The organism is Streptomyces sp. NPDC057271, from assembly GCF_042668715.1.
In the GTDB taxonomy this organism is placed as follows: Bacteria; Actinomycetota; Actinomycetes; order Streptomycetales; family Streptomycetaceae; genus Streptomyces.
In genome coordinates this window covers 55527-111936 of record NZ_JBHUYJ010000003.1, presented here as the reverse complement: position 1 = coordinate 111936, position 56410 = coordinate 55527, and the positions used below count along the sequence as shown (strand labels likewise).

Here is a 56410-nt window from a genome sequence, read left to right as displayed (position 1 = left end):
GTCGCCGACAAGCCCCACCGTTTACTCCCGCGATCACGCGCTACTGGAGGGCCGAGCTGAAGCGGTAGCCGGGCTGCGAAAGCGGCAACCGGCCGGATCACCGGGATGACCGGAGCCGGGCTCCTGGCGGAGCAAGCTATCGCCTACGACCGTCCTACGGCCGGATCGCAGGCAAGGGCCGACCAGGGGGCCGACCCTTCACGTGCGTCGCGCAGGCTCACCGAGGGCGGTGGCGGCCGGCACCGCCTCCAGCGGGGGAGCGATGCCCCGGCGGCCCACCCTCGCGGCGGCCTCTCCCGCCCCGGCCCCGCGCCGCCAAACTGGGCGACGCATCAGCCCAGCCCATATATCATCGGCGATATGGACGGCGGGCGGTACTCGATCGAGATCGAGCCGGAGGTGCGGCTGTGGCTGGAGAACATTCCGGCCCATCACTACAAGCAGGCCGAACACGTCGCCGACCTGCTCGCCGAGCAGCCCACCACGCTCGACGAACCGCACTCCCGCCATCTGGGCGGCAAGCTCCGCGAGCTGCGCTTCCGCCTCGGCGATGCCCATCAGCGGATCACCTACTGGCTGGCGCCCGGCCGACGTGTCGTGCTGCTCACCGTGTTCCGCAAGACCAAGATGCGCGAGCAGGCCGAAGTGGACCGCGCCCACGCCGCACAGCGATTGTGCGAGGCAGAGCATGAAGCCGCCGCCGAGCACGACCTCTACAGCCGCAACCTCAAGGAGAACCGGTGAACCACAGCGAATGGAGGACCCGTCGCCACCGCCAGCTGCTGGGCGAACACCTGGACGCTGACCCCGAGTACGACCGGGTATACGAAGAGGCCGGTCTGGCCATGACGTTGGGCAAGGCCGTCTACGACCGGCGTAAGCAGCTGGGTCTGAGCGAGGCCGACCTCGCCGAGCGCATGCACGTCGACGTCGATGACATCGAAGGCATCGAGACGGCCACCGAGCTGCCGCCCATCGCGGTCATCATGCGCCTGGCCCGCGCACTGGACCTCACGGTGGACGTGCACCTCGCCGGCGGAGACGAGCCCACCGTCACCATCGTCGCCCCAGCGGCCTGAGGCGGGGAGGAACCATGCAGGACCCGCCTTCGGTGCTCGCCCGTGAGCTCGGGCAACTCGTCCACGACCGGCGCGTCGAGCTCGGGCTGTCCCAGGCCGAGCTGGCCGAGCGGTGCGGGATGAAGCAGCCGCAGATCTCCCGCTTCGAAGGCGGCGGGACCGTGCCCACGCTTCCCCTCCTGCGCCGCCTGGCTCAGGCTCTCGGCGCCGACCTGACCATCAGCCTCACCCCGCACGACAGAGCCGCTTGACACGCATTCGGAATTCCTGGAATTCCCCAGGCGGTGTAGACCGCTGACGGCAGTAGTGACGGCAACAAGCGCGGACACCAGGGCACAGCCACGGACGCCAGCGGAGCACGAAACCGCCGATGACCTGCGAAAACGCAGGCGGGGAGGGGTCGCGTAGCACACGTACTATGTGCTGGCGGGGGCCACTCCGGTCCTGGTCCATAACTGCTCAGCGCCCACTATTAGAATTTCTCCGGCTGCATCTGACTGGGCCACGAAGGGCGCGCACATGCATGTTGGAAGTTCCGAGGTTCGGGTTTTTCCAACTGGTGACGGCGGGGTCGGATTTGAAGGGCTTCGCATGAGTAACGGAATGGCAAGTGCGCGTGATGTAGCAACCGCACGAAATGCCATCATGGGTAATCCTGAGTTGAGGGCCGACCTTATCGGCAAGGCGCGATCTGCCATGGCGGACATGAACAGCCACAACTGGGGAAACTCGGTCAATCGAGCAGCAGAAATGAGTTTCCTGATAAAAGCACTGGGGAAGATCGAATGACGGCCATCAGTTTCCTCGCGGGCGCAGTAGTCACAGGAAATGTCGCAGGTCTGGGTATTGGTTCCTCGCCAGGGCAGATCCGCGATGCGCTGGGGGACCAGTGCGTCGCGGATCGGAGGAAGAAGTCCCTGCGTTTGGACTACGGGCTTCTAGAATTCAGTCTGTTTGCAGGGTCCTGTGAGACTATTGGGATACAGGTTCATCGGCTAGCGCGCGGGACTGATGGTCTAATTCCCTCTGCTTTGAACGCCTACTTTCAGGGGCTCTCGGGAGGGATTCCATTTGACTCTCTTCGCGAGGAAATCGAGATGGGCGGCACCCGTTTGTTGGAAGAACTTCAAAGGCAGCGTGGGTTTCGGTGCTATCGCGTGGTCGAATCTCATGTGAATCTCTACGTCGTCGATGAAGTCGCGCCGGGGGAGCCCCTTGCACCCGGTGATCTGTGGTCGATCATGATCTCTGGGTGTGGTTGACGCTGAGGCTGAAGGGTGGGGCGGCAGGGCTACGGAGGCTCCAGGTCGAGTCCGGTCTCGGCTATGAAGCCATCGAGGACCTCGGGTCGGCGTTGGATGTCACGCAGGCGGTTCTTCACGAGTGGGGTCAGGTCGTCGATCGTGCGAGGTGCGAGGTGCGAGGTGCGAGGTGCGAGGTTGGCAAGGGACGTCTTCAGATGGGCCCACAGGCCTTCGACGGGGTTCAGGTCGGGTGCGTAAGGCGGGAGCTTGACGATGGTCAGCCAGTCGCTGTTGTGCTCGAGAACTGCCGCAATGCCTTGGCGTGGTGGGAGCTGACGTTGTCCCACACCACGATCAGCGGGGCCCCGCCGAGCTGCTGGCGGGCGGAGGTCAGCAGGTCCGCGAACTCGCGGGCCCGGAAACCCTTGTTCTCGCCGGTACGGCCCGGTACGTCTGGGTCCGGTAGATCAGCCTGGTTGCGCGGCCCGGTCTGACGCAGACCATCCCGGCCATCAGGACCCGGCCCCAGCCCTTGCCCTTCAAACTGACCAGCGGCGTCCAGCCCCGCCCTCGAAGCCGATCCACGCGCCGAGGAGCTGGGCCGTCCCCTCACCCGTGACCACCCCTCCGTCCGCGACCGGGTGACGGCCTGCTCGTCCCGCTCGACAGCCCGGTGCACGGGGACCTGCGGTGACCAGCCCAGCCGGTGCAGCAGATGCGACACCCTACGGGGGTGTACCGGTGGCCGAACATCCGGTGGATCAGCTCCGCGACCCTCGCGAGGGGTCCACCGCTGGTCCTCGCTCCAGCCGTGTGCTGCCGGGCCCGCTTCCAGCTAAGGGCTTGCAGATCATCAAGGTGTTGCTTCCCGTCCCGTGGCTCGTTGATGTGGCATGCGCATCCCGGACGAGATCTGTGCCCCGACTCGCCATGAAGTTCGCGGTGCTGTTCCCGCATCTGGATGAGCGGCAACGACGGCTGCTCATGGCGGCAGAGGCCCGTGTTCTGGGACACGGTGGTGTTCGGGCTGTCGCCCGGGCGGCCTCGGTGAGTGAGACCACGGTCCGCAAGGGCGTGTCCGAGTTGGAGGCCGGCGAGGAGCCTCTGGGGCGGGTGCGGCGGCCGGGCGGAGACCGCAAGAGGGTCGCAGATCTCGATCCGGGGCTGCGGCCGGCCCTCCTTGCGCTGGTCGAGCCGGACGAGCGCGGCGATCCGATGTCGCCGCTGCGGTGGACGGTGAAGTCGACCCGCACGCTGGCGCGGGAGCTGGCCCGGACCGGGCACAAAGCCAGTGCGGACACCGTCGCGGACCTGCTGCGCGAGGAAGGCTTCAGTCTGCAGGCCAACGCCAAGACCATCGAAGGAAGCCAGCATCCCGACCGAGATGCCCAGTTCCGCTATCTCAACGAGCAGGCTCGTGATCACCGGGACGCCGGCCAGCCGGTGATCAGCGTGGACACCAAGAAGAAGGAGCTCGTCGGCGACTTCAAGAACAACGGCCGCCAGTGGCGGCCTGCGGCTGATCCGGTGCCGGTGAACGTCCATGACTTCGCCGACCCCCAGCTGGGCAAGGCCGTCCCGTACGGGATCTACGACCTCGCGGCGAACACCGGCTGGGTCAACGTGGGCACCGATCACGACACCGCCGCGTTCGCAGTGGAATCGATCCGCCGCTGGTGGCACGGCCAGGGCCGGATCGCCTACCCGCAGGCGACGCGACTGCTCATCACCGCCGACGCGGGCGGCTCGAACGGCTACCGCACCAGAGCCTGGAAGCTCGAACTCGCCCGGCTCGCAGCCGAAACAGGACTGACCATCACCGTGTGCCATCTACCGCCCGGCACATCGAAATGGAACAAGATCGAGCACCGGCTCTTCTCCCACATCACCATGAACTGGCGCGGCCGCCCGCTGACCAGCCACGAAGCCATCGTGCAGTCCATCGCCGCGACCACGACCCGCACAGGACTGCGCGTCACGGCCGAACTGGACACCAACATCTACCCGACCGGAGTCCAGATCGGCGACGCGGAGATGGCGGCCCTGCCACTGACCAGACACGCCTTCCACGGCGACTGGAACTATGCCCTGCACCCCCAGCCAAGCCCTGCCATCCCGGCGCCCCGGGCTCCGCAGACGCCGGCCCCGGAGTGGGACCACGTTCTCCTGTCCGACCCCGACCTGACCGGCATGTCCCGGCAGCAACTGAGCGATCTCACCGACACTTTGGCCCTCGATGGCGACGTCAAGCGCGGCCGCCCGCCCCGGCTCGCCTTCCCCGACCAGGTCCTGGCAGCCATCCTTCACCTGCGGGTCGCCCTGGCCGCGGAACCCCTTGCCGTGGTGTTCGACAGCAGTCGGACCGCCATGCACCGCACCCTGCTGAAGATCAGGACGCTGCTCAAGGCGCACAGCATCATCATCCCGCCGGCGGCCACTCCGCCCTCAGCCCTCACAGCCCTCCAGGCTCGGGTTCGAGTCCTGAGCAGCGACTCCAGCAGCATGATCAAGACGACGTGTTAATGATCTGCAAGCCCTTAGGTCTGGGTCGGGAGGAGTTGGTGCGTTTCGGCCCTGGGCTCGCCGGTTAGCTCCAGCGCCGCCTCACCGCCGTTGCTGATCAGCCGCCGCCCTGTCCCCAGGTGACCATTCCTGACACCCCTTTCTCACCTCGACGGAAGATTCCGCGTTCAACCATGGTCTCGCGGGCGCTCACGACCAGATCGTCATACGCCCGGCCAAGGGATCCATGCGGCTTCATCGCCCGAGTTCTCAAACACCCCTGCCGGGATAAAACGCTCTTCAAAAGCGACATCCGTGGTACCGGGGGCGAAATTCAGGCCGCCCAGGCGAAGGGCGGCGGTGGCGCCAGTTCGAACCAGAGGAGTTTGCCGCCGCGGCCGAGAAGGTCGTCCCCCAAGGGGTAGCCGCCCCAGTTGTCGGCGCACAGTTGGACGATGTGGAGGCCTCGTCCGCTCTCGCTGTCAGGTGGTGCCGGAGTCGGGACGGGGCGGAGGCGCCGGGGTGGGTGATCGAAGGGTTCCGGGATCAGGGGATTGGTGTCCCAGACGCTGACGCGCAGCCAGTTGCCCTCCATCTGGCGCACACGGAGGGCGGCGGGGCCCTGGGAGTGACGGTAGGCGTTGGTCGCCAGTTCGCTGGCGAGGAGTTCGGCTGTGTCGAGGCGGTCGATCATGCCGTGGCTGGTGAGGGTGGCGCGGAGGGTCAAGCGGGCGACACGTGGGGCCCGGGGGTTGTGGGGGAGATGGATGGCGTACGACCAGGGCGCGTGCGGGGATACCGTGGACACGAAAGTCTCCTGTGGGGAGGTGGAGTTGTGGCCATGTGGTGGCATTGCCGCTCGGTGCGGTGCACTTCCAGTGGCGTGAGTCACACCGTAGCGGTCGAGTTGTAAGGTCTTACAGCGAATCCGAGAAGGTATTTCATCTCCACTCGTGTGGGTGACCCATGGAGCGAGTTCGATGTCGGCCCGTCCCCCTCTGACTCTGTGTCAGCAGCGCCTCGGTGCAGAGTTGCGCAAACTCCGCGAGCGAGCCGGACTTACGTCCACTGAAGCCGCTGCGCTGCTCGGCGGCCCGCAGTCCCGGATCAGCAACATCGAGGCCGGCCGGTACGCGGTGAGTGCTGACCGTGTGCGCGCGATGGCACACAACTACGCTTGCGCCGACGAGGCGTACGTCGAGGCCCTCGCGTCCATGACGGGGGCTCGGGTTCGTGGTTGGTGGGACGAGTACCAAGACGTGCTCGCCCCTGGGCTGTTGGACCTCGCCGAGATGGAGCACCGTGCGACCGGACTGCGCGTCGCCACCGTGATTCACATGCCCGGACTTCTTCAGATCGCTTCCCACGCTCGTGCGGTGATGGCGGAGAGTGTTCCGCCGCTACGGCCGTACGAGATCGAGCACCGTGTCTCGTACCGGATCAAGCGACAGGCGGTCCTGTACGAGGGTGTCCCCACCCCGTACACAGCGATCGTGCACGAAGCCGCCCTCCGGATGGGCTACGGCGGCCGCAAGGTGGCCCGAGAGCAGCTCGATGCGCTGGTGTGTGAGGGAGAGCGCGACAACGTCATCGTCCGGGTGGTTCCGTTCGGTGTGACGTCGTTCCCGTCGTCCGGTCAGTCGATCACGTACGCGTCCGGACCTGTGCGGCAGCTCGACACGGTGGTGCTGGACACGGATCACGGGTGTGAATTCCTCGATGCCGAGGCTCAGTTGGACCGCTACCGGTCGGTCCTTGATCGAATGGAGGCGCAGGCGCTGTCACCCGAGAGGTCCCGTGACCTCATCCGTTGCATTGCTCAGGATCTGTGAGGATGGATGCCCATGCCCAAGCTCGAATGGCGGAAGTCCTCGTACAGTGCTGAGGCAGCCAACTGTGTCTGTGTCGCCTTCGCGTCGGACGGAACCGTGCGACTGCGTGACAGCAAGGTTCCCGAGAGGTTCATCGCTGTCGGAGGTGGAGCCCTGCGCGTGTTCGTCGAGGCGGTGCGGGGCGGAGGAGTGTGAGCCCGCTGTCGTGGCAGTCCTGGCGACGGGGCGCGTGAGCGTTTTTGCGTTCTGAGCGGCAGTGCCGGACGCCCGGGTGTTCCCTCAGGCCTCCAGTTCCGTCAGTTCCCGTGCCAGGTTCCTGCGTGCTCGTTCCTCCCAGGCCGCCGCGCCGTAGGGGGTGCGGAAGAGGCGGGGGAGGGAGAGGAGCTGGCGGAGGATCGCCGCGCGGCCCTGTCGGAAGTCGTCGTCCGGGACGAAGGCGTACTCCTCGCGGACCGCCCGCGTGTACCGCCCGTACGTATCCTCGTTCGTCGCCAGGATCGCCAGGTCCGCGTCGCAGAGGGTCTCGCCGTTGAGGTCGCCGGGCGCCGGGTCGTGGGTGGTCGTCAGGCGCACCAGGCGGGCCACCTCCGCCACCTCGTGGGGGGTGAGGCCCGCCTCCGTGAGGGCCTTCTCGGCCAGGAGCGCCGAGCGTTCCTCGTTCTCCGAGCGGTCCGGCCGGTAGACCGCGTCGTGGAACCAGGCGGCCAGCCGTACCAGCTCCAACTCTCCGCCCTCGCCGCCCTGGTCGGCGAGTTCGTCGATGCGGTCGAGGACCGCCCGCAGGTGGTCGACCGTGTGGTACCTGCGCTGCGGCTCCGCCCAGCGTGCCAGCAGGTTCCGGCCGTACGGCGCCGGGTCCTGGCCCTCGCGGCCGGCGCGGGCGGCGCGCAGGGTGGCGTTCCAGCGTTGGAGCAGGGCGGGGTCCACGGGTTCCGTCATGGCTGCATTGTGCCGCCCCAAGGGTCCGGCTCGCTCGTGTTGCGGGAGTGCCTGAGGGTTCTCAACTCCGCCCTTGTGCCGCCTACGCGGGTGCCTCCGCAGGAGCGTCGTTCCCTACCCGCGCCGCGCAGGGCGTCGGCGGTGCGCTCGTCGTGCCGTCCGTCATCACCCGGCGCAAGGCGATGGCCCATCTCCCCGGCCGGTGCAGGCGGCGCAGCGCGTCTCGTCCCCGAGGGGCCGGAACAGCATCGGCTGGACGTGGGCGCCCTCGCACTCCCGAGTACCGGCCAGCCGCGCCGAGAGCCTCGGCCCGGGTGCTGAGGGTGTGAGCGCTGGGGTTGCGGGGGCCGGGGGTGTGGGGGCGGGCGTCCTGGGGACGACCTCGCGCAGCAGGTAGCGGAGTAGCCCGCCGGGCCGGTGCACGGGAGTACCGGCACCCGGCAGGCCGCGCAGGATGTGCTCGTGGACCTCGGCGGCGGTGTGTCCGGCGGCCAGCCAGCGGGCGGTCAGGTGGGTCAACTCGGTCCGCATGCCGGGCGGGACGTGCCGCAGGGCCGGCGAGAGGAGCGGCAGCGCACCGACAAGGGCACCTGCCTCGTCGAGATGGGTGCCGGTGCCGGTGCTGGACTCGGCGGCCTCCGTGGCCTCCACCGGGTGCAACGGCTGCAACGGCTCCACCGCCGCCGTGGGCGTCTTGGGCGTCCCGGGGCCGACGGACTCGGGCGGACGGTTGGAGGTGTCCTCCTCTGGGTGTTTCTTTGGATGACCGTCGGTGGGCGAGGTCCCCGGTTCACCGACGGCCGGATTGCCGTGACTCGGTGCCACCTGCGGCGACATGCGTAACGTGCTGGTCCGTGGGGGCGTCCCCGCGAGGATCTTGGCGGCCTCGCCCTCGTTCAACGGCACGCTGGAGATGAGCTGTTGGGTGACCCAGAGTCCACCGGCCCCCTGCACGCGCCGCTCGTGGACGAAGCCCTCGTCCTTGAGCTGTCGCTTGGCGCGGGTGAAGGCGGTTGCCCCGATCCGGGCACGTTCGGCGGTGCGGGAGAGCGACTCCCGCGCACCCTGGGGGAGGGAGAGCTGCCAGGTCAGGAGGCGAACGGCGTCGGAGCTGAGACGCGGATGCCGGATGAGCTCGTGGGAGAGCTGGGTGAAGGCGCGCGTGGGCGCGCTAAAGTTCCGGTAGATCACGGTGGACGGTTCTTCCACTAGTGGTTCAGGCCCTCGCCGATGGGTGCGAACCATCGCGGGGGCCGTTTTGCGCGACCGTACCGCAGGGCATATGCCCGTGCCGACACGCAGAGTGAAGAACCGCCCGTACGGGTGACTCTCCCGGCTATGGAGTGCGGAGCCACAGGGGGCGAGGAACGCGCCCACGGACACCGCGATCAGGAAGAGGGACGCTCGGGCGAGGGTGACGTGCTGATGATCCGTACGGCTCCACGCGGAGTCATGCTCGCGCGCTCCTCGGGGCTCGCCGTCCAGCACTGTTCGACCGTCGCCTCCCATACGTGACCGCTGGGACGGGCCAGGGTCAGTACGCCTTCGCGCACCTCGCGGACTTCGCCCGTGAGGGCTCTGGTCGCGTCCGTCACGACATCGCCCTTCTGGTACCTCACCGACGTCATCCTTCCCGCCGGGCCGCATGCAGTACGGCGGTGAGCCGCTTGGCGTTGCTCAGGGTGACGACGCCGAGGCCGTAGAGGTGGACGTCGGTACTGCCCGCGCCGCCGCGCCTGACGTCGCGGTAGAGGCCGTCGGAGGGGAGGCCGGCCGCCTCCATGGCGGCCTTGAGGTCGTGGAACACCTGGGCGGCCTCGGGCTCGGAGACGGGGCGGATCGGGGGAGCGTTCGTGGCGGTGCGCATGGAGGGCTCTCTTTCTGGTCTATCTCCTCCGGGATGACTCCACGATGGCGCGGACAGCCCTACGCTCACCAGGAGTTGGGTTCCCAGGCGCAGGTGAGGAACGTGGCATATGCCAGGAGCGAAGGAGCTGGACCCCGGCGACGGGATCGAGCAGTACCTCGGCAACGTGGTGCGCGAGGCGCGCTTGGCCCTCGGCCGTGAGTGGACGCAGGCGTACGTGGCGACGAAGGCCTTCAGCAGCGGGAGCCGGATCTCCGGGATCGAGCGGGGCGAGGACCCGCCGGACCGTGACCTCGCGAAGAAGCTGGAGGTCGTCCTGCGGCTTCCGCCCGGTTCGCTGGTGAACCTGGTGAAGATCCTCGGTCAGCAGAGTGCTCGGCACTATGCGAAGGCCTTGAGCCGACAGAGCGTACAAAGCTACGCCAAGACGTACATGCGCCGGCAGCTTGAGGCCATCGCTGTCCACGAGTTCTCTGTCGTTGTCCCAGGCTTGCTCCAGACCGCCGGTTACGCTCGCGCCCTGATGGAAACGGGTTTTGCGGGTGACTCGGCTCAGATCGGCGACTACGTACGCACGCGCGTGGAACGCCAGGTCGTGCTTGAACAAGCCGAACCGCCGTGGATGGTCATCGTGCTGCATGAAGCCTGCCTACGCGCTGAGATGGGCGGCAAGCAGGTGATGAGAGAGCAGTTCGAGCATGTTCTCGCCATGTCAGAACGCCCCAACGTGAACATCCAGGTACTTCCCCTCAGAGCGGCATCGGTGGCGGGATCGTTCGCCCTCCTGACCCTCCCTAAGGGGGAGCGCGGCGCGTACACGGAGGGGTTCAGGACGGGCCACTACACAGAGGAACTCGCCGTCGTGATGCGATTTCAGCGCGTTTTCGATCACCTTCGGCAGAATGCGCTGGATGCCCGGACATCCCTCGGACTGCTGCAATCCATGGCGGAGCAATGCGGGAAGTGAGAGCGCCCAGCTGGCACGAAGGCAGATATGGGCGGCCCTCGACAACGACGCCTGCGTCGAAGTCGCCGACAGCCTCCCCCGCGTCCACGTCAGGGACACCAAGGACCACACCAGGGGCGAGCTGACGGCCACCCCGGCCGCCTGGGCCGCGTTCACCGCGTTCGCGGGCGCCCACGCCGTCTGACCCACGCCGCTTGACCCACACCGTCTGACCCGCGCCGTCGCCTCCGGAGGAGCCCTCGGCGCGGCGCCGTGGGCCCGCCGTGGACGTGGGTCCTCGTCGCGTGCGGGGACGCTCGTTCGGCCTTCTCGCCGTGCGGGGGCGGGGGACGGCTGGTGTGCTGGTCGTGACCTGTCCCTCCACGCACGGGAGCACAGCCATGGCCGTGATCGTCACCGTCTCCTTGCCGGGTGTCACGAAGGAGCAGTACGAGTCCGTCAACGAGAAGCTTCTGTCCTCCTCGTTCTGGCCTCCTCAGGGGTTCATCTCCCACGCCGGGGCGCCCGCCGACGGCGGGTGGTTCGTGGTGGATCTGTGGGAGTCGGCCGAGGACTTCGAGGCGTTCACGCAGCAGGCGGGGCCCATGTTCGCGGCGTTCGGCGATGTGGAGTTCCGGCCGACGGTCTACGGTCCGGCGACCAGGATCACGCGCTAGGCAGGACGGGTCCGGGCTCGCGAAATTGCGTTGCCCGGGTCGGGCTTCGCGCGGCACGCTTCCGCGCATGACCTCCCACCCCGTGGCGGACCTCTTCTCCGCCGAAGGACGACTGAAGGCGATCCCGCGCAGGGCCCCGCGCCGCGCGCAGCTGCTCGCCCACCTCGCCGAGACGCTCTTCGACCCCGCCCGCTCCTACAGCGAGCGCGAGGTCAACGAGGCGCTCCTGACCGTCCACGAGGACTTCCCGGCCCTGCGCCGCTACCTCGTGACCGGCGGCCTGCTCTCCCGTACGAGGGACGGCTCCAGCTACCGCCGACAGCAGCAGCCCGGCTCCCTCGGAGGCGCGATCCCGTCCGTCGCGTGACCACCGCGGTGGTGGCCGGCCTGATCGCCGGCTACGGCATCGCGATCCCGGTCGGCGCCGTCGGCGCCTACCTGGTGGCGGTCACGGCGCGCACGAGCTGGCGTACGGGCGCGGGCGCGGCCCTCGGCATCGCCGCGGCGGACGGGGTGTACGCCCTGATCGCGGTCCTCGGCGGCTCGGCGCTCGTACCGCTCCTCACGCCGGTCACGGCCCCGCTGCGCCGGGTCTCGGCGGTGGTCCTCGTGGGCCTCGCCGCCCGCTCCGCGTGGACGGCCGTACGGGCCTACCGCGCGCGGGACCTCGCGAACCGGGACGAGCGCACCGGCCCGCTCACCCCGTGGCGCGCCTTCCTCACGTTCCTGGGCATCACGATTCTGAACCCCATGACCGTGATCTACTTCGTGGCCCTGATCCTGGCGACGGGCCCTTCGGGTCCGGCGACACCCCTGGACCGTACGGTCTTCGTCCTGGCGGCCCTGGCCGCCTCCGCCAGCTGGCAGCTCTTCCTGGCCTCCGGAGGAGCCCTCCTCGGCCGAGGCCTCACCGGCCCCCGTGGCCGGCTCACGACCGCGCTCGTGTCGAGCGCCCTCATCGCGGGGCTGGCGGTCCACCTCGTGAGCTGAGCGAAGGGGCGGCGGGTGGCGCCGACCGCTACCGTCGGCCCTGACGACCGCGGCCCGCGGACCGGGAGGCGAGCAGCGCGCCGGCGACCGTGAGCGCGCCGGCCGCCATGATGCCGCCTCGGGAACGCCAGGACATGACCGACCAGCACGACTGGGCGGACAGCAGCGATCCCGTGCTCAGCCAGGAGCCGACCGAGGCGACGGACGCGGCCGAGCCGACGGAACCGACGGAGAGCACCGAACCGACGGAACCGATGGAGAGCACGGAGCCCGTGGAGCCGATGGAGAGGACGGAGTCCCGGGACCAGAGGGAGAGCAAGGCAGCCATGCCGCGATCGTAGGCACGACGGGCCCGTCCGCGTGTGATCTCCGGCGAACCGGCCCACCGGTCGTGCGTCATCCCCCGTCGGCGCGGGGCGGAGCCGGAGCGTGGACATCTCCGGCCGCCCCTCGGCGATCGCGGTGGAGTCGTCGGGGGCGCGACCCGGTGGAGTACGCCCGGCGGCTGTGGTGGCTGTCGGTGCGTCCGGCCGTGCGGGAGACGAGGGCGACGCGGCGGTCCGTCATGCGCGGGGACCGGTGAACCCGGGCTCCGTGCGTCCCGAACCGATCGTGATTCTTCATTCCTGCGCCTCATGTCATTGCCGCGATCGTCCCCTCGTGCTCTGCCAAGCTGCGAAAGCACCGTTGATTCACGAGGCAGCCAGGGAGCATGAGCGCCGATGCGGGATCGAATCGAGAAGGCCGCTGGTGTCGGGCGGCCGGCGTCCGGAGGAGACGGACCGCAGGCCTGTCGAGCGTGGGGGGTGCCGTACGTGCTCGCCACCGTTCTGCTGACCACGGCCGGCTGCCAGTCGCTGCCGGAGCCCTACGTCCCGCCCCGGCAGAACGCCGCCAAGGGGTACACGTTCTACGTGAGCCCGCACGGCGACGACGACAACGACGGCCTGGCCCCGGAGCGCGCCTGGCGGACCCTGCTCAAGGCCGACGCCGTGACCTACCGGCCGGGCGACCGGCTGCGGCTCCTCGGCGGGGCCCGGCACCGGGGCACCCTCTCGATCGGGTCGCGCGAGGCGGGCAGCGCCGCCAGGCCCGTGGTGATCGAGTCGTACGGCACGGGGCGCGCGACCATCCAGGCGGCGGGCTCGGACGGCATCTCCGTCCACAACACCGGGGGTGTCGAGATCCGCGACATCGCCCTCGTCGGCGACGCCCGCGCGTACACGACGGGTTCCGGCATCAAGTTCGTCAGCGACCGGCCGGACGAGGGGAGGCACGAGCACGTCGTGGTGGCCGACACCGACGTCTCCCGCTTCCGCACCGGCATCACGCTGGCCGGGGCCGAAGCGGGCAGCGGCTTCCGGGACGTCCGGATCACCGACAGCAGGCTCCACGGCAACAGGGACGCCGGGCTTTCCTCCACGGGCCCAGAGTTCGACGCGAAACGACCGGAGTACGCGCACGAGCGGTTGTCCGTCGTCCGCGTCGAGGCGTACGGCAACGACGGCGACCCCAAGGCCGCATCCCGCAACACCGGCAGCGGCATCATGCTCGGCAGCGTCCGTGATGCCAAGGTCCAACGGTCGGTCGCGCATCACAACGGGCGGAAGTCCTCTGCCAGGGCCAAGGAGGGACCGGAGGGGATCTGGGTCTACGACTCCACCCGTGTGGTCGTCGAGCGCAGCGTCGCCTACGCCAACCGCACCGGCTCCCAAGTGGACGGCGGCGGCTTCGGCCTGGACAACAACACGTCCGCGTCGGTCCTCCAGTACAACCTCGCCTACGGCAACGACGGCCCTGGCTACCTCGTCTACACCCGCGAGGCGACCGACGCGCACCGGCAGAACGTCATCCGCTTCAACCTGAGCCACGACGACTCCCGCAAGCTCCCGCTGTACGGGGGGATCGTGGCCTACGGCGGCCGCGTCAGCGATCTCGACATCTACCACAACACGGTGGTCATGAGGGCCACGGGCCGCGACGGGGAGGACGCACCCGCGCTCCGTCTGGACAGGGGGCTGAAGAACGTCAGGGTCAGGAACAACATCTTCGTCACGGACGGCGCGCCCGTGGTGGCCTCGAAGGTGGCGTTCAAGCCCGCCGTGGTGACACTGCAGGGCAACGACTACTTCAGCACGGGCGACTGGCTCGTGCGGTGGGGCGCCGGCAGCTTCCGGGCGCTCGGGGACTGGCGTACGACGGGCGGTCAGGAGCGGTCGGGCTCGACGCCGACCGGGACGGACGCCGATCCCTGCCTGGAAGGCACGACGGCCCCCCTCACGGGTGTGAAGGGGGCCGTGATGCTGGTGCCGGGCTGCCCGAGCGAGCTGACCGAGGCGGCGCTGAACCTCAGATCGCTCGGCGTCGATCCGGGGTCCGTCGACTTCTTCGGCGCGTACCTGCCGCCGACCGCCGCCGCGGGGGCCGCTCAGCCCACGTCGGACGAGTAGACCGAGGCGAGGTCGCCGGCCGCCGCCTGCTGGTTCGGCAGGGCCGGCGGCATCGGCCGCCCCAGCGCCCGCACGGTCCAGCCGGCGGACCGCCAGCGTGTGACGTCGAGCGCGTTGCGCGCGTCGAGGAGCGTGCGGGACGGGGTCACAGCCGCGAGGACGGAGGGGTCGATCGCACGGTAGTCGGCCCATTCGGTCAGGTGCAGGACGAGGTCGGCGTCCTCGCAGGCCTTGGACACGTCGTGGGCGTAGTCCAGGAGCGGCAGTACGGCCCGCGCGTTCTCGATGCCCTCCGGGTCGTGCAGCCTCACCTCGGCGCCTTCCTGGTGCACGGCGGCGGCCACGGCCAGCGCGGGCGAGTCGCGCACGTCGTCGCTGTCCGGCTTGAACGTGGCCCCGAGGACGGCGATGCGCCGGCCGGTGAAACCGCCGCCGACCATGCTCCGGGCGATGTCGACCGTACGCCGCCGCTGACGGGCGTTGATCCTGTCGACCTCCCGCAGGAACGCCACGGAGGAGCCGACGCCGAGGTCGTCGGCGCGTGCCATGAACGCACGGATGTCCTTGGGCAGGCAGCCGCCGCCGAAACCGAGCCCGGCGGAGAGGAACCGGCGCCCGATGCGGGTGTCGTGACCGAGTGCTTCGGCCAGCGTGGTCACATCGGCCCCGGCCGCGTCGCACACCTCGGCCATCGCGTTGATGAACGAGATCTTCGTGGCGAGGAAGGCGTTCGCCGCCGCCTTCACCAGCTCCGCGGTCGCCGGGTCCGTGCCGATGTACGGGACACCGGCGCGCAGCATCGGCTCGTACACGCTCCGCAGGATCCTGTCGGCCCGCTCCGACGAGACCCCCGCGACCAGGCGGTCCGGCCGCAGGGTGTCCTCGACGGCGAACCCCTCCCGCAGGAACTCCGGGTTCCAGGCGACCTCGACGTCCGCGCCGTCCGGGGCGAGCGCGTCGACGCGCGCGGCGATCTGCGCCGCGGTCCCCACGGGCACCGTCGACTTGCCCACAAGGAGGCAGGGGCGGCGCAGATGGGGCGCGAGCCCGTCGACGACGGCGTCGACGTACCGCAGGTCGGCGGCGGGGGAGTCGGGTCGCTGCGGCGTGCCCACGCAGAGGAAGTGGACCTCGCCGAAGTCGGCGGCCTCGCGCAGCGAGGTGGTGAAGCGCAGGCGCCCGGAGGCGAGGGCCCGGGTGAGGATCTCCTGCAGTCCTGGTTCGTGGAAGGGGGTCCTGCCCCCGGCGAGTGTGGCGATCTTCTCGGCGTCGACGTCGACGCCGAGGACCTCGTGTCCGATGTCGGCCATGCACACGGCGTGCACGGCGCCCAGGTATCCCGTTCCGATGACGGTCAGCCGCATGTCGTCAGTCCCTGTCTGGATCTCAGTCCGGGTAGCCGGACGGGTTCAGTTCCTGGAAGCGCCAGGCGTCCTCGGCCATGGCGGTCAGATCCCTCGTGGCGGTCCAGTTCCACGCCCGGGTCACGGCCGTGGGATCGGCGACCAGCGCGGCCACGTCGCCGGGGCGACGGCCGGTGATCTCGTACGGGATCGGTTTCCCGCACGCGCGCCGGAACGCCGCCACCAGTTCGAGCACCGAGGTCCCCCGGCCCGTGCCGAGGTTGAAGACGGTCATGCCCCGGGTGTCGTCGAGGTGCTCCAGCGCGACGCGGTGTCCCTCGGCGACGTCCATCACATGGAGGTAGTCGCGGACGCCGGTGCCGTCAGGGGTGGCGTAGTCGTCGCCGAAGACCCTGAGCCGGTCGAGCCGTCCCGCGGCCACCTGGGCCAGATACGGCATCACGTTGTTCGGAACGCCTCGCGGCACCTCGCCGAGCAGCCCGGACGGGTGCGCCCCGACCGGGTTGAAGTAGCGCAGGGCGAGGGCCGAGAACCCGGGGAGCCGCCGGCAGACGTCGGCGACGATCTGTTCGCAGAGCCACTTCGACGTCGCGTACGGATTGGTGGGGTCCGCCGGGTCGCCCTCGGTCAGCGGCACCTTGTCGGCGTTGCCGTAGACCGAGCAGGAGGAGGAGAACACCAGCCGGTGCACCCCGTGGTCGTGCATGGCGCGCAGCAGCGCCGTCGTACCGCCGACGTTGGTGTCGTAGTACTCGACGGGCTGTTCCACGGACTCGCCGACGGCCTTCCTGGCGGCGAAGTGGATGACGGCGTCGAAGGAGTGGTCAGCGAACACCGTGGCGAGCGCGCGCCGGTCGAGCAGGTCCGCCTCGTAGACGGCGACCGGGGCACGGCCGGCGACCTTCGCGATGCGCTCCACCGCGCCCGGGGAGCTGTTGGAGTAGTTGTCGACGATCACGACGTCGTGACCGTGGTCGAGCAGTTCGACACAGGTGTGACTGCCGATGAAACCGGCGCCGCCGGTCACGAGCACGGTGGAGGAACCGGGCATGGAGCACCTTTCGCGGGGTGGGGGGATGGACGCGGGCGGGGTCACACGACGCCGAGGACTCCGGCGAGGTAGACCGGGTACAGGACGGCCGCCAGGGTGAGCGGGAGCAGGCAGGACGCGCCGGCGAGCAGCGGCAGCCATGCGGTGCCCAGTGCCCGGTGGGCGCGTACACCGGCCGCTCTGGCGGTCTCGACGATGTGCAGCGTCGCCACGGCGAGGGTGACCACGGCGTACGAGAGGGAGCCGAGGATGCTGAGGAAGACATAGCCCGCCGCCGGTCCGGTGAGCTCCCCGACGATCGCCGCGGACGAGAGCCCGAGGCTGATCAGGACGTACGGGAGGACCAGGCGCAGCGGGAGCGGTTCGAGTCCGTCGCGGGACTTGGGCGTCACCTTGAAGGTGATGGGCCGGGGCCGCAGCCGCTGCAGCAGGGCCGCGGCGATCCCCCAGATGACGAACGGCCAGCGGGCCAGGACGAAGAGCCACTGTTCCCAGCTGAACACGGGAGCGTCGTGCGGGCGCAGCAGCCCGCGGCGGCGTGCCAGCAGGGTGAGGAGGACCAGCCACACCGACATCGCCCAGAAGTGTGCGAGGAAGCCGAAGTAGTTGACGTTGATCCAGGAGCCGCCGGTGGCCGCCGCGATCGGGGGCAGCGCCAGGCCGCCGAGCGTCGCCATCGCGAGCAGGGGATAGTACGTGGCGATGAGGCCGAACCTCAGCCGGAGCCTGCGGCTCATCCGGTCCAGGTGCTTCGGCAGTGTGCCGAAGAGCAGGACGGCCAGACTGCGCGACCACTGGAACTCCTGGGTGGCCATCGCGGCGAACGTGAGCGGCCCCTCGCCGTGTGCCTCGGCGTCGATCGCGAACGCCCCGTGCCATCCGGCGGAGTTGAGCAGGAACGTGGTGGAGAAGTCCTCGGCGAGTTCGGGGCCGATCCCGCCGACCTCCCGCAGCGCCTGGGTACGGACCGCGTAGTGGGAGCCGATGCACAGGGGCGCGTACCCCTCGGAGTGTCCGAGCTGGAAGGCCCCGTGGAACACCGCCTCCCGGTACGGCCTGCCGCGCGCCGACCACGAGGCGGCGGCGTTGGAGTCGCAGACGCTGGGGGCGGCGACGTAACCGATCGCCGGGTCCGCGAAGGGCCGCACCACTTCGCTCAGATAGCGCGGGTGGGGCACGTGGTCGCAGTCGAGCTGGGCGACGACGTCGTAGTTCTCGTATCCCCAGTGGTCGTAGAAGTGGGCGAGGTTGCCCTCCTTGCACCGGGTACGCCGGGGCCAGGTGGAGCGGTGGTAGTCGGCCCTGCCGCGTCGGCACGACAGTCCCACCCCGTTCTCCCGGCACCAGGCCTCGATCTCCTCGGTGGGGTCCTCGTCGCAGAGCCAGACGTCGTAGGGGTACGGGAACCTCTGGTCGAGCATCGCCTGGAGCGTGGTCCGGGCGACGTCCCAGTGCTCCGAGGGCGCGCGCGTCACCACGAACGCGGTCCGCAGGCGCGGGACGGCGATCGCCGGGTTGAAGCGTCGCATCCGGAGACAGACGAAGACGAAGTGGAAGGGGAGGACGGTCAGGTAGACGAGGAGCGCGCTGTTCAGGATCAGCCCGGCCCAGCCGACCCGGTGCTCCGGCTGCAGCCACCAGGCCCAGAACCAGACGAGGCCGGCCAGCCAGCCGATGCTCAGCAGGGTCACCTTGAGCCGGTCGGCTCGCGGGAACTGGCAGACGAAGCTGTCGGCTCAGGTCGACGCGGCGCGTGGGGGGTGTGCGAACTCCGGCCCGTCGGGGGAGACGCGGACGACGTTCCCGGCGGAGAGCTCCTGGATCTCGTCCCGGAGCGCGTCGGGCGGTGTCGCGGCGATCGTGGTGGTGATCGGCGCGGTGTGCGTGCCGGTCTCGGGGACAGGGCCTGGCGGGGCCTGCGTCATGAGTGTGCTCCGGGAGGATCTCGCGTGGAGTCGGTCGTCGGTGGGTGCGGGCGCGCCGGGTCCGGAGTCCGGTCAGCCGACGGGAACGGTGTCCTGCTGGCCGACGGGAACGGTGTCCTGCCGGCCGCCCCGGATCGCCGCGGCGCCCACGGTGATGTCCTCCGGACGGGCTCGGAACCAGGCGACGGTCCTGCGCAGCCCTTCCTCGACCGTCACTTCGGGGTCCCAGCCGAGGTGTTCCTGGGCGCGGGTGATGACCGGGCGCCGGCGGGTCGGGTCGTCCGTGGGAAGCGGGTGGTACTCGACCTGCGACATCGAGCCGGTGAGTTCAAGGACGAGGTCCGCGAGTTCGGCCACGGTGCGCTCCTCGGGATTCCCGAGATTGACCGGGCCGGTGGCCGAGGAGTCCAGCATGGCGACGATTCCGCGGATCAGATCGTCGACGTAGCAGAAGCTGCCTGTCTGCTTGCCGTCCCCGTAGACGGTGAGCGGTTCACCGGCGAGTGCCTGCGTGATGAAGCTGGAGACGACCCGGCCGTCGTGCGGGCGCATGCGGGGGCCGTAGGTGTTGAAGATGCGGACGATCCCGACGTCGACGCCGTGGCTGCGGTGGTAGGCGAGCGAGACGGCCTCGGCGAACCGCTTGGCCTCGTCGTACACGCTGCGGGGACCGACCGGGTTGACGTTGCCCCAGTACTCCTCGGTCTGGGGGTGGATCAACGGGTCGCCGTAGACCTCGCTGGTGGACGCGAGCAGGAAGCGGGCTCCGTGGCGCTGGGCCAGGCGCAGCATGTTCTCCGTGCCGCGGCTGCCGACGGCGAGGGTCTGCAGCGGTCGGCGGAGGTAGTCGGGCGGGGACGCGGGGCTGGCGAGATGGGCGACGGCGTCGAGCCGGTCCGGGACCTCCACGTCCTCGCACACGTCGGCGAGGAGGAATTCGAACTCGGGAAATTCATACAGATGTGCGATGTTCTCCGGTTTACCCGTGCTGAAGTCGTCGATGCACACCACGGCGTCTCCACGCCTCAGTAGTGCCTCGCACAGGTGCGACCCCAGGGATCCGCCGCCACCGGACACGGCAACGCGCATGGCTTCTCTCCAAGGATGACAGGAACGAGCGGACGGCGGTTTCTGAACTGACCGCGAGAAAATCCTGTGGGCACATAGAACGCTTTCCTGATTGACCGTCAGGTCGGGTTTCCGCTGTTCGGGTGCCACGCGAATGGGGGCACGACCCGGCCGAGCCCGGTGCGACGTCGCTGTCGTGCGGCGCAGGCCGCTCGGGCGCACGGCCGGGCGTGCGGATCGTTCACTCGGCCGTGTGGCGGTCGTGCCGCGCGCGTCGGGGTGCCGCTCTCGCCCTCGGTCGAGCGGGCCCCGCCGGACCCTGCCGGACCCTGCCGCACGGCACGTCGTCCGGTACGTCGCCCGGCACGTCCCCCCGCCCGGGTGAACGCCCGCGCCCGTGAGTCGGATCACGTGTGCGGCGTTTGCCCCCAGATCTTCGGCCAATCCTTGACGCTGTGTGAGATACCGGGGTTCAATCCGGCGACTCATTGCGATCTTCAGACGCAAACGATGGGGGTGGAGACGTGGGGTCTGGCAGACAGCTTGGCAGATCGCGTTACAGACAGGGGAGTTCACGGACCGGTGGGGCCGCTGTGGCGCTGGCGACAGCGGCGTCCGTCCTCTTCGGGGTGATCCCGGCCGGTACCGCCCTGGCGGCGGAGAAGACCGAACCCGCCGGGGCGACCGCGACGACCGGGACGTCGGACGCGGGTCGCGCGCTGAAGGAGGCCAAGGCCTCCGGGCACCGGGTGGAGGTGACGAGCGAACGCTCCGAGCGGACCACCGTGTTCGCGAATCCGGACGGCTCCACCTTCACCCTGGAGGAGTCGGTCGTCCCCGTGCGCGTCGCCGCGCCGGGCGGTGGCTGGCGGACGCCTGACGCGACGCTGGTCCGGCGGTCCGACGGATCGATCGGACCGAAGGCCGCCGCGGCGGAGATGTCGTTCTCACGCGGCGGGAGCAAGGACGCGCTGGTCTCGATCGCGGAGTCCGGGCGCTCGCTGGCCTTCGAGTGGCCCGGCAAGCTGCCCACCCCCCGTCTTGAGGGCACGAGCGCGGTCTACCCGGACGTGCTGCCCGACGTGGACCTGAAGGTCACGGCGACGGTGGAGAGCTTCCAGCACGTGCTCGTCGTCAAGACGCCGAAGGCGGCGGCCGATCCCAAGCTCAGGTCCCTGACGTTCGGCCTGCGCACCCAGGGGCTCTCGGTCCGCAAGAACGCGTCCGGCGCGCTGACCGCCGTCGACGGCGACGGCCGCACGGTGTTCAAGGCACCGCCGGCCCAGATGTGGGACTCGGCGGGCAGGGGCGCGGCCGGGCGGTCCACGCCGGCACTTCTGAAGGGGACGGCCCGCAACCTGGTGGCCGCCCCGTCGGCGCCGGGAGAGCCCGGTGCCTCCGTCGACGCCTCCGAGACCGCCCCCTCCGGCACCGGGCGCGCGCCCGGCCAGGGGGACAAGGTCAAGCGGATGGGCGTGAAGCTCACCAGGAACTCCCTCGCCGTCGTGCCGGACGCGGCGATGCTGTCGAGCACTCCCGCCGCCGCGTTCCCGCTGTTCATCGACCCCACGGTGACCTGGGGCGAGGCGGAGCGGACGCTGCTGCGCAGTGACGGCTACGAGTCGTACGGCTGGGGCAACGGCAGCGACAACCGGGGTATGGGCGCGGGCAAGTGCGGTACCTGGAACGGGTACTACTGCGGGCCCGGCTACGTGCAGCGGCTGTACTTCGAGTTCTCCCCGGCCAGCCTCAAGGGCAAGAACGTGCTGGACGCCACGTTCCGGGTGACCGAGCCGTGGGCGTTCCAGTGCGATCCGCGTACGGTCGACCTGGTCCGCACCGACAACATCTCCTCGTCCACCACCTGGTCCTCGCGGCCCAAGGAACTGGACTGGATGGTCGACCGGAGCGTCTCGGCGGGCCGTGGTTCGCTCTGCGACCCGGACTCGCCGGACGCGCCGATCGAGTTCAACGACAACCCGGCCGAGACGAACGAGAACCTCACCCCGACGGTGAAGTCGTTCGCGGCGGGCAAGTTCTCCCGCCTCACGCTGGAGATCCGCGCGCACGACGAGTCGGACACCTCCGCCTGGAAGCGGTTCAGGAACGACGCCGTCCTCGCCGTGAAGTACGTGGCACTGCCCGCGCTGCCCACCGGTGTGGGTGTGGTCAGCGGCAACGGCACGGTCTGCCCGACGAACTCCAACGACCCGGCCGTCATCAGCGACCCGACGCCTGCCGTCAACGGCCGGCCGCAGACCGCGGCGGGCGGTGAGTCCGGCGCCAACCTGCGGATCCGGTGGCGTACACAGAAGTGGGACGGCTCCGCGTGGGTGACCGCGCACACCGATGTCGACGGCCCGAGCAGCGGGTACACCGGTGACAACGTCAACCAGACGAAGAGCCTGCCGACCCTGGCCGAGGGCGTGAAGTACCGGCTCCTCGCGCTGACCATGTCGTACTACGAGGACGGCTCCAACCGGCTGAACACCGGCTACACGACGCCCTGCTACTTCACCATCGACACCACGGCACCCAAGGCGCCCAAGATCACGATGGGGACGCCGTACACCGAGTGCCTGCCGAACTCGTGCGTCGCCGCAGGCGGCCCGGGTGTCTCCTCGCTGGTCACCTTCACGCCCGCCGTCGGCGACACCAACATCACCAACTTCCAGTACCGCACCACGGAGCAGGCCGCCTGGACCAACAAGTGCAGCCCCGGCGTCCCCTGCATCTTCAAGGCCACCGTCACACCGGACCGCTCCGGCACGCACCGGCTGTACGTGCGCGCCGTGGACTCGCTCGGCCGCGCCGGAGCCCAGCAGGTCATCGACTACCTCGTCGCCGCCGGTGAGGGCCCCGTGGGCCGGTGGAGCTTCGGCGAGGCCTCCGGTGCCGCCGTCGACAGCGGTGCCGACGCCACCCGCCAGGACGCCACCCTCTCCGGGTCGGCCGTCCGGGACGACCGGGGCCGCCGCGGGGTGCTGACCACCGACGAGGCCGGCGTCCCGCTGCCTGGCGGCCCGGTCACCGACCGCGGTCTGCTCCTGAACGGCACCGGCCACGCGGCCACCTCCGCCCCCGTCCTGGAGACCCGCTCCGGGTACTCGTTCTCCACCTGGGTCCGGCTGGACAGCAAGGACGCCACGGGTGTCGTCCTCTCCCAGGACGGCACCAACTACAGCCCCTTCGTGGTCACCTACGAGAAGCCTTACGACACCTGGTACTTCGGGGTGAAGGAGAAGGACGAGGTCACGGCCGACGCGTACTGGGGCCGCAAGGCCGTCACCCCGGCCCGGATCGGCGTGTGGACGCACCTCGCCGGCACGTACGACCCGGCGGCCAAGAGGCTCCAGCTGTTCGTGAACGGGAAGCTGGAGGCGGTCAACACCAACGTGGTCGGCTCCTGGTCGGCGACCGGCCCGATGCAGTTCGGCCGCTACAAGTACAACGGCCAGTACGGTCTGCCGTTCAAGGGCAGCATCGACGAGGTCGCGGTCTGGCAGCGGGTCCTGTCGGCGCAGGAGATCGCCGACGAGGCGAAGCTGCTGACCTCGCAGACGTACGCGGGCGCCGAACTCGTCGCCGACTGGAACGCGGCCGACGCCACCGGCGCCACCGTGCCCAACTCGGCCGCCGGGTACGGCCCGGCACTGACCCTGTCCGGCGGCGCCACCGTCGCGGGCGGCGAGATCGTCCTCGACGGCGTCGACGACGCGGCCACCGCCGCCGGGCCGCTCCTGGACGACATGGGATCCTTCACGGCGACGTCGACCGTACGGCTGGACAGCGCGCAGCTGCTGACCAAGCCCGTCGGCCACACCGGCCAGGTCTTCGGCCAGCGGTCGGCGAACGGGTCGGCCTGGGGCTTCTGGTTCCAGCTGACCGGCAAGGACACCGCTCTCGACCCGGAGACCATGGAGGAGACGACCACTCCCGTCGGCAAGTGGCACTTCGGGCGGCTCAACTCCGACGGAACCTTCTCCTCGGTCGTCTCCGACGAGGTCGCGGCCATGGACAGCCTGGTCCGGCTGACCGGCGTGTACGACGCGCAGGACGGCACCATCAGCCTCTACCTGGGCCACAACCAGAACGGCGAGGCCAAGGCGTTCACCGCCCAGGTCGGTTCCGGTGACTTCGCCCTCGGCAAGGGCTTCACCTCCGGCGCGTGGGGCCACCACCTGCCCGCGCGGATCGCCGAAGTACGGCTCTGGGCCGGGGCGATGGCGAGCCCGGACCAGATCGAGACCACCGTCGGCGACTGACCGACGGCTCTGAGGGGCGGGTGGTTTCCGGACCGGAGGCCACCCGCCCCTGGTGTACCCACGCGTCCGGCGCACCGGTGCGTGGTCTGTTCCCCAGTTCCCTTCGGAAGCCGGTTCCGGTTCGTGGTTCCGGTGTTTCTCTCACGTTCACAGGGGTGGATCCACAGATGTCGACAGGCATGGGCAGATTCGACAGAGGGGGCGGTGGCGGCGGTCGCCGCGCACGGACCCTCGCGGCCGCGCTGGCGTTGGCGCTGGCCGTACCGGTCGGCTGGACGCCGGTCGCCCAGGCGGCGGGCCCCGGCGGCCTCGGCCGTCCCGACGTACCCGAGCAGCGGGTCAGCAAGGTCAGGGAGATCACGGGCGGCGGTGCGAAGAAGGCCCGCGACCTGGTCGCGAGGGAGCGGAGGGCCAACGACGGCCAGGCCGCGAAGGCCGCCCAGGAGCAGCGGGCCGCCTGGCCGTCGCGCGGTTCGGCGGAGCTGCCGCTCACGGCGGGCAGGGCGCGCAGCGCGGAGCCCGGCGGGCTGCCGGTGACGCTGACCCCGAAGCCGGGCAAGGCCGGCTGGGCGCCCGGCGCCGACGCGCGGGTGACCGTCCTCGACCAGCAGGCGACCCGCAGGGCGGGAGTCACCGGTGTCCTGCTGACCGCCGAGGCCGACACCGCCGGCACGGCGAAGGTCACCGTCGACTACGGCTCCTTCGCCTCCGCCGTCGGCGGCGGCTGGTCCGGGCGGTTGCGCCTGGTGACCCTGCCCGCGTGTGCGCTGACCACCCCGGCGAAGGCCGAGTGCCGGACGCAGACCCCGGTGACGTCGCACAACGACCGGGCCGCGCAGACCGTGTCGGCCGACCTCGCGCTCGCCGAAGCCGCCGGCGGCCCGTCCACCCAGCTGCTGACCGCCCCGGCCGCCGCCTCCGGCGCGACCGTGTTCGCGCTCACCGCGGACGGTGTCGGCGGCGGCGAAGCCGCCAACGGCTCGGGCGACTTCGCGGCGACCCCGCTCGCCGCGTCGTCCTCCTGGGAGGCCGGCTCCGGCTCGGGCTCCTTCACCTGGAACTACGGCTTCACCCTGCCGCCCGCCGCGGCCGGCCCGGCGCCCTCCCTCGCGCTCTCCTACGACTCCGGTTCGGTCGACGGCCGCACCGCGACGTCGAACAACCAGGGCAGCGCCGTCGGTGAGGGCTTCTCGCTCGGTGAGTCCTACATCGAGCGCAGCTACGGCAGTTGTGACGACGACGGGCACAAGGACGTCCACGACCGCTGCTGGAAGTACGACAACGCCCGGCTCGTCCTCAACGGCAGGTCCGACCGGCTGGTCAAGGACAAGACCAGCGGCGCGTGGCACCTGGAGGGCGACGACGCCTCCACCGTGACCCGTCACACCGGCGCCGACAACGGCGACGACAACGGCGAGTACTGGACCGTCGTCACCGCCGAGGGCACCACCTACACCTTCGGCAGGAACAAGCTCGACGGTGCCGGCACCGAGCGCACCCACAGCACCTGGACCGTCCCCGTCTTCGGCGACGACACGGGCGAGCCGGGCTACGACAAGGGCACCGCGTTCGCGGACCGGGCGCTGACCCAGGCCTGGCGCTGGAACGTGGACCTCGTCGAGGACCCCTCCGGGAACGCCTCCACGTACTGGTACACCGCCGAGTCGAACTACTACGAGAAGAACAAGGCCACCAAGGCCAGCACCTCGTACGTCCGGGGCGGCTACCTCACCGAGGTCAAGTACGGCCTGCGCAAGGGCGCCCTGTTCACCGACACCGCCGACGCAAAGGTGACCTTCGGCCACGCCGAGCGGTGCACGGTCTCCGACTGCGGCTCGCTGACCGACGCCACCTCCGACAACTGGCCGGACGTCCCCTTCGACGCGATCTGCTCCAAGGACGACACCGACTGCAAGTCCGGCGGCCCGTCGTTCTTCTCCCGCAAGCGCACCACGAGCATCGACACCTTCTCCTGGAACGCCGGCAAGAACGCCTACGACCCGGTCGACTCCTGGGCGCTGAACCAGAAGTACCTGGACGGCGGCGACATCGGCGACAGCTCCGACCACGTGCTCGCGCTCCAGTCGATCGTGCGCACCGCCAAGGCGGGCACCGCGATCGAGCTGAAGCCGGTCTCGTTCACGTACCACATGCGGCCCAACCGGGTGGACGGCACGGACGACATCCTGCCGCTGACCCGGCCCCGGATCTCCACCGTCACCTCCGAGACCGGTGCCATCACCACCGTGTCCCTGTCCGCGCCCGAGTGTGTCCGCGGCGAGGTCCTCGCAGCCGCCCCCGACACCAACACCCGTAGTTGCTACCCGCAGTTCTGGAACATCAACGGGGCCGAGGACGCCTCGATCGACTGGTTCCACAAGTACCGGGTACTGGCCGTCACCGTCTCCGACCCGGCCGGCCAGAACGACACCGTCGAGAACTCCTACGAGTACAGCGGTGCCGCCTGGCACCACAGCGACGAGCCCTTCACCCCGAAGGACGAGCGGACCTGGTCCGACTGGCGCGGCTACCGTCAGGTCACCGCGTACGGCGGCGCCCTGAACACCACCCGCTCCAAGACCGTCTCCCTGTTCTTCCAGGGCATGGACGGCGACAAGAAGAAGGACGGCACCACCAAGTCCGTCAGCCTCGCGCCGCTCTCCACGCCCGCGCTCGGCGTGGCCTCCGTCGCCGACACCGACGCCTTCCAGGGCAAGCTGCGGCAGAAGGTCACGTACGACGGAGCCACCGCCATCGGCGCGGAGGTCCACAAGCCGTGGCTGAAGGAGACCGCCCGCCAGGACGTCCCCGACGCCGCCGACCACGTCGCCCGCTTCGTGCGCGTCGGCGAGTCCACCAGCTACACCCTGCTCACCGCGTCGAACACCTGGCGCGCCCACACCACCGTCACCGACCACGACGCGTTCGGCATGCCGTACAAGGTCGAGGACCGGGGCGACGACGCCAAGAGCGGCGACGAGACCTGCGAGTACACCTGGTACGCCAGGAACACCTCCATCGGCCTCGTCTCGCTGGCCTCCCGTACCCGGACCGTCGGGCGGTCCTGCACGGTCGCCGACGCCGACCTCGACCTGCCCGCCGACGGCACGCGCCGCGGTGACGTGCTCTCCGACACCGCCACCGCCTACGACGGTGCCGCGTGGTCGGCAACGATGAAGCCCACCAAGGGCCTGGCGACCTGGACCGGGCGGGCCAAGAGCTACGGGACGGACAACCAGCCCGTCTGGCAGAAGCTCTCCACCACCGGCTACGACACCCTCGGCCGCCCGGTCAGCCTCGCGGACGCCCACGACAAGGCGACCACGACCGCCTACACCCCGGCCGACCAGGGCCCGCTGACGAAGACGGTCACCACCGACCCCAAGGGCTTCAGGACGACGACCTTCCTGGACGCGCGCCGTGGCCAGCCGCAGCGCAGCTACGACGCCAACCTGAGGAAGACCGAGACCGCGTACGACGCCCTCGGCCGTCTCACCGACGTCTGGCTGCCCGACCGCAACCGGGCCGGCGGCTACGCGCCCAGCCAGAAGTACACGTACAGCATGTCCAACACCAAGCAGTCGTGGGTCTCCACGGCGAGGCTGAAGAAGGACGGCACCACCTACAACACCTCGTACACGATCTTCGACGCGCTGCTGCGCCCGCTGCAGATCCAGGCGCCCACTCCGGACGGCGGCCGGCTCCTGACCGACACCCGCTACGACTCGCGCGGCCTCGCCTACGAGTCGTACGAGGAGATCTTCGACACCACCTCGACCCCGAACGGCACCTACACGCGGGCCGAGTACGGCGAGGCGCCCAAGCAGACCGAGACCGTCCTCGACGGCGCCGGCCGGGCCACGACCAGCACCCTGCTCGTGTACGGCGTGAAGAAGTGGTCGACGTCCACCACGTACACCGGTGACTCGACCGCCACCACCGCCGCCGAGGGCGGCACCGCGACCCGGACGATCACCGACGCGCGCGGCCGCGCCGTGGAGACCCGCGAGTACGCGGGGCCGCTGCCGACCGACACGCAGTACGGCGGCGCCCTCGGTGTCACCTACGCGTCCACCCGCTTCGGCTACACCCTGGACGGCAAGCAGACCGGGGTGACCGGCCCCGACGGCGCCCAGTGGACCTACACGCACGACCTGTTCGGGCGCGAGCGCGTGGTCGGCGACCCCGACAAGGGCTCCTCGACCACGTACTACGACGCGCTCGACCGGCCGACCAAGGTCACCGACCCGCGTGGCACGGTCGTCACCGGCTACGACGAGCTCGGCCGCGTCACCGGCACCTGGACCGGTTCGGTCACCGACGCCAACCAGCTCACCGGATACACCTACGACACCGTCCTCAAGGGCCAGCGGGCCAGTGCCACCCGCTACGTCGGCGGCAAGACCGGCCAGGCGTACACGCGGTCGGTGACGGCCTACGACACCATGTCCCGGCCCACCGCCTCGACCCTCACGCTGCCCGCGACCGATCCGCTGGTGACCGCCGGGGTACCCGCGACCCTCTCGTACAGCAGCTACTACAACATCGACGGCTCGCTGCAGAACACCACCGAGCCCGCGCTCGGCGGACTGGCCTCGGAGACCGTCGCCTACGGGTACGACGACCTCGGTCTCGTCACCTCGATCAGCGGCTCCACCGGCTACCTCCTCGGCGTCGACTACTCGGCCCTCGGCCGGGCCCAGCAGCTGACCCTGGGCACGGCGAACACCGAGGCCGTGAAGAAGACCTACGTCACGAACACCTACGAGGAGGGCACCGGCCGGCTGACGCGCTCGCACGTCACCGACCAGACCCACCCGTACATGCTCCAGGACCTCAACTACACCTTCGACCTGTCCGGCAACATCACCTCGATCACCGACCCGACGCTGCTCGGCGGCGCCGGCAAGGCCGAGACCCAGTGCTTCGCATACGACGGCCACCGCCGGCTCACCGAGGCCTGGACCCCGTCCTCGCAGAAGTGCTCCGACCCGCGCAGCGCGGCGTCCCTGTCCGGCCCGGCGCCGTACTGGGACTCGTACACGTACAACACCGCGGGCCAGCGCACCTCCGTCACCTCGCACAAGAGTGCCGGCGACACGAAGACGACGTACTGCTGGACCGCCCGTAAGCACACCCTGAACGGCACCAGCACCAGCGGAGACTGCGCCGCGCCCGACCGCTCCTACGTCTACGACGACACCGGCAACACCACCAGGCGTCCCGGCGCCACCGGCGCCCAGGACCTGAAGTGGTCGGAGTCCGGCCAGCTCACCAAGGTGACCGAGGGCGCCAAGGCCACGGACTACCTCTACGACGCCGACGGCACCCTGCTCGTCCGGGCCACCAGCGGCGGCGAGCGGATCCTGTGCGCGGGCGCCACCGAGGTGCACCTGCGGGCCAACGGCACCACCTGGGCCCAGCGTTCGTACGCCTCCGGCAGCATGAACGTCGCCGTCCGCACCAACCAGTCGGGCGCCCAGAAGGTGTCCTACCTGGCCGGTGACCACCACGGCACGCAGAGCCTGGCCGTCGGCTCGGACAGCAACCAGACGTTCACCAAGCGGTACACCGGCGTCTTCGGCGAGAACCGCGGCACCGTCACCGGGGTCGCCTGGCCGGACGACAAGGGCTTCCTCGGGAAGACCACCGACGTCACCACCGGTCTGACGCACGTCGGCGCCCGCCAGTACGACCCGTCCATCGGGCAGTTCATCAGCGCCGACCCCAAGCTGACCCTGGACCAGGCCCAGTCGCTCAACGGGTACGCCTACGCCAACAACAACCCGGTCTCCCAGTCCGACCCGACCGGCGAGAGGGTGCCCGAGTGCGACAACCCGAGCAAGTACGGGATCACCTGTAAGGGCGGCATCCCGGTCTCCAGCGGCGGCGGCGCTCCCTGCCCCAGCCTGACCAACCCGCAGTGCCCTGAGTACCAGGGCGGCGGCGGTGGCGGCGGTGGCGGTGGCGGCGGTGGCGGCGGCGGCGGTGGCGGTGGCGGCGGTGGCGGTGGCGGCGGTGGCTGCGACGCCGCCTGCCAGCGCGCGCTGAACCACATCGCCAAGAAGTGGAAGGGCGGCCTCTACCAGGCGCTCGGTGTCGACCTCAAGAAGTACGTCCAGGTCCTCACCCACGAGACCACCCCGTGCGTCGAGGGCGCCATGGTCTCCTCCGGGGTCGCGGCGGGCTGTGCCGACGTCGCCGGCATCGGCTCCACCGACACCTGGAACGACCTGCTCAACGAGTGGCTGAACGGAAAGGGCGGCAACCGGGCCTTCGGCGTCGGCAGCTTCATGACCCAGCAGCTCGCCGCCAACAAGCACAGCCTCAACGTCATCAACCAGCTCAAGAGCCAGATCGAGTCCGCCGACTACGACATCGACCCGGCCAAGCTCGGAGGCAGATCCTCCTACAAGGACCCCAAGACCAACTTCTTCAACGACATCACCGGCATGCTGACCGACGGGGCGAAGGGGTCGGGGGTTCCCGAGGCGTTCATGGGCTCCTACGATCAGATCCACCAGGTCATCAACGTCAACAAGCGCGAACGCTCCTTCACGGTCGCCTTCGCCGCCTACAACGAGACCGGTACGGAATCCCTGACGCACCTCATCCCGGACATCGGGCAGGGCAAGCAGATGGGCACCCTGCACCAGACCTACTACTGGACGATCACGGTCGGTCCGTGACCGGCCGCTGACCGACGATGAGAGAGGGGACGGAAGTGGCAGTGCCTGTGCTGGACCGTCTGCCCGTACGGGCCCGAGGCTCGGTGCACCGGGCGTTCCGCGTGCTCGCGCTGCTGCTCCTGCTCGCCGCGGCCGTCGACCTGCTGTCGAACCTGGTCCCGCGCCAGGCCTCGATGCGGGAGCTGCTCGACGACGTGCGCGCCGGCCGGACCTCGGTGGTCCACGTGTTCTACACCGCACCCGACGCGGTCGGCGTGCGGTGGACCACCGGGTTCGCCGGCGACAGGGAACTCACCCACCGCTTCGCGACCCTTCCGGGGGGCGAGGGCGGTGAGGCCGAGTTCGAGGAGCTCGTGCGGGACGAGCTCGGCACCACACCGGTCGCGTTCGACCGTAAGGATCCGCTGGAGAGGCTGGGCGGGCTCGCCTCTCTGGTCCCGGTGCTGTACTGGCGGTTCATATCCACCACCTGGCTCGCCTGGGCCGTCCTCGCGGCCGGGGTGGCCGTGCTCGCCGACATCGTCGCGCGAGCACGGCTCCGGGCGCCGAGCGCCGGATACTGGCTGACCGCGTGCCTGGTGTTCGGAGCGGGATTCCCCGCCTACCTGTGGTCGGAGCCGGCGGCGCTGTGGCGCCCGGCGGCGGACGGCCGCATCACCGGCGGCGGAGTCGTGGGCCGTACGGCCCTGTGGGCCGCGGGCTTCGCGGCGCTCGCTGTGACGATGGTCGCGATGCGCTGACCACGGCGCACCGCTGCGCGACGGCGCCGTGGTCGGGGGAGGCTCAGCCGCCCCCGGCCACGGCGCTCACGCATGTGGGTCACCTGTCGGCGGCCTGGAAGCCACGCAGGCGCAGGCTGTTGCCGACCACGAAGACCGAGGAGAAGGCCATCGCGGCGCCGGCGATCATCGGGTTGAGCAGTCCGGCCGCGGCGAGCGGCAGGGCGGCCACGTTGTAGGCGAAGGCCCAGAAGAGGTTCGAGCGGATCGTGCCGAGGGTGCGGCGCGAGAGCCGGATCGCGTCGGCGGCGGCCCGCAGGTCTCCCCGTACGAGGGTGAGGTCGGCGGCCTCGATGGCGGCGTCCGTGCCGGTGCCCATCGCCAGACCGAGGTCGGCCTGGGCGAGCGCCGCGGCGTCGTTCACGCCGTCGCCGACCATGGCGACCGAACGGCCCTCCGCCTGAAGCCGCTTGACGACGTCGACCTTGTCCTGGGGCATGACCTCGGCGATGACCTCGTCGATGCCGACCTCGGCGGCGACGGCCTCGGCGACGGCCTTGTTGTCACCGGTCAGCAGGATCGGGGTCAGTCCGAGGGCGCGCAGCCGCCGGATCGCCTCGGGGCTGGTCTCCTTGACGGCGTCGGCGACCTCCAGGACCGCGCGGGCCGCGCCGTCCCAGGCCACGGCGATGGCGGTCCTGCCGGTCTTCTCGGCCGCGTCCATCGCGGACTTGAGCCCGTCGGGCAGCCCTATGGCCCAGTCTTCGAGCAGCTTCTCGCGGCCGACGAGGACGGCGTGCCCGTCGACCACGCCCTGGACGCCGAGCCCGGGGATGGCGGCGAAGTCCTCGGGGGTGGGCAGCGTGCCGACCCTGGCGGCGGCACCGGTGGCGACGGCCTGGGCGATGGGGTGCTCGGAGGAGTGCTCCAGGGCGCCCGCGAGGCGCAGGACGTCGTTCTCGCTGACAACGCCGTCGCCGTCGGCGGTGTGGACCTTGACGAGGGTCATCCGGCCGGTGGTGACGGTGCCGGTCTTGTCCAGGACGATCGTGTCGACCTTGCGGGTCGTCTCCAGTACCTCCGGGCCCTTGATCAGGATGCCGAGCTGCGCGCCGCGGCCGGTGCCGACCATGAGCGCGGTCGGGGTCGCGAGGCCGAGGGCGCAGGGGCAGGCGATGATCAGTACGGCGACGGCGGCGGTGAACGCGGCCGTGAGCCCGGATCCCGTACCGAGCCAGAAGCCGAGCGTGCCGAGCGCGAGCGCGATGACGACCGGTACGAAGACGGCCGAGATCCGGTCGGCGAGCCGCTGGGCGGCGGCCTTGCCGTTCTGCGCGTCCTCGACCAGCCTGGCCATGCGGGCGAGCTGGGTGTCGGCGCCGACACGGGTGGCCTCGACGACGAGCCGGCCGCCGGCGTTCAGGGTGGCGCCGGTGACGGAGTCGCCGACGGAGACCTCGACCGGCACGGACTCGCCGGTGAGCATCGAGGCGTCGACGGCGGAGGAGCCCTCGACGACGGTGCCGTCGGTGGCGATCTTCTCGCCGGGGCGGACCAGGAACCGCGTCCCGACCTGGAGTTCGGCGGTCGGCACGGTGACCTCACGGTCTCCGCGCAGGACGGTGACCTCCTTGGCGCCCAGCTGCATCAGCGCCTTGAGCGCGGCGCCCGCCTTGCGCTTGGACCGGGCCTCGAAGTACCGCCCGGCCAGGATGAAGGCGGTGACACCGGCGGCGGCCTCCAGGTAGATGTTCCCGGCGCCGTCGGTGCGGGCGATGGTGAACTCGAAGGGGTGCGTCATGCCCGGCGTACCGGCGGTCCCGAAGAACAGCGCCCACAGGGACCAGAGGAACGCGGCGATCGTGCCGACCGAGATCAGGGTGTCCATGGTGGCCGCGCCGTGCCGGGCGTTGGTCCAGGCGGCCTTGTGGAAGGGCCAGGCCGCGTAGACGACGACCGGCGCGGCGAGGGTGAGGCTGAGCCACTGCCAGTACTCGATCTGGAGCGCCGGGATCATGGCCATCGCGATGACGGGGACGGCGAGGGCGACGGCGGTGGTCAGCCGCTGCCTGAGGGGCCGCAGCTCCTCGTCGGCCCGCTCGTCGTCGGTGGGCCCTTCCTCGCCGCCGGACTCGGCGCGCGGGGGAGCGGGCTCCTCGGCGGTGTAGCCGGTGGCCTCCACGGTGGCGATCAGGTCCTGGACGGAGACGCCCGCGTCGAGGGTGACCTTCGCCTTCTCGGTGGCGTAGTTGACGGTGGCCTCGACCCCGTCCATGCGGTTGAGCTTCTTCTCGATACGGGCCGCGCACGAGGCGCAGGTCATGCCGCCGATGGCGAGCTCGACCTGGGCGGCGCCCGGAGTGGTCGTGGTCATTCCTGCACACCTCTTTCTTGGGGCTCGGTTCGCCTCCGCACGCCTCGCTCGCCTCGGCCGCCGCATCCCCGAAGGTTTCCGGGCGGGGGCCGGGGCCCAGGGGGACGGGCCCCGGCGTCCGGGTCGGGCTCGGGCCGGACGGTCAGGCGCGGCCGGTGAGTTCGTAGCCGGCGTCGTCGACGGCGGCGGAGATCGCGGTGTCGTCGGGGTCGCCGCCGGTGGTCACGGTCACCAGGCCGCGGGCGATGTCGACGTCCACGGAGACGACGCCGGCGAGCGCGGAGACGGAGGTGGTGATCGCGGTCCTGCAGTGTCCGCAGCTCATGCCCGACACGGCGTAGACGGTGGCGGTGCTCTCGGCGACGGCGACGGCGGTGCTGTCGGCGGTGGCGACGGCGGTGCTGTCGGCGGTGGCGACGGCGGTGCTGTCGGCGGTGGCGGTCGCCGCCTCGCCGGAGTCGGTCGAGCAGCTGCCGTCAGGAGTGCAGCAGGAACCCATGTCTTCCTCCTTGCTGGTGGACGGATACCCTTGGGGGGTATCTGTTCGGCGATTCCATGTATACCCCCCTAAGGTATTCGGCGCAAGCACCTTCCTCGCTTGACTTGATACCCCCTAGGGGTATTGTGAAGCGCATCGAACGGTTCACTCACGTACGGGAGAGCTGCCATGAACACCGGAGTGAAGATCGCCGCCTTCGCCGCCGTCCTCGCCGCGACCTTCGGCACCGCGTACGGGGTCGGCCGGCAGGTCGGCCCCGTGGGCGAACCGGCGAAGGCCGCCCACGGGGGTCATACGGTCGGGACGACCGGGCGCGCGGGTGAGGAGGCCGGGCATCCGGGCCACGAGGAGGGCGCCGCGAAGGCGCCCGTCGCCGGAGGCCTCCAGGTCTCCGAGGGTGGCTACACGCTGGCCATGGAGACGCCGAAGCCGGCCGCGGGCAAGAGCGTGCTGACGTTCTCGATCAGGGATGCGACGGGCAGGAAGGTCACCGCGTACGCCACCGAGCACGGCAAGGAGCTGCACCTCATCGTGGCCTCGCGGGACCTCACGGTCTATCGCCACCTCCACCCGGTGCGCGCTGCCGACGGCACCTGGTCGACCCCGGTCGACCTCCCGGCCGCGGGCGGCTACAAGGCCTTCGCCGACTTCAAGCCCGCGGCGAAGAACGCCACGGGAGTGACGCTGGGTGTGGATCTGTCCGTACCCGGCGCCTACGCGCCCCGACCGCTCCCGGCCGCCGCGCGGACCGCGACCGTCGACGGCTACGAGGTCGCGCTCGGCGGCACGCTCGTTCCGGGCAGGGCGGGCGAACTGAAGCTCACGGTCAGCAAGGACGGCAGGCCGGTCACCGATCTGGAGCCCTACCTCGGGGCGTACGGGCATCTCGTCGCGCTGCGCGACGGCGACCTGGCCTATCTGCACGTCCATCCCAACGAGGGCGGCCCCGGCCCGGACGTCTCCTTCACGGCGACGGCGCCGAGCGCCGGCTCGTACCGGCTGTTCCTCGACTTCCAGCACGACGGCACGGTGCGGACGGCGGCGTTCACGGTCCATGTGGGACAGGCGACGGCGACGGACGGGGCGGATGAGGCACCGCACGATGCGGGAGACCACCCGCACGGCTAGGGTGGGTCATTGGACTAGACCTGTAGTCGTCATTCATGGAGGAATGGGCTCGATGAGCAACCGTGCAGTCCTTGAGGTGATCGCCCTCGACGAGCAGGACGCCGTCGCCGCCCAGGCCGGCGGGGCGGACCGCCTCGAGCTGGTCACCGACATGGCGGCCGACGGGCTGACCCCGTCACGGACCGGCTTCGCCGCGATCCGGTCCGCCGTGGACATCCCGCTGCGCGTGATGCTCAGACGGGCGGACGGCTTCGCGGCGGGCGACATCGACGCCCTGGTGGCCCGTGCCCGCGACCTCCGGGAGGCGGGCGCGGAGGAGTTCGTACTCGGCTTCCTGACGCCCGACGGCGACGCGGACCTGGTGGCGGTGGAGCGGCTGATCGCCGTCCTGGACGGCTGCCGATGGACGTTCCACCGGGCGATCGACCGCGCGGCCGACCGCGACGCGCTGCGCAAGCAGCTCGCGGACCTGCCGGGCCTGGACACCTATCTGACGGCGGGCGCGGCGACGGGCGTCGACGACGGCCTGCCGGTCCTCAGGGCGGAGGCCGCGCGGTCGGGCGAGCCGGGCTACGAGCCGCAGATCCTGGTGGGCGGAGGCCTGCGCCTCGACCACCTCCCGGAACTCCGCGCGGCGGGCCTCGACGCCTTCCACATCGGCGGGGCGGCCCGCCCGAACGGCTGGAAGGCCCCGGTCTCCCCGGAGGCGGTCAGGGTCTGGCGCGAGGCGCTGGACGCGTAACCGCGCCGCGGGGCCCGGAGGCACCCGGCGTTCCGCCCCCCTGTGTGGCGCTGTGGGCCGGGTCGGTGCGCCGTGGAGTTCCGGCGGTTCTTCCACCGGACCGCGCCCGCAGGCACCCGGACGTTCCGCCCAAGGGGGCGCCCCCTCCGGCCGCGAGGAGCGCCGCCGCCGGACCGGCCACCGTGCCCATCCGCGAACCGGTGCCGGCGAGCCCGCCGCCCGCCCGCGGCGGCTGCGTGTGACCGCCGCCGACGGATTCCGTGGCGCCCGGCGCACGGGGCCCGGCAGGTCTTTCCGGTGCCGCTTGGGGCCTGGCGGGTCTGCCCGGCGCCGTCTGGGCCTGGCGGTCTATCCGGTGCCGCCCGGGCCCGGCGGTCATTCCGGTGTCGCCCCGGGCCCCGTAGGTCTTTCCGGTGTCGCCCGGGACCTGGCGGGTCTGCCCGGCGCCGTCTGGGCCTGGCGGTCTATCCGGTGCCGCCCGGGCCTGGCGGGTCATTCCGGTGTCGCCCCGGGCCCCGCGGTCATTCCGGTGTCGCCCCGGGCCCGGCGGGTCATTCCGGTGTCGCCCCGGGCCCGGCGGGTCAGCGGCCGCCCGAGACTCTCAGGATCGTGCCCGTCGTGTACGACGCGTCCGGGGACAGCAGCCAGGCCACCGCCGCCGCGATCTCCTCGGGGCGGCCCGGGCGGCGCAGCGGGATCGTCGGGGCCGCCTTCGCCGGGCGGTCCGGGTCGCCCATCGCCGCGTGCATGTCCGTCTCGACGATGCCCGGCGCCACGGCGTTGACCCGGATGCCGTCCGGCCCCAGCTCCTTGGCGAGGCCCACGGTCAGCGCGTCCGTCGCCGCCTTGGTCGCCGCGTAGTGGACGTACTCGTCCGGGCTGCCGAGCGTCGCCGCGGCGGACGAGAGGTTCACGATCGCCCCACCGCCCCGGGCGGCCATGTCGCGGGCGGCGCGGCGGCAGCAGAGCAGGTACCCGAGGAGGTTGACCTCCACCACCCGGCGCAGGTTCTCCGTCGACGCGTCCGCGAGCCGCCCCAGCGGGCCCGTCACGCCCGCGTTGTTCACCAGGCCGTCCACCGGCCCCAGTTCGGCCTCGGCCGTGTCGAACAGCCGCTCCACGTCGGCCTCGACCGAGGTGTCCGCCCGGACCACGACGCACCGCCCGCCCGCCGCCCGGACCACGGCCGCCGTCTCCTCGGCGGCGTCCGCGTCACGCACGTACCCGAGCACCAGATCGTGGCCCTCGGCCGCCAGACGTACACAGGTCGCCGCGCCGATCCCGCGGCTCCCTCCGGTGACGACGGTCGTACGGGACATGTCGGCCCACCCTTCTCGTGGTCGCGCTTCTCGTGGTCGCGCCCCCCACACCGTAATTCGATGGCCCCCGCCGAGACCCCCTGACTACCCTCCCCGCCATGGTCGACCTCGTACGCGCACTCGTCGCCGCCCAGTTCCCGCAGTGGGCCGGGCTGCCCGTCACGCCCGTGGCGTCGGCCGGCACGGACAACGACATGTACCGCCTCGGCGACGCGATGGCGGTCCGGCTGCCGAAGACCGCCGAGACCGCAGGGAGCGTGGTCAAGGAGCAGCGCTGGCTGCCGCACCTCGCCCCGCACCTCCCGCTGCCCGTGCCCGCTCTCGTGGGCCAGGGGCGGCCCGGAGAGGGCTTCGGCCTGCCCTGGTCGGTCTACGACTGGATCGACGGCGCGAACGCCTTCGACGCGCCGGTCGACGATCTCGGCCACGCCGCCGTGGAGTTGGGCCGCTTCGGCGTGGCGCTGCGGAGCGTGGACGCGACCGGCGGCCCGGCGTCCATCCGGGGCGGCCACGTCACCGAGTGGACCGGCGACCATCTCGACCGCGCCCTCCGCGACCTCGGCGCCGACGGTACGGTCGACGGCGCCGCCGCTGCCGAGGCCTGGGAATCGGTGCTCCGCCTGCCGCAGTGGGACCGTGACCCCGTCTGGATCCACGGCGACCTGCTGCCCGGCAACCTGCTGACCCGCGACGGGCGGCTCAGCGCCGTCATCGACTTCGGCGCCGTCGGTACCGGCGACCCGGCGTGCGACATGATCACCGCCTGGACGCTCCTCACCGCCGAGACCCGCCCGCTGTTCCGCGAGGCCGCCCGGGTCGACGACGCCACGTGGTCCCGTGGCCGGGGCTGGGCGCTGGGCTGGGGCCTGGTCACGGAGCACTACTACCGCGGCAGGAACCAGGTCCTCGCCGCCGTCGCCCACCGTGCGTGGACCGAGGCACTCCCCGAGTTCGCATCCGGCGCGTGAGGTTCGCGCACGGGGCTGTTCATCCCGACCCGCAGGCCCCACCATGCGCCTGACTACTGGTGCGTAACGCCGCGGAGGGGGGAAGCGTGCGGCACCGGACGCCGCGGGCCCTACCGGCGCCACTTCGACGACCGGGCCTAGCAGCCTGCGCTGCCCAACTGCGCGGGCAGTGGCGAGGAGTGAACGACCGTCAGCCCCGACACCGCTCGCGTCAGCGCCACGTACAACCGCCGGAGTCCGGTCCGCTCGTCCGGTTCGCCGTCCACGACGGCGGCCGGATCGTCCAGGACCACGTAGTCGTACTCCAGACCCTTCGCCAGCGAGGCCGGGACGAGCGTCAGCCGGGACTCGGCCGTCGTCTCCTCGCCGGGGGAGAGGAAGGCGAGCCCGGCCGCCGCCAGCGCCTGGCCGAGCGGCTCGACCCGGGCGTCGGCGGCGATCAGGCCGATGGAGCCCTCGTGCTCCAGGGACTCCACACAGGCCGCCACGACACCCGCGTCCAGCTCCGCCGGCTCGCGGTGGCGGACCGACAGCGAGCCCGGGTTCTCCCGGACCGACTCGACGGCCGCAAGCCCCGGCGACATGTGCGGCAGCAGCAGCGAGGCGTACGCGATGACCTCGCGCGGCACGCGGAAGCCGGCGGTCAGCTCCTCGACCACTGCCTCCGGCTTGCCCAGGTGCGTCAGCGCCTGCGCCCAGCTCTCGGTCGCCCACGGCGTGGTGCCCTGCGCCAGGTCGCCGAGGATCGTCGCCGAACCGGTCGTGCAGCGGCGGCCGACGGCCCGGTACTGCATCGGGGAGAGGTCCTGCGCCTCGTCGAGGACGACGTGGCCGAGCGAGTGCGTGCGCTCCACCAGGTCCCTCGCCTCGTCGATCAGGACCGCGTCCGCCGCCGACCACTTCGCCGACTTCACCGAACGGGCCGGCTTCGCCCACAGCAGCAGCTTCTGCTCGTCCTCGGTCAGGATCCCGGCCGCGTGCTCGGCGAGGAACCCGGCGTCGCTCAGCAGCCGCAGCACCAGCTTGGCCGGGTCGACCGGCGGCCAGAGCGTCTTCACGGCCGCCTTCACCGCCGTGTTCCGCGCCACCGCGTCCTGCACCCGGTCGTCGGGGGCCTCGCCCGCCTGCTCCATGCGCACCAGGACCGCGTGCGCGATGCGCTGCGGCAGCGCGTCCCGGGCGGCGCCGTAACGGATGTCGCGGTCCAGCAGCTCGCGGACCATCTCCTCCAGCTCGTACGCGGGGACCCGCCAGCGGCGCGAGCCGCGCACCACCATCAGCGGCTCGGTCGGCAGCGTGACGTGCGAGCGGACCGCCCGGCGCAGCACCTCCGCCATCCTCGCGTCACCCTTGACGGTCGCCGTCGCCGCCTCGTCCGCACCACGGACCTCGACGTGCGCGACGAGGTCGTCGACGGTGGCCTGCCGGACCTCCAGCTCGCCCAGCGCGGGCAGGACCTGCTCGATGTAGTGGAGGAAGGAGCGGTTCGGCCCGATGACCAGCGTGCCGGTGCGGGCGAGCCGCTCCCGGTGCGCGTAGAGGAGGTACGCGACCCGGTGCAGTCCCACGGCCGTCTTTCCGGTGCCGGGGCCGCCCTGGACGCAGACGGTGCCGCCGAGACCCGACCGGACGATCTCGTCCTGCTCGGGCTGGATGGTGGCGACGATGTCCCGCATCGGGCCCACACGGGGGCGCTCGATCTCGGCCTGGAGCAGCCTGCTCGTCCGCTCCTGCTCGGCGGGGTCGGAGAGATGCTCGTCCTCGTACGCGGTGAGTTCGCCGCCCGTGTAGCCGAACCGCCGCCGCAGCCCCACGCCCTGCGGGTCCTTCTTCGACGCGCGGTAGAACGGCTGGGAGACCGGCGCGCGCCAGTCGATCACCATGGGGTCCCCGTCGGCGTCATGGACGTGCCGACGGCCGATGTAGAAGCGCTGGCCCTCCTGCGTCGTGTGCAGGTAGTCGAGCCGGCCGAAGAAGAGCGGGGTGTGGGAGAGGTCGGCGAGGGCCTTGATGCGCTCCTCGATCTGGCGGCCGAGGACGAGCGAGTTGACCCAGTTCGCGGTGACGTCCGTGATGTCGAGAGCTTCGACGTCCTCGCGCATCGCCCGCAGCGCGGCGCGCGAGTCGGCGAGATGGGCGCGTTCGCGCGCGAGCGGATCGACGGACGTGGACATGCGGGAGCCTCCGGGCCGGTGTGCGTACAGGTCAGGGCGGCCGCCGGTCTCCGACCGGGCGGCAACGAGAGGTACTTGCCCGAAGGGCATCGGTCGAGGGTGGCGGTGCGAGACGGGAGGGCACTCCACGGAGGGAGGCGGGGAAGTCGGAGATTGTAGCTTCGGGCGCCAGAGGGAGGCGAATGGTTTTCCGTGGGGGACGGCCCGTAGGGGGTGAGGTCCCCCCTGAGGTGGACGAGAGTTCCACCCCCAGCCTGATGTGTTCGGAATGTCCGGATTCCATCATGGAGGCATGACCTCAGCGACCTTCACCCCGGACCGTTCGATCCCCCGCCCGCACCGCCTCGGCCTCGCGCTCCGCGCGATAGGCGCCTACGGCGCCGCCGCCGTGAGCGTGGTCCTCCTCGGTGAGTACGCCGAGGAGGCGGGCGTGCGGCACCCGCGCCCCAGGTACGTGGGCGGCCCGGACTGAGTACGACCGCCCATGCCCGAGGCCGTCCCCGGCTGATCTGATCGGGGCATGGACACGACCACGGCCCCCGCGACGACCGAATCCGCCCGGACGACCGATTCCGCGCCCGCGACGACCGATTCCGCGCCCGCGCTGCCCGAATCCGCCACCGCCTTGCGTCTCGTCGCCCTCGGCGGCCTCCTGGTGCTCTTCCTCTCGCTGATCGCCACCGCGGTCGTCGTGCTGGAGGACACCATCGGCGACGACGGCATCATGGGCGCCGCGGCCGACGCCGCCTTCTGGGCGGTGGGCCTCGGCACCCTGGCCGGCCTCGCCGCCGCCGTGACACCCCGCGCGGTCCTCGCCCACGGCGCCCGCAAGCGGGTGGTCGCCCTCCAGTACACGCTGGCGGTGATCGCCCCGGTGATCGCGCTGATGGACTGACGGCCCGTCCAGGGGGTGTCCGGCCAGCCGTCGGCTAGCCGGTCTGTCCGCCCTCGCCCGCCATCAGTTCGTCCGCGTCGACGATCCGGTAGGCGTAGCCCTGCTCCGCCAGGAACCGCTGGCGGTGCGCCGCGAAGTCCTGGTCGATCGTGTCCCGCGCGACGACCGAGTAGAAGTGGGCCTGGTGCCCGTCGGCCTTCGGCCGCAGCACCCGTCCGAGCCGCTGGGCCTCCTCCTGCCGGGAGCCGAACGTGCCGGACACCTGGATGGCGACCGTCGCCTCGGGCAGGTCGATGGAGAAGTTGGCCACCTTCGAGACGACGAGGACACTGATCTCCGCGTTCCGGAAGGCGTCGAAGAGCTTCTCGCGCTGCGCGTTCGACGTCTCGCCCTTGATGACCGGCGCGTCCAGGTGCTCGCCGAGCTCGTCCAGCTGGTCGATGTACTGGCCGATGACGAGGATCTGCTGCCCGGCGAACTTCCTGACCAGCGCCTCGGTCACCCTCCGCTTCGTCGCCGTCGTGGCGCAGAAGCGGTACTTCTCCTCCGTCTCGGCGGTCGCGTACGCGAGCCGCTCCGACTCCGTGAGGTTGACCCGGACCTCGACGCAGTCGGCGGGCGCGATGTACCCCTGCGCCTCGATCTCCTTCCACGGCGCGTCGAAACGCTTCGGGCCGATGAGCGAGAAGACGTCCGACTCGCGGCCGTCCTCCCGGACGAGGGTCGCCGTGAGGCCCAGCCGTCGGCGGGCCTGGAGGTCTGCGGTGAACTTGAAGACGGGCGCGGGAAGCAGGTGCACCTCGTCGTAGACGATCAGGCCCCAGTCGCGGGAGTCGAAGAGCTCCAGGTGGGGGTAGATCCCCTTCCGCCTGGTCGTCAGAACCTGGTAGGTGGCGATGGTGACCGGCCGGATCTCCTTCTTCGTACCGGAGTACTCGCCGATCTCGTCCTCGGTGAGTGAGGTCCGCTTCACCAGCTCGTGCTTCCACTGACGGGCCGAGACCGTGTTGGTGACCAGGATCAGCGTCGTGGCCTTCGCCTGGGCCATCGCCCCGGCGCCGACCAGGGTCTTTCCGGCGCCGCAGGGGAGCACGACGACACCGGAGCCGCCGTGCCAGAAGCCCTCGACGGCCTGCTTCTGGTACGGGCGCAGGGCCCAGCCGTCCTCGGCGAGCTCGATCGGGTGCGCCTCGCCGTCGACGTAACCGGCGAGGTCCTCGGCCGGCCAGCCCAGCTTCAGGAGAGTCTGCTTGATCTGCCCGCGCTCGGAGGGGTGCACGGCGACCGTGTCCGCGTCGATGCGGGCGCCGACCAGCGGCTGCACCTTCTTGGAGCGGAGGATCTCCTCCAGGACCGGCCGGTCGGTGGTGGTGAGGACGAGCCCGTGGGTGGGGTGCTTGGAGAGCGAGAGCCGGCCGTAGCGGGCCATCGTCTCGGCGACGTCCACGAGAAGCGCGTGCGGCACGGGGTAGCGGGAGAACTCGACGAGCGCGTCGACGACCTGCTCGGCGTCGTGCCCGGCGGCGCGCGCGTTCCACAGGCCGAGGGGCGTCACCCGGTACGTGTGGATGTGCTCGGGTGCCCGTTCCAGCTCGGCGAACGGCGCGATGGCCCGCCGACAGGCATCGGCGAGCTCGTGGTCGACCTCCAGGAGCAGCGTCTTGTCGCTCTGGACGATGAGTGGTCCGTTCACGTACGTACATCCCTTCCGCACGGCCAAACATCCAGTGTGCCTGAGGTCCGGCGGTTGTCGGTGGGGGCTGCCACACTGAAGGCGACCGGTTCCACGAGAGGGAGGTGGCGAGATGAGCGTCGCGCACGATCCGCACTACGGGCCCTGGACCATAGAAGAGGTCCTGGCACTGGGGGAGGACCGTGGTCAGCGTCGTGAACTGATGGGGGAAGCGCTCATGATGTCTCCGGCTCCGGGAACCAAGCACCAGCGGGCGTCGTCGCGTCTCTGGAGTCTGCTGGACCGTGCCGTCCAGGCGGAGGGCGTGGCCGCCGAAGTCCTGGAAGCGGTCAACCTCGTCCTGCCCGACGGGCTCTTCATCCCGGACATCGTGGTGGTCGAGGCGGCCGCCGCGGCCGAGAACCCGATCACGTACGACGCCGATGACGTGCTGCTCGTCGTCGAGATCGTCTCGCCCTCGTCGTCCGGCCGCCGTACCGACCGGCTGCTCAAGCCGCCGTACTACGCGGAGGCGGGCGTCGAGCACCTCTGGCGGCTCGAACTGGAGCCGGTGCCGACGCTGGTCGTCTGCGAGCTGCAGGACGGCCGCTACGGGGAGCGCGTCGTCGCCGAGGCGGGACGGACGACCCTGATCGAGAAGCCGTTCCCGGTGGAGCTCGATCCGGCCGCGCTCGTCAGTCCGCGGGGCAAGGCCGGTGCCTAGACCTGGTCGTCGGCCAGCTCCGCGACGCCCGTGATGCGGTGGAGGGGGTACGTGCGGACCTCGTCCGCCGTGTGGTCGTAGCCCGTCACGAAGCCCCCCTCCACCCGTACCGGGGCGATGACGCGCTGGCTCGCCGCGCCCTCCGCGTTGACGTAGCCGATCCAGACGGCGGAGCCGGTCATCGCGGCGGCCTGGACCGTGGCCAGCGTCTCGGCGGGGGAGGTGCGAGGCAGCTCCCCGGCGGCCCGGGCCGGGGACTCCGGCGTCTCCGGGCGCTCCTTGCGGACGGCCGTCGCCGCCGCGTCCCCGGCCCGGATCGCGCGGACCGCCGCGCCGAGCAGGGTCGCGTCCGGGGCGGGCGGGCCGTCGGGGACGGGGTCGGGCGCAGAGCGGGCGCCGGTGCGGTAGGCGTCGGCGCGGGTGATCAGGACGTCGCCCGCCGCGGACTCGGCGGCCGGGGCGTAGCCCATCGACCGCAGCCCGTCGAGCAGCGCCGCCGGGTCGGTCTGGGCGGCGAGCACGGTCGGCGCGAGACGGCGGAGCCGCAGCGAAGCGGAGCGCTTGTCGGCCAGGATCTCGCCGAGCAGCGCGTCGTCGTCGCAGCGTACGTAGGCGGAGGCGGCGCCGATCCGGAGGTGGCCGTGCTTCCGGGCCACGTCGTCGATGAGGTACGAGAGCGGCTGCGGGACCGGCGTACGGGAGTGGGCCGTCAGGAAGTCCTGGAGGTCGGACGCGCTGCGTCCGGCGTCGAGCGCGCGGCGGACCGATCCGGGCGTGAACCGGTAGACGGTCGCACCGCCCTTCGACTCGACGTCCGCGAGGACGGAGAGCATGTCGGCGAGCGGGCGCCGGAGCGGTCCCGGCGCGACGGCGGTGAGGTCGGCCTGGAGAAGCACGTGGTCGACGGCCTCGGGGAGCAGCGGGCCGAGCAGGGTCGCGGCGCGGGAGGCGGCGACGGACAGCTCGACGCCGTGTTCGGCGACAGGTTCGGCGACCGCCTCGGCGAGCGGCAGGTTGAGCAGCGCCCGGGCGTGCGAGGCGAGGGCGCCGCGTCCGGTGATCCCGAGCAGCTCGGCCTCGGCGAGCGTCCACAGGGCGAGCCGGGAACGGAGGTCGGCGGGTCCGTGGGCCATGCCGACGCCCGGGCCGACGGCGGAGCCGTGACCGATGCCGGACCCGGACCCGGACCCGGACCCGGACCCGGACCCGGACCCGGAGCCGGAGCCGTACCCGGAGCCGATGCCTGCGCCTGTGCCGTACGCCGTCCCCGTGGCGCCGTACGCCGTCCCGGTGGTGCCGTACGGCACACCGGCGGCCGTACCCGACGCGCCCGCGCCGCCCCGGCCGCCCGGGGCCGTGCCCGTCCCGGCCCCGGCTCCGGCTCCGGAACCCGGGTCCGGCGCGCCCGCGGCGCCCGCCGTCGTGCCCCGCAGCGGGCGCTCCCAGCGCAGCCGGGTCAGCAGCGTCTCCGGGTCCGCCGCGACGCCGGGCGGCAGTGTCGCCTGCAGGGTGAGGACCCGGCGCCGTACCTCCGGCGCGGCGCCCCGGTCGAGGTCCGGGCCCAGGGCGGAGAGCGCGCGGCCCTTCGCGTCCTGGCCGCCGACGAGCCCCGAGGTCCGCGTCCCCACCAGCCAGGACGTCGCGAGCCGCGCCCAGCGCTCGGCGGGCGGCAGATCGAGCCAGTCGTCGTACGCGGGCGTCGGCGCGTACCGCTCGTCCGCCTCCCCGTCCGAGGCGAGCAGCCCCGCCCCGTACGCGAGCTCCAGCCAGAACGCCGCGACCTGTTCCGTGACGTCGAGCGCCGTGGCGGTCCGTCTGAGGTCCCGGACGGACATCCCGCCCGCGCGCAGCACGGCGGGGCCGCCCTGGTCCCAGCCCTTGAGCAGCTCCTCGACCGTCGCGAGCGCGGTGTACGCCTGGCCCGCCGCCGTGTTGTCCACAACCTGGGGACGGTACTCGCGCAGGACGTCGAGCGCGGGCGCGTGCGGCTCGGGCGAGCGGTGCGCCCGGCCGCCGCGCAGGTGCAGCGCCGCCTCCCGGGGCAGGACGACCGTGCGGGGCGAGGCGGGCAGCAGCAGGCCCCGGTCGCGCAGCCAGCGGACCGGCGGCGTCGGGTTCGCCGTGACCTCTCCGTACGGAGGGCCCCACACCAGCCGGTCGAGCACCGCCAGCGCGTCCGACGGCGCCGTGTCGAGCAGCGCGCCCATCCGGTCCCGGTCGGTGAACAGCTCCGTCAGCGCCGCCACAGCCGAGACCGGATCGTGCGTCGCGGGGAGCCCGGCGGCCGCGAGGATCTCCTGGATCCGGCCCGGCGACATTCCCGCCGTCGCCTCGGAGACGGTCGGCCCGAGACCGGTCGGGGACGGGTGCTGCGGGGACGGAGCGAGCAGCTCACGCGCGGTCCGTACGAGCCGCAGCCGCTCGTCCTCGCCCCAGACCAGGGCCTGCTCGCGCAGCACCTCGACGGCGCGGGGCAGCGCCGCCTCGATGTCCGGGTCGCCGTCGTCGCCGGTGAGGAGGGCGAGGAGGACGGGGTACGGGGCGGGGTCCGGGGCCACGGCCAGCGCCTCGGCGGTCTGGAGCGTGAACCGGTCGAGCCGTTCGAGCGCGCGGACCACGGAACCGCGGGTGCCGGCCCGGGTGGCGAGCTGGGTCAGGTCGTTCGGTACGGGCGAGAGCAGATCGGGGCGCGCGCGCAGCAGCGCGGCGAGCCCTTCGTCACCCCGCGCGCGCAGCGCCTCCGCGAGCGTGCGCGGCGCGGCTGCGCCGCCGGTTCCTGCGGGCACGTGCGCCTCCCGATCGAGCTCACCGATCCCCATCCGCCCCACGTTAGCCCCTGCGCGGGCGCTAACGTCGGGGCGTACCGGCCGTGGAGGGGACTGTGGGCATCGAGAGCGACCAGTTGGTCTTCGACTATCTGAGCCGGGTGGGCGATCTGGCGCAGCGGAGACAGCTCCCGTCGGGGGCGCGGATGAAGCTCGTGTCGTCGCTCCGGGGCGAGATCGACCGTCGGCGCGCCACGTACGGCAGGGAGAGCCCGGCGGCCGTCCGCTCCCTCCTCGACGAGCTGGGCTCACCGGACGAGGTGGTGGACCGGGCGGCGGGTGGCGGGCGGGAAGACCGACAGGCGAGGACCGTGCCGGGGCCGCGGACGGAAACGAGGCCGCGGACGGAAACGGGGCCGACGCCTCCTCACCTCGCGGGGACGGACGAGGTCGGCGCTGCGGACACGGAGCCGGACTGGTGGCGGCTGGACGGCGGGCCCGAGGCGTCGCTGCCCGGGGACGACCTGGTGCCGGGGTTCAGGGGCGGGGTGGAGATCCCGGAGATCCTCAAGCCCCCGCCGGGCGGGACGGAGGACGACGAGGAGCGCCACGCGCCCGGGGACGAGCCCGCGCGGGCACCGCTGTGGCGCCGCGTCCTGCGCGTACGCCGGCCCGTGGCGGAGGACGGTGGTGGTGGCGGCTTCCGGCTGGGCGCCCCGGTCCTCGTACTGGCCGCGCTGCTGCTGCTCGGAGGCGCGGTCTTCGGCAACCTCCTGGCCCTCGCCCTGGGCTGGCTCCTGGCGTACGCCTCGCGCCGCCTGTCCCGTACCGAGACGCGGTGGGCGGTCGTCGTCCTCCCGGCCCTGGCGGCCACGGCGGGCACGGTCTGGCTGTGGGGCCGCGTCGAGGGCCGCTGGGGGGAGCCGGTCGCGAGGGGCGGAGAGGCGATGGGCGCGGCGGTCTCGGAGACCTGGCCGTGGACCCTGAAGGCCGCGGCGCTGGCCTCCGCGGCCTTCCTCCTCTGGCGCGCCCGCCGTGCCCGGTAGGACGTGTCGCGATGACCCCGCCTGCCGCGCCTGCGCTGCCTGCCTCGCGACGCCCGCCTGCCGCGCCTGCGCCCCGCCTGCATCGCCTGCGCCCCGCCTGCCCGCCTGCGCCGCGCCTGCCCGCCTGCGCCGCGCCTGCCCCGCGACGCCCCCTGCCCCGCGACGCCCGGCACGCACCCCCCGTAGCCCTTCGGGCACGGGAGGTGTCCCCAGGCTGCGTTGCCGGGTACTTCGCTGAGCCTCGGTCCAGCAGGGAGTCCACGCAGCGGCCGTAATCGAACACCCGGGCACAATGTCACCCATGACTCTCCCCCGACTTCCGCTGACCGTCGGCTTCGACCTGGACATGACGCTGATCGACTCCCGCCCGGGCATCAAGGCCTGCTACGAGGCCTTCTCCGCGCAGGTGGGCGTCGCGATCGACGCCGACCTGGCGGTCTCGCGGCTCGGCCCGCCGCTGGAGCACGAGCTGGCCCACTGGTTCCCGGAGGCGGAGATCGTGGAGCGGGCCGCCCAGTACCGCGCGCTCTACCCGACGTACGCGATCGAGCCGTCGCTCGCGCTGCCCGGCGCCGGGGATGCGATTCAAGCCGTTCGCGAGGCGGGCGGCCGGGCCATCGTCGTCACCGCGAAGAACGAGCCGCACGCCAAGCTGCACCTCTCCCACCTCGGCATCGACCCCGACGCCGTCATCGGCGGACTGTGGGCCGAGGGCAAGGCGGAGGCCCTGCGCGAGTACGGCGCGGGGGTGTACGTCGGCGACCACACCGGCGACGTGCGTGGCGCCGCGACCGCGGGCGCCCTGTCGGTGGCCGTGGCGACCGGACCGTGCGACGAGGCGGAGCTGCGGGCGGCCGGCGCGGACGTCGTCCTGCCCGACCTGACCGCGTTCCGTACCTGGTTGGAGGGGTACCAGGCCTACCGGCCCTGAACCGCCGCCGCCTTCGCCTGGCGTCGCTGCGCCCCGATCGAGCGCAGCACGCCGGCGCCCGCGACGAGGAAGCCGACGCCCATCAGCATGCACACGGCGTACGCGATCGGCGGGAACGGGTCGGTGCCCAGGAACAGCGGCGCGACCGTGACCAGCGTCGCCACCGCGCCGATGATGAAGACGATCGCACCGGCGCGGACGAGACCGTCACCCGGAGCGCTCTCGTCCGACGGGGCCGAAGGGGATTCACTACTCATTCGGCCAGGGTAGTTCCCAGGCCGAAGGAACAGACCGGCGACGTCCTGTCACCGGCCCGAGGCCCATGAGTGCTCCCGCCGCTTCTTCAGGTCCTGGCAGGCGTCCCGCAGGAAGACGGCGTACAGGTCGACGAGAGCCGTCTTCCCCCGGTGGTGCTCCATCGGCGGTCGGGTACTCACCGGTGACGGCGCGCACCGGACGAGCCGAACTCGCGTAGCTGTGGCCGGTGTTCATGACGTACATGTGGATCTCTCCTCTTGTGTCAACCCGGCGTGGGTCCGAGGCGAGGGAGCCCGGACGATCGCCTTCACGGTGGCGACGACGGCCGGCGAGTCGTCCCCGGCGGCCGTCACGGCGGAGGTCATCACGCTCGGGACGGTGACCGGGGCCTCCCTGAGGTTCTCGTTCACGGGGGCGCTCCCGGACGACTGCGCGGCGCTCCCCGTGTCCCGGAGGGCGCTCCCGGACGACTGCGCGGCGCTCCCTGTGTCCCGGGGCGACGCGGCCCGCCGGATGCCGGTGCCTGGCGCTCCACCCGGGACGACCCACCCGGTCCACCGGGCCGGGCAGTCCGTCGTGTGTCCGAGGGAACGGGGTGTCGGGAGTGGCGTGACATGTGCTGTGATGTGCGTGCCTCTCGCCCCTACGAGCGCGCAGCGATTGAAGTCGGCCACTCCCGGCCGTCGGCATGGATGGACTGGCTTGACGGAGGGTACAGACCTGGGGAAGCTTCCAGGCGACACGGCAGGCACGAGCAAGCGCTAGATAGCCTGACCTGCAACGACAGTGGTTCGGCTGACTGGTGAGATGGGGTGCGTGCTTTGCCCACCGGCAAGGTCAAGTGGTTCAACAGCGAGAAGGGCTTCGGCTTTCTCTCCCGCGACGACGGCGGCGACGTCTTCGTCCACTCGTCGGTACTCCCTGCCGGAGTCGACGCCCTCAAGCCGGGGCAGCGTGTGGAGTTCGGGGTGGTCGCGGGACAGCGCGGTGACCAGGCGCTCTCCGTGACGGTCCTCGACCCGACCCCGTCCGTCGCCGCGGCGCAGCGCCGTAAGCCCGACGAACTGGCGTCCATCGTGCAGGACCTGACGACGCTCCTGGAGAACATCACGCCCATGCTGGAGCGTGGCCGCTACCCCGACAAGGCGCAGGGCGGCAAGATCGCGGGCCTGCTGAGGGCGGTCGCGGACCAGCTCGACGTGTGAACCCGCCCCCCGATGTCCCCTAGGGAAACGACAGCGCGTCCGGGCCGAGGGGCGGTACCAGCCCCTCGGCCGCCGCGCGGGTGAGCAGCCCGCGCACGGCCGCGTAGCCGGCCTCTCCGAGGTCGGCCGTGAACTCGTTGACGTAGAGACCGATGTGCTGATCGGCCACGTTGGGGTCCATCTCCTGTGCGTGCTCGAGTACGTACGGGCGCGAGACCGTCGGGTCGTCCCAGGCCATCCGTACCGACGCACGGGCCGCCTCCGCGAGGCTCCGCAGCACGTCCTGGCCGAGCGAGCGGCGGGCGATGATCGCGCCGAGCGGGATCGGCAGGCCCGTGGTGTCCTCCCAGTGGGCGCCCATGTCGGCCAGCGCGTGCAGACCGTAACGCTGGTAGGTGAAGCGGGCCTCGTGGATGACGAGCCCCGCGTCGACCTTCCCGTCGCGCACGGCGGGCATGATCTCGTGGAACGGCATCACGACGACGTTCCCGACTCCTTCCGGGACGACGTCCGCCGCCCAGAGCCGGAAGAGCAGGTACGCCGTCGAACGCTCGCTCGGCACCGCGACGGTCTTCCCCCGCAGGTCCACGCCCGGCTCCCGCGTCAGCACCAGGGGCCCACAGCCGCGCCCCAGCGCGCCGCCGCAGGGCAGCAGGGCGTACTCGTCGAGGACCCAGGGCAGCACGGCGTACGAGACCTTCAGGACGTCGTACGCGGGGTCACCGCTCTCGGCCCAGCCGTTGGTGAGGTCGATGTCCGCGAACGTCACGTCCAGGCGCGGGGCGCCGGGGACGCGGCCGTGGGCCCAGGCGTCGAAGACGAAGGTGTCGTTCGGGCACGGCGAGTACGCGATCTTGAGCTTGGGCGTCATGGGGCGGGCTCCACGAAGACGGTGGGCTTAAGCAGCTGGAACGTGTGCCGCAGCGAGTCCAGGGCCTCGCCGATGCGCCAGGCGGCGCGGTCGCGCGGGCCGACGGCGTTGGAGACGGCGCGGATCTCCACCACGGGCACACCGTGGGCGGCGGCTGCCTCGGCGACGCCGAACCCCTCCATCGCCTCGGCGGCGGCGCCGGGGTGACGGGCCGCCAGCTCGGCAGCGCGCTCGGCGGTACCGGTGACGGTGGAGACGGTGAGCACGGGCGCGACGGTGTGGCGCTGCTCGCCGCGGGCGAGCGCGTCGGAGATCCGCCGGGTCAGGGCGGGCGACACGGGGTGCGTGGAACGCCCGAACCCGAGTTCCTCGACGGTGAGGTAGCCGTCGGGTGTCTGCGCGCCGAGGTCGGCGGAGACGATCGTGTCGGACACGACGACGGAGCCGAGGGGCGCGAGGGGCTGGAACCCGCCGGCGATCCCGGCGGAGACGACCAGGTCGTAGGGGGTGGTGGCCCGTGCGAGCGCGGTGGCGGTGGCCGCGGCGACGGCCGCGGGCCCGACACCGCCGACGAGCACATCGGCGGCGTGCGGTCCGTCGTGGCGAAGGCCGCGCGCGACGGAGTCCGCCTCCGCCGCCACGGCCGTCACGATCAGGATCCGGGCCGTCACCGGAGGATCAGGATTCCTTCTTCAGCAGGAAGTGCCAGACGCCGGTCAGCTTCTTGCCGTCGTTCTCGACGATGGTGACCTGGGTCTCGTTGGTCGCCTCGCCGGTCTGGGAGGAGAAGAAGGCGCTGGCCGGGATGGTCCGGTACGTCTTGTGGTAGGGCTCCGGCTCGGCGTTCTGGCCGCCGAGGAAGATGGTCCAGCCGTTCTCGGCGATCGACGGGTCGACGCCGAAGCGGATCTTGTCGTCCGCGGCGACCGTGATGGTCTTCTCGGCCTTCCTGTTGAGGCACTGCTGGATCTGCGACTCCTTGATGGCGTCGCCGTCGTTGTAGCAGGCGGCCTCGGAGTGCACCGAGTCGGTCCCGACCGTCAGGGTCGCGAGCGGAGTCGGCTTGTCGCAGGCGGAGAGTACGAGGAGGCCGGCGGAGACGGCCCCGAGGGCGACGGCGGCCCGGCGGCGCGAGCCGGTGAAGAACGCAACGGTCATGGCCCGAAGGCTATCGGGCGTGTCGAACTCCGCCACGCGGGGGTGCGGCGCGCCGCGTTTTCCCCCCGGTGTGGCGGCGCGGCAGCGCTCGAGCGGCCGGGGCGCCCACCGGTCCCGCACGGCCTCCGGCCCGCCCCGGGGTCCGGCACGGCCGGCCCACCCCGGGGTCCGGCACGGCCGGCCCGCCCACGGGTCCCGCACGGCCTCCGGCCCGCTCCGGGGTGCCGCACGACTCCGGGTCGCCCCGGGCCCCGTGGGTGGCTCGAGCCCCGGCCCGCCCCGGGGCCGGTGGGTGGCTCGGGCCCGGTGGGTGGCTCGGGCCTCGGCCCGCCCCGGGGCCGGTGGGTGGCTCGGGCCCGGTGGGTGGCTCGGGCCTCGGCCCGCCCCGGGAGTGCGCGGGTGGCTCGGCTCCGGTGGGCGCCTCGGGCCCCGGTGGGTGGCTTGGAGGCGGTGGGGGGCTCGGGCTCCGGCCCGTCCCAGGGACCGGTGGGTGGTGGCTCGGAGCTCGGGGCCGGCTCGCAGCCTGGTGGGTGGCTGGGACCGGTGGGTGGCTCGGGGCTTCACTTGGGGGGCTGGGACGGCAGGGGCTTGCGGGCGGCCGTCAGGAGGCCGCGGACCGAGAGGAGGGCGCCCAGACCCAGGAAGCCGGCCGCCACCGACATGCCGACCGGGCCGCTCAGCGGCAGTGAGATGCCGATCGCGCCGCCCACCACCCACGCCATCTGGAGCAGGGTCTCCGAGCGGGCGAACGCGGACGTGCGCACCACCTCCGGCACGTCCCGCTGGATCAGCGCGTCGAGCGACAGCTTCGACAGCGCCTGCGTCAGGCCCGCCACCGCGCCCAGCACGGCCACCATCGCCCCGCCGAAGAACGCCGCCGCGAGGATCGCCACCCCGCACACCGTCGTGATCATCGTGGCGATGATCACCTCCGGGGCGTGGCCGCGTTCCTTCAGGAGCGATCCGACGGCCGTCCCGCAGGCGTTCCCCACGCCCGCCGCCACCGCCACCATCGCGAGCGACACCGCCGCGCTCTGCCCCGACAGCGGATGCTCGCGCAGCAGGAAGGCCAGGAAGAAGATCAGGAACCCGGACAGCATCCGCTGCGCCGCGTTCGCCTGGAGCCCGTGCAGCACCGAGGGCCCCACCGTCCGCAGGCTCGGCTTCTTCTCGCCGTGCGTGAGCAGGTGCGCCCGCCGTTCGCCCTTCGCCGAGTCGACCTTGTGCGGCATCCGGAACGCCCAGTACGCGCCCAGCAGGAACAGCGCACACGCCCCGTACAGCGGGTACTTCGGCCCGATCTGCTGGAGCCCGGCGCCGATCGGCGCCGCGATCCCGGTCGCGAGCAGGCCCGCGAGGGTGACCCGGGAGTTCGCCTTGACCAGCGAGAAGCCGGGCGGCAGCAGCCGCGGCACGACGGCGCTGCGCACCACGCCGTACGCCTTCGACGCCACGAGCACGCCGAGCGCGGCCGGGTAGAGCTGGATGCCGCCGGTCGCCACCGCCCCCGACATGGTGATCGCGAGGACCGCGCGGGTCAGCATCGCCCCGGCCATCGCCGCCCGCCGCCCGTGCGGGAGGCGGTCGAGGAGCGGGCCGATCACGGGGGCCAGCAGGGTGAACGGGAGCATGGTGATCGCCAGGTAGAGCGCGACCCGGCCGCGAGCCTCGTCCGTGGGCACGGAGAAGAAGACCGTGGACGCGAGCGCGACCGTGATCATGACGTCTCCGGCGCCGTTCACGGCGTGGAGCTCGATCAGCCTGCCGAGGCCCGACTCGCCCGCGCCGTGGGCGTGCGTCGCCCTGCGGATGCCCTTGGCCGTGCCCGTGACCGGCCAGTGCAGGGCGCGCCCGACCTTCCGGCCCGCTCGGCTGAGCGGCCCGGCATGATCGTCGGATCGTGCGGACGACCGTGCGGCTGCCACTCCGTCATAGTGCCCCACAGCCCCGACTTGTGAACCGTGCCACGGCGGGCGGCGGTCCACGATCCGGGCCACTTGGGGCGGGCAGGTGGGCGGCGGGCGGCGGAGGGGGTAGCGTGCGTAGCGCGCCACCGGCGGAAGATCTCGGCCGCGCGCCTCTTCGGCATCCCGCAGAATGGATGACGATAGGTGTGCCCGAGAGACGCGAGACATGTCGGGCGCGGACGTCGATGCGGCCCTCTGGTCCGCTCCGCCCGCCGCCCGGGGCTTTTCGCTCCCGCTCCTCGGCCGGCGCACCCGTGAGACGGCGTAGGAGAGAAGCGAGACCTGTGAGTGCTGCGACGACGCGAAGCCGTACCCCGCGTACCCCCGACCGCCTGTGCGCCGAGGCCGTAGACCTGGCGCGGACGGCCGCCGAGGAGGCTGCCGCACCCGGCATTGTCGGGGCCCACGTGGAGGCCGTCGCCGAGGGTGACCGGGTCGTCACGCACTTCTTCGAGTGCAAGGAGCCGGGCTACCGGGGCTGGCGCTGGGCCGTGACGGTCACCCGCGCCTCCCGGGCGAAGAACGTCACCCTTGACGAAACCGTCCTGTTGCCCGGCTCGGACGCCCTGCTGGCCCCCGAGTGGGTGCCGTGGAGCGAGCGGCTGCGACCGGGCGACATGGGCCCGGGCGACCTGCTGCCGACGGAGCAGGACGACCTCAGGCTGGAGCCGGGGTACTCGGGCGAGGACACCCCGCCGCCGAACTCCGCGGTCTCGGAGGAGATGGCGGACCATCTCGACGCGGAGGACGCCGAGATCGTCTCCCGTACGCCGTCCCGGGGCGCGATCGCCTCCGTGGCGGAGGAGCTCGGCATGCGGCGGGCGCGGGTGCTGTCGCGGTACGGGCTGCACGTGGCGGCGGACCGCTGGGACGAGTCGTTCGGGGCGAAGACCCCGATGGCGCAGGCGGCGCCGGCGTCGTGCGAGTCCTGCGCGTTCCTGGTGCCGCTGGCGGGCTCGCTGAAGCAGGCGTTCGGCGTCTGCGCGAACGAGTTCTCGCCGGCGGACGGGCGGGTCGTCTCGCTCGCGTACGGGTGCGGTGGGCACTCGGAGGCGGCGGTCATGCCGAAGCCGCCGCGTCCGGCGCCGCCGGTACTGGACTCGATGGGCGCGGACGCGTTCCCGCTCCGTCCGGCGAAGGACTCGGGCTCGACGACGGAACCGGACGGCATCTCGGAAGACCTGGGCCACTCGTAACGTCCTCTCCGCCCGCCACGTCCTCTCCGCCCGCTCCCGATGGGCCCCCGAACGGGGTCCGGGGGAGGGCGGGCACGACGGACGGCGCCCGTGCGGGCGCCTCCGCCTCTCGTGCCCCGCGCCCCCGGGCGCGTGCGCGGTCCCGTGCGCCGTCCGTGTGCCCGCCCCCGGCGGGAGGGCCGCCACACGGCGGCCGGGTAGCGGGACGACCGCGCACACGGGGGAGCGGCGCGCTGGGTGGTGTCCGCGCGCGGTACCTTCGGGCACCGGTACACACCCGCCCGCAGAGTGGAGTCAGACGTGAGCGTCAGCGTCAGGACGTCGACCGACGGAGCCGATCCCTTCGGCACCGCCCGGCTGCGGAGAGGCGTACTCGATGCCTGGGGCGCCGGGCCCGCCCGGTTCCGGGAGGACGCCAACGCCGAGGAGGACCTCGCCCTCGGCGGCTACCGCGACCGCCTCGTCGTCGAACTCGCACAGAACGCCGCCGACGCCGCCCACCGCGCCGGCGTCACCGGACGGCTCCGGCTCACCCTGCACCCTGCCGGGCCCGACGCCCCCGCCCTCCTTGCCGCGGCCAACACCGGCGCCCCGCTCGACGCGACCGGCGTCGAGTCGCTCTCCACCCTCCGCGCCTCCGCCAAGCGCGAGCACGACCGCGGAGCCGTAGGCCGCTTCGGCGTCGGCTTCGCCGCCGTCCTCGCCGTCTCCGACGAGCCCGCCGTCCTCGGCCGCCACGGCGGGGTCCGCTGGTCGCTCGCCGAGGCCCGCGAACTGGCCGCCGAGGCCGCCCGGCACAGCCCCGGCCTCGGGGACGAGCTGCGCCGCCGTGACGGCCACGTGCCGCTCCTGCGCCTCCCGCTGCCGGCCGAGGGCACCGCACCCGACGGCTACGACACCGTCGTCGTCCT

50 protein-coding genes and 2 pseudogenes (1 of these 52 running past the window's edge) are annotated in these 56410 nt (G+C 71.8%); 28 read left to right on the top strand and 24 right to left on the bottom strand.

Annotated features, from left to right (window positions below; genetic code table 11):
- Nucleotides 1-360: 360 nt before the first annotated feature.
- The 5 genes and pseudogenes from ACFUJR_RS02340 to ACFUJR_RS02320 all read left to right on the top strand — a co-directional run bounded on the left by ACFUJR_RS02340 (nucleotide 361) and on the right by ACFUJR_RS02320 (nucleotide 2341).
- Nucleotides 361-744, top strand: a complete 384-nt coding sequence (locus tag ACFUJR_RS02340) for a type II toxin-antitoxin system RelE/ParE family toxin (RefSeq protein ID WP_383164673.1) — start codon at nucleotides 361-363, stop codon at nucleotides 742-744.
- Nucleotides 741-1079 carry a helix-turn-helix domain-containing protein gene (locus tag ACFUJR_RS02335; protein ID WP_103815984.1) on the top strand — a complete coding sequence of 113 codons (339 nt, stop codon included), beginning with the start codon at nucleotides 741-743 and terminating at the stop codon, nucleotides 1077-1079. Before ACFUJR_RS02340 ends, ACFUJR_RS02335 begins: the two co-directional genes overlap by 4 nt.
- 35 nt (nucleotides 1080-1114) lie before the next feature.
- Nucleotides 1115-1330 (top strand): annotated as a pseudogene (locus tag ACFUJR_RS02330) (helix-turn-helix domain-containing protein); the annotation flags it as partial.
- Nucleotides 1331-1670: 340 nt separating this feature from the next.
- On the top strand, nucleotides 1671-1868 hold the full coding sequence (locus ACFUJR_RS02325; protein WP_383164676.1) for a hypothetical protein: 198 nt from the start codon (nucleotides 1671-1673) through the stop codon (nucleotides 1866-1868).
- Nucleotides 1865-2341, top strand: a complete 477-nt coding sequence (locus ACFUJR_RS02320; RefSeq protein ID WP_383164679.1) for a hypothetical protein — start codon at nucleotides 1865-1867, stop codon at nucleotides 2339-2341. Before ACFUJR_RS02325 ends, ACFUJR_RS02320 begins: the two co-directional genes overlap by 4 nt.
- A gap of 29 nt (nucleotides 2342-2370) precedes the next feature.
- On the opposite strand, the gene ACFUJR_RS02315 is transcribed toward ACFUJR_RS02320, so the two are convergent.
- The gene (locus ACFUJR_RS02315) at nucleotides 2371-2670 is read right to left on the bottom strand and encodes a transposase (protein ID WP_383164681.1); all 300 of its coding nucleotides are present in this window, start codon (nucleotides 2668-2670) and stop codon (nucleotides 2371-2373) included.
- Nucleotides 2601-3158, bottom strand: a complete 558-nt coding sequence (locus ACFUJR_RS02310) for a winged helix-turn-helix domain-containing protein (protein ID WP_383164789.1) — start codon at nucleotides 3156-3158, stop codon at nucleotides 2601-2603. The genes ACFUJR_RS02315 and ACFUJR_RS02310 overlap by 70 nt, the downstream gene beginning before the upstream one ends.
- Nucleotides 3159-3216: 58 nt before the next feature.
- Between ACFUJR_RS02310 and ACFUJR_RS02305 the strand changes: the two are divergent.
- A pseudogene (locus ACFUJR_RS02305) lies at nucleotides 3217-4846 on the top strand (ISAzo13 family transposase).
- A gap of 313 nt (nucleotides 4847-5159) precedes the next feature.
- On the opposite strand, the gene ACFUJR_RS02300 reads toward ACFUJR_RS02305, so the two are convergent.
- The gene (locus ACFUJR_RS02300; protein ID WP_383164685.1) at nucleotides 5160-5633 is read right to left on the bottom strand and encodes an ATP-binding protein; all 474 of its coding nucleotides are present in this window, start codon (nucleotides 5631-5633) and stop codon (nucleotides 5160-5162) included.
- Between the two features lie 172 nt (nucleotides 5634-5805).
- Between ACFUJR_RS02300 and ACFUJR_RS02295 the strand changes: the two genes are divergently transcribed.
- Nucleotides 5806-6657, top strand: a complete 852-nt coding sequence (locus tag ACFUJR_RS02295) for a helix-turn-helix domain-containing protein (protein WP_383164688.1) — start codon at nucleotides 5806-5808, stop codon at nucleotides 6655-6657.
- Between the two features lie 12 nt (nucleotides 6658-6669).
- A complete protein-coding gene (locus ACFUJR_RS02290) occupies nucleotides 6670-6852 on the top strand; it encodes a DUF397 domain-containing protein (protein WP_383164691.1) in 183 nt (60 codons plus the stop codon).
- An 84-nt stretch (nucleotides 6853-6936) separates the two neighbouring features.
- Here the strand turns inward: ACFUJR_RS02290 and ACFUJR_RS02285 are convergent, their stop codons facing one another.
- The 4 genes from ACFUJR_RS02285 to ACFUJR_RS02270 all read right to left on the bottom strand — a co-directional run bounded on the left by ACFUJR_RS02285 (nucleotide 6937) and on the right by ACFUJR_RS02270 (nucleotide 9463).
- Nucleotides 6937-7596, bottom strand: coding sequence for a hypothetical protein (locus ACFUJR_RS02285; protein WP_383164694.1), 660 nt, complete (start codon nucleotides 7594-7596; stop codon nucleotides 6937-6939).
- Nucleotides 7597-7761: 165 nt separating this feature from the next.
- Nucleotides 7762-8787, bottom strand: a complete 1026-nt coding sequence (locus tag ACFUJR_RS02280; RefSeq protein WP_383164697.1) for a hypothetical protein — start codon at nucleotides 8785-8787, stop codon at nucleotides 7762-7764.
- A 197-nt stretch (nucleotides 8788-8984) separates the two neighbouring features.
- The gene (locus tag ACFUJR_RS02275; protein WP_383164699.1) at nucleotides 8985-9215 is read right to left on the bottom strand and encodes a hypothetical protein; all 231 of its coding nucleotides are present in this window, start codon (nucleotides 9213-9215) and stop codon (nucleotides 8985-8987) included.
- 5 nt (nucleotides 9216-9220) lie between these two features.
- Complete coding sequence (locus ACFUJR_RS02270) at nucleotides 9221-9463, bottom strand: hypothetical protein (RefSeq protein WP_383164702.1); 243 nt, start codon at nucleotides 9461-9463, stop codon at nucleotides 9221-9223.
- A gap of 109 nt (nucleotides 9464-9572) precedes the next feature.
- On the opposite strand from ACFUJR_RS02270, the gene ACFUJR_RS02265 reads away from it, so the two are divergent.
- The 5 genes from ACFUJR_RS02265 (at nucleotide 9573) to ACFUJR_RS02245 (ending at nucleotide 12076) form a co-directional block, all read left to right on the top strand.
- Nucleotides 9573-10430, top strand: a complete 858-nt coding sequence (locus tag ACFUJR_RS02265) for a Scr1 family TA system antitoxin-like transcriptional regulator (RefSeq protein ID WP_383164705.1) — start codon at nucleotides 9573-9575, stop codon at nucleotides 10428-10430.
- Entirely contained in the window at nucleotides 10375-10614 is a 240-nt protein-coding gene (locus tag ACFUJR_RS02260) for a DUF397 domain-containing protein (RefSeq protein ID WP_383164708.1), read from the top strand. The genes ACFUJR_RS02265 and ACFUJR_RS02260 overlap by 56 nt, the downstream gene beginning before the upstream one ends.
- Nucleotides 10615-10810: 196 nt before the next feature.
- Entirely contained in the window at nucleotides 10811-11086 is a 276-nt protein-coding gene (locus ACFUJR_RS02255) for a hypothetical protein (RefSeq protein ID WP_383164711.1), read from the top strand.
- A gap of 67 nt (nucleotides 11087-11153) precedes the next feature.
- A complete protein-coding gene (locus tag ACFUJR_RS02250) occupies nucleotides 11154-11453 on the top strand; it encodes a DUF2087 domain-containing protein (RefSeq protein WP_383164714.1) in 300 nt (99 codons plus the stop codon).
- Nucleotides 11450-12076, top strand: coding sequence for a LysE family transporter (locus ACFUJR_RS02245; RefSeq protein ID WP_383164717.1), 627 nt, complete (start codon nucleotides 11450-11452; stop codon nucleotides 12074-12076). Before ACFUJR_RS02250 ends, ACFUJR_RS02245 begins: the two co-directional genes overlap by 4 nt.
- A gap of 28 nt (nucleotides 12077-12104) precedes the next feature.
- Here the strand turns inward: ACFUJR_RS02245 and ACFUJR_RS02240 are convergent, their stop codons facing one another.
- A complete protein-coding gene (locus tag ACFUJR_RS02240; RefSeq protein ID WP_383164720.1) occupies nucleotides 12105-12404 on the bottom strand; it encodes a hypothetical protein in 300 nt (99 codons plus the stop codon).
- Nucleotides 12405-12891: 487 nt separating this feature from the next.
- On the opposite strand from ACFUJR_RS02240, the gene ACFUJR_RS02235 reads away from it, so the two are divergent.
- Nucleotides 12892-14526 carry a right-handed parallel beta-helix repeat-containing protein gene (locus tag ACFUJR_RS02235; protein WP_383164722.1) on the top strand — a complete coding sequence of 545 codons (1635 nt, stop codon included), beginning with the start codon at nucleotides 12892-12894 and terminating at the stop codon, nucleotides 14524-14526.
- Here the strand turns inward: ACFUJR_RS02235 and ACFUJR_RS02230 are convergent.
- The 5 genes from ACFUJR_RS02230 to ACFUJR_RS02210 form a co-directional block, all read right to left on the bottom strand.
- Complete coding sequence (locus ACFUJR_RS02230; protein ID WP_383164725.1) at nucleotides 14505-15890, bottom strand: UDP-glucose dehydrogenase family protein; 1386 nt, start codon at nucleotides 15888-15890, stop codon at nucleotides 14505-14507. The two genes, ACFUJR_RS02235 and ACFUJR_RS02230, sit on opposite strands and share 22 nt — an antisense overlap.
- Nucleotides 15891-15912: 22 nt before the next feature.
- Nucleotides 15913-16941, bottom strand: a complete 1029-nt coding sequence (galE, locus tag ACFUJR_RS02225) for a UDP-glucose 4-epimerase GalE (protein ID WP_383164728.1) — start codon at nucleotides 16939-16941, stop codon at nucleotides 15913-15915.
- A gap of 41 nt (nucleotides 16942-16982) precedes the next feature.
- Nucleotides 16983-18632 carry a glycosyltransferase family 2 protein gene (locus ACFUJR_RS02220; RefSeq protein WP_383164731.1) on the bottom strand — a complete coding sequence of 550 codons (1650 nt, stop codon included), beginning with the start codon at nucleotides 18630-18632 and terminating at the stop codon, nucleotides 16983-16985.
- Nucleotides 18633-18677: 45 nt separating this feature from the next.
- Complete coding sequence (locus tag ACFUJR_RS02215) at nucleotides 18678-18866, bottom strand: hypothetical protein (protein ID WP_383164734.1); 189 nt, start codon at nucleotides 18864-18866, stop codon at nucleotides 18678-18680.
- A gap of 72 nt (nucleotides 18867-18938) precedes the next feature.
- The gene (locus ACFUJR_RS02210; RefSeq protein WP_383164737.1) at nucleotides 18939-19955 is read right to left on the bottom strand and encodes a UDP-glucuronic acid decarboxylase family protein; all 1017 of its coding nucleotides are present in this window, start codon (nucleotides 19953-19955) and stop codon (nucleotides 18939-18941) included.
- Nucleotides 19956-20527: 572 nt separating this feature from the next.
- Here ACFUJR_RS02210 and ACFUJR_RS02205 point away from each other — a divergent pair.
- The 3 genes from ACFUJR_RS02205 to ACFUJR_RS02195 all read left to right on the top strand — a co-directional run bounded on the left by ACFUJR_RS02205 (nucleotide 20528) and on the right by ACFUJR_RS02195 (nucleotide 31628).
- Nucleotides 20528-24199, top strand: a complete 3672-nt coding sequence (locus tag ACFUJR_RS02205) for a LamG domain-containing protein (RefSeq protein WP_383164740.1) — start codon at nucleotides 20528-20530, stop codon at nucleotides 24197-24199.
- Nucleotides 24200-24366: 167 nt separating this feature from the next.
- Nucleotides 24367-30888, top strand: a complete 6522-nt coding sequence (locus tag ACFUJR_RS02200) for an RHS repeat-associated core domain-containing protein (RefSeq protein ID WP_383450190.1) — start codon at nucleotides 24367-24369, stop codon at nucleotides 30886-30888.
- A 35-nt stretch (nucleotides 30889-30923) separates the two neighbouring features.
- Nucleotides 30924-31628 carry a hypothetical protein gene (locus tag ACFUJR_RS02195; protein WP_383164746.1) on the top strand — a complete coding sequence of 235 codons (705 nt, stop codon included), beginning with the start codon at nucleotides 30924-30926 and terminating at the stop codon, nucleotides 31626-31628.
- Between the two features lie 79 nt (nucleotides 31629-31707).
- Here the strand turns inward: ACFUJR_RS02195 and ACFUJR_RS02190 are convergent, their stop codons facing one another.
- Both ACFUJR_RS02190 and ACFUJR_RS02185 read right to left on the bottom strand, forming a co-directional pair.
- Nucleotides 31708-33981, bottom strand: a complete 2274-nt coding sequence (locus tag ACFUJR_RS02190; protein WP_383164748.1) for a heavy metal translocating P-type ATPase — start codon at nucleotides 33979-33981, stop codon at nucleotides 31708-31710.
- Nucleotides 33982-34123: 142 nt separating this feature from the next.
- Nucleotides 34124-34480, bottom strand: coding sequence for a heavy-metal-associated domain-containing protein (locus tag ACFUJR_RS02185; RefSeq protein ID WP_383164751.1), 357 nt, complete (start codon nucleotides 34478-34480; stop codon nucleotides 34124-34126).
- Between the two features lie 168 nt (nucleotides 34481-34648).
- On the opposite strand from ACFUJR_RS02185, the gene ACFUJR_RS02180 reads away from it, so the two are divergent.
- On the top strand, nucleotides 34649-35608 hold the full coding sequence (locus ACFUJR_RS02180) for a hypothetical protein (protein WP_383164754.1): 960 nt from the start codon (nucleotides 34649-34651) through the stop codon (nucleotides 35606-35608).
- Nucleotides 35609-35660: 52 nt separating this feature from the next.
- Nucleotides 35661-36350, top strand: coding sequence for a copper homeostasis protein CutC (locus tag ACFUJR_RS02175; protein WP_383164757.1), 690 nt, complete (start codon nucleotides 35661-35663; stop codon nucleotides 36348-36350).
- 581 nt (nucleotides 36351-36931) lie between these two features.
- Here the strand turns inward: ACFUJR_RS02175 and ACFUJR_RS02170 are convergent.
- On the bottom strand, nucleotides 36932-37669 hold the full coding sequence (locus ACFUJR_RS02170) for an SDR family NAD(P)-dependent oxidoreductase (RefSeq protein ID WP_383164760.1): 738 nt from the start codon (nucleotides 37667-37669) through the stop codon (nucleotides 36932-36934).
- A 98-nt stretch (nucleotides 37670-37767) separates the two neighbouring features.
- Between ACFUJR_RS02170 and ACFUJR_RS02165 the strand changes: the two genes are divergently transcribed.
- Nucleotides 37768-38637, top strand: coding sequence for an aminoglycoside phosphotransferase family protein (locus ACFUJR_RS02165; RefSeq protein ID WP_383164763.1), 870 nt, complete (start codon nucleotides 37768-37770; stop codon nucleotides 38635-38637).
- 137 nt (nucleotides 38638-38774) lie between these two features.
- On the opposite strand, the gene ACFUJR_RS02160 is transcribed toward ACFUJR_RS02165, so the two are convergent.
- Nucleotides 38775-40811 (bottom strand): HelD family protein, encoded by a 2037-nt coding sequence (locus ACFUJR_RS02160; RefSeq protein WP_383164766.1) that lies wholly within the window; start codon nucleotides 40809-40811, stop codon nucleotides 38775-38777.
- Nucleotides 40812-41103: 292 nt separating this feature from the next.
- Here ACFUJR_RS02160 and ACFUJR_RS02155 point away from each other — a divergent pair, with 292 nt between their 5' ends.
- Together ACFUJR_RS02155 and ACFUJR_RS02150 are read left to right on the top strand one after the other, a co-directional pair.
- Nucleotides 41104-41283 (top strand): hypothetical protein, encoded by a 180-nt coding sequence (locus ACFUJR_RS02155; RefSeq protein ID WP_383164769.1) that lies wholly within the window; start codon nucleotides 41104-41106, stop codon nucleotides 41281-41283.
- Nucleotides 41284-41331: 48 nt separating this feature from the next.
- On the top strand, nucleotides 41332-41706 hold the full coding sequence (locus ACFUJR_RS02150) for a hypothetical protein (RefSeq protein ID WP_383164772.1): 375 nt from the start codon (nucleotides 41332-41334) through the stop codon (nucleotides 41704-41706).
- Between the two features lie 34 nt (nucleotides 41707-41740).
- On the opposite strand, the gene ACFUJR_RS02145 is transcribed toward ACFUJR_RS02150, so the two are convergent.
- A complete protein-coding gene (locus ACFUJR_RS02145; RefSeq protein ID WP_383164774.1) occupies nucleotides 41741-43399 on the bottom strand; it encodes a DNA repair helicase XPB in 1659 nt (552 codons plus the stop codon).
- 112 nt (nucleotides 43400-43511) lie between these two features.
- Between ACFUJR_RS02145 and ACFUJR_RS02140 the strand changes: the two genes are divergently transcribed.
- Nucleotides 43512-44102 (top strand): Uma2 family endonuclease, encoded by a 591-nt coding sequence (locus ACFUJR_RS02140; protein ID WP_383164777.1) that lies wholly within the window; start codon nucleotides 43512-43514, stop codon nucleotides 44100-44102.
- On the opposite strand, the gene ACFUJR_RS02135 is transcribed toward ACFUJR_RS02140, so the two are convergent.
- Nucleotides 44099-46921, bottom strand: coding sequence for a helicase-associated domain-containing protein (locus ACFUJR_RS02135; RefSeq protein WP_383450188.1), 2823 nt, complete (start codon nucleotides 46919-46921; stop codon nucleotides 44099-44101). The two genes, ACFUJR_RS02140 and ACFUJR_RS02135, sit on opposite strands and share 4 nt — an antisense overlap.
- A gap of 62 nt (nucleotides 46922-46983) precedes the next feature.
- Between ACFUJR_RS02135 and ACFUJR_RS02130 the strand changes: the two genes are divergently transcribed.
- On the top strand, nucleotides 46984-47913 hold the full coding sequence (locus tag ACFUJR_RS02130) for a hypothetical protein (RefSeq protein WP_383174735.1): 930 nt from the start codon (nucleotides 46984-46986) through the stop codon (nucleotides 47911-47913).
- A gap of 292 nt (nucleotides 47914-48205) precedes the next feature.
- Entirely contained in the window at nucleotides 48206-48844 is a 639-nt protein-coding gene (locus ACFUJR_RS02125) for an HAD family hydrolase (protein WP_383174738.1), read from the top strand.
- Here the strand turns inward: ACFUJR_RS02125 and ACFUJR_RS02120 are convergent.
- The gene (locus ACFUJR_RS02120) at nucleotides 48832-49101 is read right to left on the bottom strand and encodes a hypothetical protein (protein ID WP_383174741.1); all 270 of its coding nucleotides are present in this window, start codon (nucleotides 49099-49101) and stop codon (nucleotides 48832-48834) included. The two genes, ACFUJR_RS02125 and ACFUJR_RS02120, sit on opposite strands and share 13 nt — an antisense overlap.
- Nucleotides 49102-49923: 822 nt before the next feature.
- Between ACFUJR_RS02120 and ACFUJR_RS02115 the strand changes: the two genes are divergently transcribed.
- Nucleotides 49924-50307 carry a cold-shock protein gene (locus ACFUJR_RS02115; RefSeq protein WP_129767066.1) on the top strand — a complete coding sequence of 128 codons (384 nt, stop codon included), beginning with the start codon at nucleotides 49924-49926 and terminating at the stop codon, nucleotides 50305-50307.
- A gap of 19 nt (nucleotides 50308-50326) precedes the next feature.
- Here ACFUJR_RS02115 and ACFUJR_RS02110 read toward each other — a convergent pair whose 3' ends face one another.
- The 4 genes from ACFUJR_RS02110 to ACFUJR_RS02095 all read right to left on the bottom strand — a co-directional run bounded on the left by ACFUJR_RS02110 (nucleotide 50327) and on the right by ACFUJR_RS02095 (nucleotide 54261).
- Nucleotides 50327-51178, bottom strand: coding sequence for a 1,4-dihydroxy-6-naphthoate synthase (locus tag ACFUJR_RS02110; protein ID WP_383174744.1), 852 nt, complete (start codon nucleotides 51176-51178; stop codon nucleotides 50327-50329).
- A complete protein-coding gene (locus ACFUJR_RS02105) occupies nucleotides 51175-51849 on the bottom strand; it encodes a futalosine hydrolase (protein ID WP_383174747.1) in 675 nt (224 codons plus the stop codon). Before ACFUJR_RS02105 ends, ACFUJR_RS02110 begins: the two co-directional genes overlap by 4 nt.
- A gap of 7 nt (nucleotides 51850-51856) precedes the next feature.
- Nucleotides 51857-52336, bottom strand: a complete 480-nt coding sequence (locus ACFUJR_RS02100) for a DUF2771 domain-containing protein (RefSeq protein ID WP_383174750.1) — start codon at nucleotides 52334-52336, stop codon at nucleotides 51857-51859.
- 560 nt (nucleotides 52337-52896) lie between these two features.
- Complete coding sequence (locus ACFUJR_RS02095; protein WP_383174753.1) at nucleotides 52897-54261, bottom strand: MFS transporter; 1365 nt, start codon at nucleotides 54259-54261, stop codon at nucleotides 52897-52899.
- Nucleotides 54262-54587: 326 nt separating this feature from the next.
- On the opposite strand from ACFUJR_RS02095, the gene ACFUJR_RS02090 reads away from it, so the two are divergent.
- Both ACFUJR_RS02090 and ACFUJR_RS02085 read left to right on the top strand, forming a co-directional pair.
- Nucleotides 54588-55499 carry a DUF3027 domain-containing protein gene (locus ACFUJR_RS02090; RefSeq protein WP_383174756.1) on the top strand — a complete coding sequence of 304 codons (912 nt, stop codon included), beginning with the start codon at nucleotides 54588-54590 and terminating at the stop codon, nucleotides 55497-55499.
- Nucleotides 55500-55787: 288 nt separating this feature from the next.
- On the top strand, nucleotides 55788-56410 hold the 5' portion of the coding sequence (locus ACFUJR_RS02085) for a sacsin N-terminal ATP-binding-like domain-containing protein (RefSeq protein ID WP_383174759.1). It continues 2533 nt past the right edge of the window; the window shows 623 of its 3156 coding nt (coding positions 1-623); its start codon is at nucleotides 55788-55790; the stop codon falls past the right edge of the window.

Bases quoted from the DNA above. Each gene is read 5' to 3' on its own strand.
- ACFUJR_RS02120 (WP_383174741.1), bottom strand. From the start codon at position 49,101: ATGAGTAGTGAATCCCCTTCGGCCCCGTCGGACGAGAGCGCTCCGGGT.
- ACFUJR_RS02165 (WP_383164763.1), top strand. From the start codon at position 37,768: ATGGTCGACCTCGTACGCGCACTCGTCGCCGCCCAGTTCCCGCAGTGG.
- ACFUJR_RS02160 (WP_383164766.1), bottom strand. From the start codon at position 40,811: ATGTCCACGTCCGTCGATCCGCTCGCGCGCGAACGCGCCCATCTCGCC.
- ACFUJR_RS02290 (WP_383164691.1), top strand. From the start codon at position 6,670: ATGCCCAAGCTCGAATGGCGGAAGTCCTCGTACAGTGCTGAGGCAGCC.
- ACFUJR_RS02285 (WP_383164694.1), bottom strand. From the start codon at position 7,596: ATGACGGAACCCGTGGACCCCGCCCTGCTCCAACGCTGGAACGCCACC.
- ACFUJR_RS02170 (WP_383164760.1), bottom strand. From the start codon at position 37,669: ATGTCCCGTACGACCGTCGTCACCGGAGGGAGCCGCGGGATCGGCGCG.
- ACFUJR_RS02230 (WP_383164725.1), bottom strand. From the start codon at position 15,890: ATGCGGCTGACCGTCATCGGAACGGGATACCTGGGCGCCGTGCACGCC.
- ACFUJR_RS02255 (WP_383164711.1), top strand. From the start codon at position 10,811: ATGGCCGTGATCGTCACCGTCTCCTTGCCGGGTGTCACGAAGGAGCAG.
- ACFUJR_RS02155 (WP_383164769.1), top strand. From the start codon at position 41,104: ATGACCTCAGCGACCTTCACCCCGGACCGTTCGATCCCCCGCCCGCAC.
- ACFUJR_RS02190 (WP_383164748.1), bottom strand. From the start codon at position 33,981: ATGACCACGACCACTCCGGGCGCCGCCCAGGTCGAGCTCGCCATCGGC.
- ACFUJR_RS02175 (WP_383164757.1), top strand. From the start codon at position 35,661: ATGAGCAACCGTGCAGTCCTTGAGGTGATCGCCCTCGACGAGCAGGAC.
- ACFUJR_RS02260 (WP_383164708.1), top strand. From the start codon at position 10,375: ATGCCCGGACATCCCTCGGACTGCTGCAATCCATGGCGGAGCAATGCG.
- ACFUJR_RS02325 (WP_383164676.1), top strand. From the start codon at position 1,671: ATGAGTAACGGAATGGCAAGTGCGCGTGATGTAGCAACCGCACGAAAT.
- ACFUJR_RS02110 (WP_383174744.1), bottom strand. From the start codon at position 51,178: ATGACGCCCAAGCTCAAGATCGCGTACTCGCCGTGCCCGAACGACACC.
- ACFUJR_RS02270 (WP_383164702.1), bottom strand. From the start codon at position 9,463: ATGCGCACCGCCACGAACGCTCCCCCGATCCGCCCCGTCTCCGAGCCC.
- ACFUJR_RS02135 (WP_383450188.1), bottom strand. From the start codon at position 46,921: ATGGGGATCGGTGAGCTCGATCGGGAGGCGCACGTGCCCGCAGGAACC.
- ACFUJR_RS02185 (WP_383164751.1), bottom strand. From the start codon at position 34,480: ATGGGTTCCTGCTGCACTCCTGACGGCAGCTGCTCGACCGACTCCGGC.
- ACFUJR_RS02240 (WP_383164720.1), bottom strand. From the start codon at position 12,404: ATGGCTGCCTTGCTCTCCCTCTGGTCCCGGGACTCCGTCCTCTCCATC.
- ACFUJR_RS02265 (WP_383164705.1), top strand. From the start codon at position 9,573: ATGCCAGGAGCGAAGGAGCTGGACCCCGGCGACGGGATCGAGCAGTAC.
- ACFUJR_RS02210 (WP_383164737.1), bottom strand. From the start codon at position 19,955: ATGCGCGTTGCCGTGTCCGGTGGCGGCGGATCCCTGGGGTCGCACCTG.
- ACFUJR_RS02140 (WP_383164777.1), top strand. From the start codon at position 43,512: ATGAGCGTCGCGCACGATCCGCACTACGGGCCCTGGACCATAGAAGAG.
- ACFUJR_RS02295 (WP_383164688.1), top strand. From the start codon at position 5,806: ATGTCGGCCCGTCCCCCTCTGACTCTGTGTCAGCAGCGCCTCGGTGCA.
- ACFUJR_RS02215 (WP_383164734.1), bottom strand. From the start codon at position 18,866: ATGACGCAGGCCCCGCCAGGCCCTGTCCCCGAGACCGGCACGCACACC.
- ACFUJR_RS02180 (WP_383164754.1), top strand. From the start codon at position 34,649: ATGAACACCGGAGTGAAGATCGCCGCCTTCGCCGCCGTCCTCGCCGCG.
- ACFUJR_RS02200 (WP_383450190.1), top strand. From the start codon at position 24,367: ATGTCGACAGGCATGGGCAGATTCGACAGAGGGGGCGGTGGCGGCGGT.
- ACFUJR_RS02100 (WP_383174750.1), bottom strand. From the start codon at position 52,336: ATGACCGTTGCGTTCTTCACCGGCTCGCGCCGCCGGGCCGCCGTCGCC.
- galE (WP_383164728.1), bottom strand. From the start codon at position 16,941: ATGCCCGGTTCCTCCACCGTGCTCGTGACCGGCGGCGCCGGTTTCATC.
- ACFUJR_RS02125 (WP_383174738.1), top strand. From the start codon at position 48,206: ATGTCACCCATGACTCTCCCCCGACTTCCGCTGACCGTCGGCTTCGAC.
- ACFUJR_RS02250 (WP_383164714.1), top strand. From the start codon at position 11,154: ATGACCTCCCACCCCGTGGCGGACCTCTTCTCCGCCGAAGGACGACTG.
- ACFUJR_RS02340 (WP_383164673.1), top strand. From the start codon at position 361: ATGGACGGCGGGCGGTACTCGATCGAGATCGAGCCGGAGGTGCGGCTG.
- ACFUJR_RS02320 (WP_383164679.1), top strand. From the start codon at position 1,865: ATGACGGCCATCAGTTTCCTCGCGGGCGCAGTAGTCACAGGAAATGTC.
- ACFUJR_RS02150 (WP_383164772.1), top strand. From the start codon at position 41,332: ATGGACACGACCACGGCCCCCGCGACGACCGAATCCGCCCGGACGACC.